General features: G+C 66.1%; 65 protein-coding genes (2 of these 65 only partly in view). 41 read left to right on the top strand and 24 right to left on the bottom strand.

Annotated elements, in window-relative coordinates:
• Positions 1–295 carry the 3' end of a phenylalanine--tRNA ligase subunit beta gene (gene pheT / locus K3181_RS06680; RefSeq protein ID WP_221602042.1) on the top strand. It extends 2093 nt beyond the left edge of the window, so 295 of the gene's 2388 nt are visible here — the last part of the coding sequence; the start codon falls outside the window, past its left edge; it ends in the stop codon at positions 293–295.
• On the top strand, positions 292–1041 hold the full coding sequence (locus K3181_RS06675) for an SDR family NAD(P)-dependent oxidoreductase (RefSeq protein ID WP_221602040.1): 750 nt from the start codon (positions 292–294) through the stop codon (positions 1039–1041). The genes pheT and K3181_RS06675 overlap by 4 nt, the downstream gene beginning before the upstream one ends.
• 137 nt (positions 1042–1178) lie before the next feature.
• Here the strand turns inward: K3181_RS06675 and K3181_RS06670 are convergent, their stop codons facing one another.
• Positions 1179–2783 carry a carboxylesterase/lipase family protein gene (locus K3181_RS06670; protein ID WP_221602038.1) on the bottom strand — a complete coding sequence of 535 codons (1605 nt, stop codon included), beginning with the start codon at positions 2781–2783 and terminating at the stop codon, positions 1179–1181.
• A 123-nt stretch (positions 2784–2906) separates the two neighbouring features.
• Here K3181_RS06670 and K3181_RS06665 point away from each other — a divergent pair, with 123 nt between their 5' ends.
• From K3181_RS06665 to K3181_RS06635, 7 genes are all read left to right on the top strand, one after another.
• Positions 2907–4439: a peptide chain release factor 3 gene (locus K3181_RS06665; RefSeq protein WP_221602036.1), complete on the top strand. Its 1533-nt coding sequence runs from the start codon at positions 2907–2909 to the stop codon at positions 4437–4439.
• A 37-nt stretch (positions 4440–4476) separates the two neighbouring features.
• Positions 4477–5349 carry an alpha/beta fold hydrolase gene (locus K3181_RS06660; protein ID WP_221602025.1) on the top strand — a complete coding sequence of 291 codons (873 nt, stop codon included), beginning with the start codon at positions 4477–4479 and terminating at the stop codon, positions 5347–5349.
• Positions 5349–5906, top strand: a complete 558-nt coding sequence (locus K3181_RS06655) for a pyridoxamine 5'-phosphate oxidase family protein (protein ID WP_221602024.1) — start codon at positions 5349–5351, stop codon at positions 5904–5906. The genes K3181_RS06660 and K3181_RS06655 overlap by 1 nt, the downstream gene beginning before the upstream one ends.
• Positions 5907–5913: 7 nt before the next feature.
• On the top strand, positions 5914–6612 hold the full coding sequence (locus K3181_RS06650) for an endonuclease/exonuclease/phosphatase family protein (protein ID WP_221602022.1): 699 nt from the start codon (positions 5914–5916) through the stop codon (positions 6610–6612).
• A 148-nt stretch (positions 6613–6760) separates the two neighbouring features.
• On the top strand, positions 6761–7099 hold the full coding sequence (locus K3181_RS06645) for a P-II family nitrogen regulator (protein WP_219954901.1): 339 nt from the start codon (positions 6761–6763) through the stop codon (positions 7097–7099).
• Between the two features lie 17 nt (positions 7100–7116).
• Positions 7117–8445, top strand: a complete 1329-nt coding sequence (locus K3181_RS06640) for an ammonium transporter (protein ID WP_425594536.1) — start codon at positions 7117–7119, stop codon at positions 8443–8445.
• Positions 8446–8696: 251 nt separating this feature from the next.
• The gene (locus K3181_RS06635) at positions 8697–11084 is read left to right on the top strand and encodes a TonB-dependent receptor (RefSeq protein WP_221602020.1); all 2388 of its coding nucleotides are present in this window, start codon (positions 8697–8699) and stop codon (positions 11082–11084) included.
• Positions 11085–11139: 55 nt separating this feature from the next.
• Here the strand turns inward: K3181_RS06635 and K3181_RS06630 are convergent, their stop codons facing one another.
• Genes K3181_RS06630 through K3181_RS06615 form a run of 4 tightly spaced genes read right to left on the bottom strand, consistent with a single transcriptional unit; the run spans position 11140 to position 14460 of the window.
• On the bottom strand, positions 11140–11511 hold the full coding sequence (locus tag K3181_RS06630; RefSeq protein WP_247714885.1) for a YkvA family protein: 372 nt from the start codon (positions 11509–11511) through the stop codon (positions 11140–11142).
• A complete protein-coding gene (locus tag K3181_RS06625) occupies positions 11501–13087 on the bottom strand; it encodes a GMC family oxidoreductase (RefSeq protein ID WP_221602018.1) in 1587 nt (528 codons plus the stop codon). Before K3181_RS06625 ends, K3181_RS06630 begins: the two co-directional genes overlap by 11 nt.
• A 24-nt stretch (positions 13088–13111) precedes the next feature.
• A complete protein-coding gene (locus tag K3181_RS06620) occupies positions 13112–14050 on the bottom strand; it encodes a sterol desaturase family protein (RefSeq protein ID WP_221602016.1) in 939 nt (312 codons plus the stop codon).
• Between the two features lie 5 nt (positions 14051–14055).
• Positions 14056–14460: a hypothetical protein gene (locus tag K3181_RS06615; protein ID WP_247714884.1), complete on the bottom strand. Its 405-nt coding sequence runs from the start codon at positions 14458–14460 to the stop codon at positions 14056–14058.
• A 60-nt stretch (positions 14461–14520) separates the two neighbouring features.
• Here K3181_RS06615 and K3181_RS06610 point away from each other — a divergent pair, with 60 nt between their 5' ends.
• Positions 14521–15942, top strand: a complete 1422-nt coding sequence (locus tag K3181_RS06610; RefSeq protein ID WP_221602014.1) for an amidohydrolase — start codon at positions 14521–14523, stop codon at positions 15940–15942.
• Here K3181_RS06610 and K3181_RS06605 read toward each other — a convergent pair whose 3' ends face one another.
• Together K3181_RS06605 and K3181_RS06600 are read right to left on the bottom strand one after the other, a co-directional pair.
• A complete protein-coding gene (locus K3181_RS06605) occupies positions 15943–16383 on the bottom strand; it encodes a protein tyrosine phosphatase family protein (protein WP_221602012.1) in 441 nt (146 codons plus the stop codon).
• Positions 16380–17195: a TerC family protein gene (locus tag K3181_RS06600; RefSeq protein ID WP_221602010.1), complete on the bottom strand. Its 816-nt coding sequence runs from the start codon at positions 17193–17195 to the stop codon at positions 16380–16382. Before K3181_RS06600 ends, K3181_RS06605 begins: the two co-directional genes overlap by 4 nt.
• 246 nt (positions 17196–17441) lie before the next feature.
• Here K3181_RS06600 and K3181_RS15705 point away from each other — a divergent pair, with 246 nt between their 5' ends.
• The 7 genes from K3181_RS15705 to K3181_RS06565 all read left to right on the top strand — a co-directional run bounded on the left by K3181_RS15705 (position 17442) and on the right by K3181_RS06565 (position 24344).
• On the top strand, positions 17442–18209 hold the full coding sequence (locus K3181_RS15705; protein WP_221602007.1) for a cold-shock protein: 768 nt from the start codon (positions 17442–17444) through the stop codon (positions 18207–18209).
• Positions 18210–18356: 147 nt separating this feature from the next.
• Positions 18357–19544, top strand: a complete 1188-nt coding sequence (locus K3181_RS06590; protein ID WP_221602005.1) for an aspartate aminotransferase family protein — start codon at positions 18357–18359, stop codon at positions 19542–19544.
• 14 nt (positions 19545–19558) lie between these two features.
• Positions 19559–20482, top strand: a complete 924-nt coding sequence (gene argF, locus K3181_RS06585; protein ID WP_221602003.1) for an ornithine carbamoyltransferase — start codon at positions 19559–19561, stop codon at positions 20480–20482.
• 52 nt (positions 20483–20534) lie between these two features.
• The gene (gene hslO / locus K3181_RS06580) at positions 20535–21440 is read left to right on the top strand and encodes an Hsp33 family molecular chaperone HslO (RefSeq protein WP_221602001.1); all 906 of its coding nucleotides are present in this window, start codon (positions 20535–20537) and stop codon (positions 21438–21440) included.
• Positions 21441–21539: 99 nt separating this feature from the next.
• On the top strand, positions 21540–21941 hold the full coding sequence (locus tag K3181_RS06575; RefSeq protein ID WP_221601999.1) for a DUF3617 domain-containing protein: 402 nt from the start codon (positions 21540–21542) through the stop codon (positions 21939–21941).
• A 44-nt stretch (positions 21942–21985) separates the two neighbouring features.
• Positions 21986–22696 carry a 7-cyano-7-deazaguanine synthase QueC gene (queC, locus tag K3181_RS06570; protein WP_221601998.1) on the top strand — a complete coding sequence of 237 codons (711 nt, stop codon included), beginning with the start codon at positions 21986–21988 and terminating at the stop codon, positions 22694–22696.
• A gap of 4 nt (positions 22697–22700) precedes the next feature.
• On the top strand, positions 22701–24344 hold the full coding sequence (locus K3181_RS06565; protein WP_221601995.1) for an MFS transporter: 1644 nt from the start codon (positions 22701–22703) through the stop codon (positions 24342–24344).
• Here K3181_RS06565 and K3181_RS06560 read toward each other — a convergent pair.
• From K3181_RS06560 to K3181_RS15875, 6 genes are all read right to left on the bottom strand, one after another.
• Positions 24341–24871: a superoxide dismutase family protein gene (locus K3181_RS06560; protein ID WP_221601993.1), complete on the bottom strand. Its 531-nt coding sequence runs from the start codon at positions 24869–24871 to the stop codon at positions 24341–24343. The two genes, K3181_RS06565 and K3181_RS06560, sit on opposite strands and share 4 nt — an antisense overlap.
• Before the next feature lie 98 nt (positions 24872–24969).
• Entirely contained in the window at positions 24970–26085 is a 1116-nt protein-coding gene (locus tag K3181_RS06555) for an OmpA family protein (RefSeq protein ID WP_221601991.1), read from the bottom strand.
• A gap of 191 nt (positions 26086–26276) precedes the next feature.
• Complete coding sequence (locus K3181_RS06550; protein WP_221601989.1) at positions 26277–26735, bottom strand: DUF2793 domain-containing protein; 459 nt, start codon at positions 26733–26735, stop codon at positions 26277–26279.
• Between the two features lie 12 nt (positions 26736–26747).
• Entirely contained in the window at positions 26748–28937 is a 2190-nt protein-coding gene (locus K3181_RS06545) for a phage tail protein (protein ID WP_221601987.1), read from the bottom strand.
• Positions 28925–29359 carry an NlpC/P60 family protein gene (locus K3181_RS06540; RefSeq protein WP_221601977.1) on the bottom strand — a complete coding sequence of 145 codons (435 nt, stop codon included), beginning with the start codon at positions 29357–29359 and terminating at the stop codon, positions 28925–28927. The genes K3181_RS06545 and K3181_RS06540 overlap by 13 nt, the downstream gene beginning before the upstream one ends.
• The gene (locus tag K3181_RS15875; RefSeq protein ID WP_221601975.1) at positions 29356–30327 is read right to left on the bottom strand and encodes a DUF2163 domain-containing protein; all 972 of its coding nucleotides are present in this window, start codon (positions 30325–30327) and stop codon (positions 29356–29358) included. Before K3181_RS15875 ends, K3181_RS06540 begins: the two co-directional genes overlap by 4 nt.
• Between K3181_RS15875 and K3181_RS06530 the strand changes: the two genes are divergently transcribed.
• Positions 30302–30553, top strand: coding sequence for a hypothetical protein (locus tag K3181_RS06530; RefSeq protein ID WP_221601973.1), 252 nt, complete (start codon positions 30302–30304; stop codon positions 30551–30553). The genes K3181_RS15875 and K3181_RS06530 overlap by 26 nt on opposite strands.
• A 72-nt stretch (positions 30554–30625) precedes the next feature.
• Positions 30626–31054: a hypothetical protein gene (locus tag K3181_RS06525; RefSeq protein ID WP_221601971.1), complete on the top strand. Its 429-nt coding sequence runs from the start codon at positions 30626–30628 to the stop codon at positions 31052–31054.
• A gap of 24 nt (positions 31055–31078) precedes the next feature.
• Here K3181_RS06525 and K3181_RS06520 read toward each other — a convergent pair whose 3' ends face one another.
• Positions 31079–32344: a DNA-packaging protein gene (locus K3181_RS06520; protein ID WP_247715013.1), complete on the bottom strand. Its 1266-nt coding sequence runs from the start codon at positions 32342–32344 to the stop codon at positions 31079–31081.
• Positions 32345–32420: 76 nt separating this feature from the next.
• Positions 32421–32870 carry a hypothetical protein gene (locus tag K3181_RS06515; protein WP_221601966.1) on the bottom strand — a complete coding sequence of 150 codons (450 nt, stop codon included), beginning with the start codon at positions 32868–32870 and terminating at the stop codon, positions 32421–32423.
• 220 nt (positions 32871–33090) lie between these two features.
• Here K3181_RS06515 and K3181_RS06510 point away from each other — a divergent pair, with 220 nt between their 5' ends.
• The 3 genes from K3181_RS06510 to K3181_RS06500 all read left to right on the top strand — a co-directional run bounded on the left by K3181_RS06510 (position 33091) and on the right by K3181_RS06500 (position 35473).
• Positions 33091–33741 carry a YqaA family protein gene (locus K3181_RS06510; protein WP_221601963.1) on the top strand — a complete coding sequence of 217 codons (651 nt, stop codon included), beginning with the start codon at positions 33091–33093 and terminating at the stop codon, positions 33739–33741.
• Positions 33711–34412, top strand: coding sequence for an aquaporin (locus K3181_RS06505; protein ID WP_247714883.1), 702 nt, complete (start codon positions 33711–33713; stop codon positions 34410–34412). The genes K3181_RS06510 and K3181_RS06505 overlap by 31 nt, the downstream gene beginning before the upstream one ends.
• A 98-nt stretch (positions 34413–34510) precedes the next feature.
• Positions 34511–35473 (top strand): DMT family transporter, encoded by a 963-nt coding sequence (locus tag K3181_RS06500; RefSeq protein WP_247714882.1) that lies wholly within the window; start codon positions 34511–34513, stop codon positions 35471–35473.
• On the opposite strand, the gene K3181_RS06495 is transcribed toward K3181_RS06500, so the two are convergent.
• Positions 35470–36156 (bottom strand): Crp/Fnr family transcriptional regulator, encoded by a 687-nt coding sequence (locus K3181_RS06495; protein WP_221601953.1) that lies wholly within the window; start codon positions 36154–36156, stop codon positions 35470–35472. The genes K3181_RS06500 and K3181_RS06495 overlap by 4 nt on opposite strands.
• Before the next feature lie 57 nt (positions 36157–36213).
• Between K3181_RS06495 and K3181_RS06490 the strand changes: the two genes are divergently transcribed.
• Complete coding sequence (locus K3181_RS06490; RefSeq protein ID WP_221601952.1) at positions 36214–37062, top strand: sterol desaturase family protein; 849 nt, start codon at positions 36214–36216, stop codon at positions 37060–37062.
• A 57-nt stretch (positions 37063–37119) separates the two neighbouring features.
• Here K3181_RS06490 and spt read toward each other — a convergent pair whose 3' ends face one another.
• Both spt and K3181_RS06480 read right to left on the bottom strand, forming a co-directional pair.
• Positions 37120–38370: a serine palmitoyltransferase gene (gene spt / locus K3181_RS06485; RefSeq protein WP_221601950.1), complete on the bottom strand. Its 1251-nt coding sequence runs from the start codon at positions 38368–38370 to the stop codon at positions 37120–37122.
• Positions 38370–38612: an acyl carrier protein gene (locus K3181_RS06480; protein WP_221601948.1), complete on the bottom strand. Its 243-nt coding sequence runs from the start codon at positions 38610–38612 to the stop codon at positions 38370–38372. The genes spt and K3181_RS06480 overlap by 1 nt, the downstream gene beginning before the upstream one ends.
• 159 nt (positions 38613–38771) lie before the next feature.
• Here K3181_RS06480 and K3181_RS06475 point away from each other — a divergent pair, with 159 nt between their 5' ends.
• A complete protein-coding gene (locus K3181_RS06475) occupies positions 38772–39368 on the top strand; it encodes a Pycsar system effector family protein (RefSeq protein ID WP_247714881.1) in 597 nt (198 codons plus the stop codon).
• Positions 39369–39474: 106 nt separating this feature from the next.
• On the opposite strand, the gene K3181_RS06470 is transcribed toward K3181_RS06475, so the two are convergent.
• Entirely contained in the window at positions 39475–39843 is a 369-nt protein-coding gene (locus K3181_RS06470; protein WP_221601946.1) for a response regulator, read from the bottom strand.
• Between the two features lie 100 nt (positions 39844–39943).
• Here K3181_RS06470 and K3181_RS06465 point away from each other — a divergent pair, with 100 nt between their 5' ends.
• The 5 genes from K3181_RS06465 to K3181_RS06445 are packed head-to-tail and all read left to right on the top strand — an operon-like array spanning position 39944 to position 43136.
• Positions 39944–40180, top strand: a complete 237-nt coding sequence (locus K3181_RS06465) for a DUF3572 family protein (protein WP_345725453.1) — start codon at positions 39944–39946, stop codon at positions 40178–40180.
• The gene (locus tag K3181_RS06460) at positions 40177–40806 is read left to right on the top strand and encodes an HAD family hydrolase (protein WP_221601944.1); all 630 of its coding nucleotides are present in this window, start codon (positions 40177–40179) and stop codon (positions 40804–40806) included. Before K3181_RS06465 ends, K3181_RS06460 begins: the two co-directional genes overlap by 4 nt.
• Positions 40803–41258, top strand: coding sequence for a RidA family protein (locus K3181_RS06455; protein WP_221601942.1), 456 nt, complete (start codon positions 40803–40805; stop codon positions 41256–41258). Before K3181_RS06460 ends, K3181_RS06455 begins: the two co-directional genes overlap by 4 nt.
• Positions 41233–42003: a glycerophosphodiester phosphodiesterase family protein gene (locus K3181_RS06450; protein ID WP_221601940.1), complete on the top strand. Its 771-nt coding sequence runs from the start codon at positions 41233–41235 to the stop codon at positions 42001–42003. The genes K3181_RS06455 and K3181_RS06450 overlap by 26 nt, the downstream gene beginning before the upstream one ends.
• Complete coding sequence (locus K3181_RS06445) at positions 42000–43136, top strand: GNAT family N-acetyltransferase (RefSeq protein ID WP_221601938.1); 1137 nt, start codon at positions 42000–42002, stop codon at positions 43134–43136. Before K3181_RS06450 ends, K3181_RS06445 begins: the two co-directional genes overlap by 4 nt.
• Here K3181_RS06445 and K3181_RS06440 read toward each other — a convergent pair.
• Positions 43133–43462 (bottom strand): SEL1-like repeat protein, encoded by a 330-nt coding sequence (locus tag K3181_RS06440; protein WP_221602849.1) that lies wholly within the window; start codon positions 43460–43462, stop codon positions 43133–43135. The two genes, K3181_RS06445 and K3181_RS06440, sit on opposite strands and share 4 nt — an antisense overlap.
• 289 nt (positions 43463–43751) lie before the next feature.
• Here K3181_RS06440 and dksA point away from each other — a divergent pair, with 289 nt between their 5' ends.
• The 7 genes from dksA (at position 43752) to kynU (ending at position 49310) form a co-directional block, all read left to right on the top strand.
• On the top strand, positions 43752–44207 hold the full coding sequence (gene dksA, locus K3181_RS06435) for an RNA polymerase-binding protein DksA (RefSeq protein WP_221601936.1): 456 nt from the start codon (positions 43752–43754) through the stop codon (positions 44205–44207).
• Positions 44208–44300: 93 nt separating this feature from the next.
• On the top strand, positions 44301–44684 hold the full coding sequence (locus K3181_RS06430) for a PilZ domain-containing protein (RefSeq protein WP_247714880.1): 384 nt from the start codon (positions 44301–44303) through the stop codon (positions 44682–44684).
• Positions 44685–44729: 45 nt separating this feature from the next.
• Complete coding sequence (locus K3181_RS06425) at positions 44730–46190, top strand: ABC transporter substrate-binding protein (protein WP_221601927.1); 1461 nt, start codon at positions 44730–44732, stop codon at positions 46188–46190.
• Between the two features lie 45 nt (positions 46191–46235).
• Positions 46236–46625: a DUF4112 domain-containing protein gene (locus K3181_RS06420; RefSeq protein ID WP_247714879.1), complete on the top strand. Its 390-nt coding sequence runs from the start codon at positions 46236–46238 to the stop codon at positions 46623–46625.
• Between the two features lie 36 nt (positions 46626–46661).
• Positions 46662–47453, top strand: coding sequence for a tryptophan 2,3-dioxygenase (locus tag K3181_RS06415; RefSeq protein WP_221601922.1), 792 nt, complete (start codon positions 46662–46664; stop codon positions 47451–47453).
• Positions 47450–48100, top strand: coding sequence for an arylformamidase (gene kynB, locus K3181_RS06410; protein ID WP_221601920.1), 651 nt, complete (start codon positions 47450–47452; stop codon positions 48098–48100). The genes K3181_RS06415 and kynB overlap by 4 nt, the downstream gene beginning before the upstream one ends.
• Positions 48093–49310 (top strand): kynureninase, encoded by a 1218-nt coding sequence (gene kynU / locus K3181_RS06405; protein WP_221601911.1) that lies wholly within the window; start codon positions 48093–48095, stop codon positions 49308–49310. Before kynB ends, kynU begins: the two co-directional genes overlap by 8 nt.
• A gap of 19 nt (positions 49311–49329) precedes the next feature.
• Here the strand turns inward: kynU and K3181_RS06400 are convergent, their stop codons facing one another.
• Positions 49330–49605 carry a hypothetical protein gene (locus K3181_RS06400; protein WP_221601909.1) on the bottom strand — a complete coding sequence of 92 codons (276 nt, stop codon included), beginning with the start codon at positions 49603–49605 and terminating at the stop codon, positions 49330–49332.
• 115 nt (positions 49606–49720) lie between these two features.
• Positions 49721–50329 carry an HNH endonuclease gene (locus tag K3181_RS06395; protein ID WP_221601907.1) on the bottom strand — a complete coding sequence of 203 codons (609 nt, stop codon included), beginning with the start codon at positions 50327–50329 and terminating at the stop codon, positions 49721–49723.
• Between the two features lie 138 nt (positions 50330–50467).
• Here K3181_RS06395 and gluQRS point away from each other — a divergent pair, with 138 nt between their 5' ends.
• From gluQRS to K3181_RS06370, 5 genes are all read left to right on the top strand, one after another.
• Positions 50468–51298 (top strand): tRNA glutamyl-Q(34) synthetase GluQRS, encoded by an 831-nt coding sequence (gene gluQRS / locus K3181_RS06390; protein ID WP_221601905.1) that lies wholly within the window; start codon positions 50468–50470, stop codon positions 51296–51298.
• Positions 51299–51311: 13 nt separating this feature from the next.
• Positions 51312–51542, top strand: coding sequence for an HIG1 domain-containing protein (locus tag K3181_RS06385; protein WP_221601889.1), 231 nt, complete (start codon positions 51312–51314; stop codon positions 51540–51542).
• A 4-nt stretch (positions 51543–51546) separates the two neighbouring features.
• Positions 51547–52125 carry a cob(I)yrinic acid a,c-diamide adenosyltransferase gene (locus K3181_RS06380; protein ID WP_221601888.1) on the top strand — a complete coding sequence of 193 codons (579 nt, stop codon included), beginning with the start codon at positions 51547–51549 and terminating at the stop codon, positions 52123–52125.
• A gap of 70 nt (positions 52126–52195) precedes the next feature.
• On the top strand, positions 52196–53068 hold the full coding sequence (locus K3181_RS06375) for a 3-hydroxyacyl-CoA dehydrogenase family protein (protein ID WP_221601885.1): 873 nt from the start codon (positions 52196–52198) through the stop codon (positions 53066–53068).
• Positions 53069–53277: 209 nt separating this feature from the next.
• Positions 53278–53592, top strand: coding sequence for a hypothetical protein (locus tag K3181_RS06370; protein WP_221601884.1), 315 nt, complete (start codon positions 53278–53280; stop codon positions 53590–53592).
• Here K3181_RS06370 and K3181_RS06365 read toward each other — a convergent pair whose 3' ends face one another.
• Positions 53593–54021, bottom strand: a complete 429-nt coding sequence (locus K3181_RS06365) for a YidH family protein (protein ID WP_247714878.1) — start codon at positions 54019–54021, stop codon at positions 53593–53595.
• 41 nt (positions 54022–54062) lie between these two features.
• A protein-coding gene (gene mutS / locus K3181_RS06360; RefSeq protein WP_221601882.1) for a DNA mismatch repair protein MutS crosses the window boundary here: on the bottom strand, positions 54063–54122 show its end. It continues 2565 nt past the right edge of the window; only the last 60 of its 2625 coding nucleotides appear in the window; its start codon lies beyond the right edge, outside the window — the gene reads right to left on this strand; the stop codon is at positions 54063–54065.

The raw sequence follows: 54122 nt of genomic DNA, 5'->3' as shown, positions 1-54122 counted from the left end.
CTATGCTCCCCCCGCACTCCAGGCGCTGACGCGCGACTTCGCCTTCCTCGTCCCCGCGGAGCTCGCCGCTGGCGATCTCGTCAAGACGGTGCGTGGGGCGGACAAGCAGGCCGTGGTCGATGCCCGCGTGTTCGACGTCTTCGCCGGCCAGGGCGTGCCCGAGGGCAAGAAGTCGGTCGCGGTCGAAGTCGTGCTCCAGCCGGGCGACAAGAGCTTCACCGATGCCGAGATCAAGGCGATCTCGGACAAGGTAGTCGCAGCGGCAGCGAAGCAGGGTGCGGAGTTGAGGGGATGACCAAGACCGCTTTCGTTACCGGAGCCACCGCAGGCATCGGCGAAGCGACCGTCCGCACGCTGGTCGCGAGCGGCTGGCGCTGCGTTGCTACCGGGCGCCGCAAGGAACGGCTCGACGCGCTGGTCTCGGAGCTGGGTGCGGACAAGGTCCACGCTGCCTGCTTCGATGTGCGAGATAGCGAGGCGATGGATGCGGCGATCGCCGCACTTCCAGCGGAGTTCGCCGGGGTCGACCTGCTGGTGAACAATGCGGGCCTCGCGCAGGGCCTTTCCCCGGCGCAGGAAGCCGATCTCGAAAACTGGCAGACCATGATCGACACCAATGTGACGGCCATGGTGGTGCTGACCCGCAAGCTCCTGCCCGTGCTCATCGAGCGCAAGGGCGCGGTCATCGCGATCGGCTCCGTTGCCGGCAATTACATCTACCCGGGCGGCAACGTCTATGCCGGGTCGAAGGCCTTCGTGAACCACTTCACCCTCGCGCTGCGCGCCGACCTCCATGGCACCGGCGTGCGCGTGACCAGCATCGAGCCGGGCATGGTCGAGACCGAATTCACGCTCGTGCGCACCGGCAGCCAGGATGCCAGCGACGATCTCTATCGCGGGGTCGATCCGATGACCGGGCAGGACATCGCCGACATGATCAAGTGGGTCGCCGAACTGCCTCCCCACCTCAATATCAACCGGCTCGAGCCGATGCCGGTGAACCAGGACTTCGCCGGCTTTCGGGTGGCACGCAACACCTGACCCAAGCGTTCACGTCGCCCCGGACTTGATCCGGGGCAGGTGCGCTTCTTCCATCGCCGCGCTTCCGGCCAACGATGCGCTCGAAAGAAGCACTGCCCCGGCTCGGCGGCCGGGGCGACGAATTTGCGAAGGGGCTGCTACTTGGCCCCTGCCAGCTCCCTGAGACCCTTCTCCGGATCGTTCACGACCTCGGGCTCGAGGTCGAAGATCATTACCTGCCGCTCCGCGAGCGTATAGGCGGGCCAGTCCGGGATCAGCGGGCTTGCGGGCGTGCCGGTCTTCGCGAAGGCGATCCACGCGTCGCTCATCATCGCCTCCAGCTTCTCGGGCGCCTCGCCTTCACCCACCAGCGCGCGCGATGTGTCGACATTGGCGAAGACGAAAGGCATTTCCAGCGTGTGCGGCGTCCTCAGCACGCCGCCCGCCACCGGCGTCTCCCAGTCGAGCCGATAGACATAGACGGGCGCCCCGCCCGCGCGGGCGATCTGGTCGGCGATGATGTAGCTGCCCTGTGCGAACCGCCAGCTCATCGCCGAGGTGGCGATATAGGTCGGGCTCTCGTTCGGGCGTTCCTTCTTGAGGTAATCGATGGTCGCCTTCGCCTCCGGACCCATCATCGTGGCCATTCCGTCGAGCATCGCCGCATCGAGCCGGCCGAACCACGGCTGCGAGGCAACGAACAGCGTCATCTCGTCCTTGTTGTAGCCGATCATCACCGGGACGTCCTTCGATTGCGCCGGCGCGGCGGGCAGGAAGGGGTCGGACTCGAGCACCACCCCGTCGACGATCGGGCCGAAGTTCGGTCCGCCGAAGCTCATGCCGCGCTCGGGCAGCACCGCGCGCGCCGCCTCCAGCAGCGTGTCGGCGGGAACGGCTTGCAGTTCCTCCGCCGTCGTCACGCCCAGCTTCGCCATCAAATCGTTGGCGAGCTTGGCGGCGTCCGCCTTCTTGCCGCTGGTGACGCCGGGGCCCGATTCGATGATCGCCTTGGTGAAGAGGCCGTCCGCGGCGGGCGTCGCGAGCATGTGGCTGACCTTGGAGCCACCGCCCGATTCGCCGAAGATGGTGACGTTCGCCGGATCGCCCCCGAACGCGACGATATTGTCGCGGACCCATTCGAGTGCGGCGACGAGGTCGAGCTGGCCGGCATTGCCGCTCTCGGCGAAATCCGCGCCGAGTTTGTCACCCAGATAGGTGTAACCGAAAGCATTGAGGCGGTGGTTGACCGTCACCACCACGACATTGCCCTTTGCGGCGAGGTTGCGGCCGGCATAAACCGGCCAGCCGCCCGAGCCATAGGCGTAGCCGCCGCCGTGAAACCAGACCATGACCGGGCGCTTCTGCGCGTCCGCGGCGGGCGTCCAGACATTGAGGAAGAGGCAATCTTCATTGTCGATCTTGGCCTCGCCATAGGTCGGGAAAATCGTCTGGATGGTGCGCGTGAGATCGGTCTCGTTGGGTCCGCTCGGCGTGTACATCTGCATGCACGGCGCGCCCATGCTGGTCGCGTCCCATGTGCCGGTCCAGCTGGCGACGGGCCGTGGCGGCTTGAAGCGCAGCGGTCCGACGGGCGGAGCCGCATAGCGGAGGCCGAGAAAGGCATCGACGCCGTCCTGCTCGAGCCCCTGGACCTTGCCTTGCTGCGTCTCGACGATGGGCGTGGCAACCGGCGCCTGGGCTTGCGCCCCGACCGAAGCGCACAGCGCCGCAGCAAGAATTCCGATGGTGGGTTTGGTGTGCATGGCTTCTCTCCCCAAGCTCTGCAGCCATTTTTCTATAATGCGGTATGCCCGATGGCAATGGTCTGCCCTGCCTTGCCGAATTGATGCGTGGCTTTCGCCGCCCGAAACGCTAGAGGACCGCGCATGACGACCCCCACCTCCAACCGACGTACCTTCGCCATCATTTCGCACCCCGACGCGGGCAAGACCACGCTGACCGAGAAGCTGCTGCTGACCGGCGGCGCGATCCATCTTGCAGGCGAGGTCAAGGCGCGCGGCCAGGCACGGCGCGCGCGCTCGGACTGGATGAAGATCGAGCAGCAGCGCGGCATCTCGGTCACCTCGAGCGTGATGACCTTCGAACGCGACGGGATCACCTTCAACCTGCTCGACACGCCGGGGCACGAGGACTTCTCCGAAGACACCTATCGCACGCTGACCGCGGTCGACAGCGCCATCATGGTGATCGACGCGGCCAAGGGCATCGAGCCGCAGACGCGCAAGCTGTTCGAGGTCTGCCGGTTGCGCAGCGTGCCGATCATTACCTTCGTCAACAAGGTCGACCGCGAAGGCCGCCCGGTGTTCGAACTGCTCGACGAGATCGCGGACATGCTCGCGCTCGACGTTAGCCCGCAGGCCTATCCGGTCGGCATGGGCGGCGAGTTCGAAGGCGTGCTCGATTTCGCCTCGGGCTGCGTCGCGCGGCCCGAGGGCCCGTCGAAGGAATTCAAGGGCAAGCGCGACTGCGACCCGGCGATCCCCGAGCGCTTCGCCGAAGAAATCGAACTGGCACAGATCGGCTATCCCGAGTTCGATCTCGAGGCCTATCGCAATGGCGATCTCACCCCGGTCTATTTCGGCTCGGCGCTCAAGAATTTCGGCGTCACCGAGCTGATCGAGGCGATTGCCGAGCATGCCCCGCCGCCGCGGCCGCAGCCCGCGGGCGAGGAGCAGATCGAACCGACGCGCGACGAGGTCACCGGCTTCATCTTCAAGGTCCAGGCCAATATGGACCCCAACCACCGCGACCGCATCGCCTTCATGCGGCAGGTCTCGGGCACCTTCAAACGCGGGATGAAGCTGACTCCCTCGGGCCTCGGCAAGCCGATCGCCATCCACTCGCCGATCCTGTTCTTCGCGCAGGATCGCGAGGTCGCCGACACCGCCGAGCCCGGCGACATCATCGGTATCCCCAACCATGGCACGCTGCGCGTCGGCGACACGCTGTCCGAAAAGAACGCGATCCGCTTCACCGGGCTGCCCAACTTCGCTCCCGAAATCCTGCGCCGCGTCGCGCTGGTCGATCCGACCAAGACCAAGCAATTGCGCAAGGCGCTCGACGACCTCTCGGAAGAGGGCGTGATCCAGGTCTTCTATCCCGAGATCGGCGGGCAGTGGATCGTCGGCGTGGTCGGCCAGCTCCAGCTTGATGTGCTGATCAGCCGCCTCTCGGCCGAATACAAGGTCGAGGCGCGGCTCGAAGCCTCGCCCTTCGCCACCGCGCGCTGGATCAGGGGCGAGGACAAGGCGATGGGCGAGTTCGAGAAGTTCAACCTCTCGAATCTCGCCAAGGATCGCGACGGCGATCTCGTCTTCATGGCCAAGAGCCCGTGGGACGTGAGCTACCAGCAGGAAAAGAATCCCGACCTCACCTTCTCCGCCACCAAGGAGCGGTAGGCTTGCGGGGGGCGCGGCAAGGCGGCATGGAAACGCCATGACGCTGAACGCCGGACCGACCTCGCAGACTTTCATCTCGCAGCGGCTGCGGCTGCACTATCTCGACTGGGGCAATCGCGGGAAGCCGCCGCTGGTGCTCGTCCATGGCGGGCGCGACCATGCCCGCAGCTGGGACTGGGTCGCCGAGCGGCTGCGCGACGACTGGCATGTGGTGGCGATGGACCACCGCGGACACGGCGATTCCGACTGGGTCAGCGACGGCAATTACTCGAGCAGCGACATGGTCTACGACCTCGCGCAGCTGGTCCACCAATTGGGCGTCGGGCCGGTGACCATCGTCAGCCATTCGATGGGCGGCAATGTCTCGCTGCGCTATGCCGGGACCTTCCCCGACATGGTCACGAAGATCGTCGCGATCGAGGGACTGGGCCCGAGCCCCAGGCGGCAAGCCGAGATGCGCAGCCGGCCCTATCCCGAGCGCCTCAACGAATGGATCGGCAAGAAGCGCGCCGCTTCGGGCCGGAGCCCGCGCAAATACGAGAGCATCGAGGCCGCCTTCGCGCGGATGATCGAAGAGAACAGTTACCTCACCGAGGAGCAGGCGCGGCATCTGACCATCCACGGCGTCAACCGCAACGAGGACGGGACCTACAGCTGGAAATTCGACCCGCACCTTAACGTCTGGCCGGTCGAGGATGTCGCCGACGAATTCCTCCACCAGACCTGGGCTGCGATCACGGCCCCGACCCTGCTGCTCTATGGCGCCGACAGCTGGGCCTCGAACCCCGAGGGCGACGGGCGGCTCGATCATTTCGCCAATGCCGAAGTGATCGAGTTCGAAAACGCCGGGCACTGGCTGCATCACGACCAGTTCGAGCGCTTCATGGCGACACTGAAGGATTTTCTCTGATGGCGGATTTCTTCGAGCGGCTGGACGACAAGCACATCGCCATGATCGGCAAGCAGCCGGTCTTCTTTGTTGCCACCGCCGCCGAAGATGCCCGCATCAACCTCTCGCCCAAGGGCTACGACGCCTTCCGCGTGATCGCGCCGGACCGGGTCGCCTACCTCGACCTTGGCGGCTCGGGCAACGAAACGCATGCGCACCTCGCCGCCGACGGGCGCATCACCATCATGTTCTGCAATTTCGACCGGCCCGCGCTGATCCTGCGCATCTACGGCACGGGCCGTGCGGTGCTGCCGCAGGACGAGGACTGGGATGGTCTCGCGGCGCACTTCGAGATGCTGCCCGGCACGCGGCAGATCTTCGACATCGCGGTCGCGAGCGTGCAGACGAGTTGCGGCTGGGGCGTGCCGTTCATGGACTATCGGGACGAGCGGCCGACGCTGAAGAAGGCGCATGCGCAGTCCGATGCCGATGAGTGGGTGGCCAAGATGCAGACCCGCACGCGGAGCATCGACGGGCTCCCGACGCGCCCCACCGACCGCTATTTCGAAGGCGAATAGCGCCCGCGTGCAGCTCACCTTCGCCAGCTACAACATCCACAAGGGCGTGGGTCTTGATCGCAAGCGCGATCCCGAGCGCATCCTGACGGTGCTCCACGAGATCGATGCCGACATCATTGCTTTGCAGGAGGCCGACCGCCGCATCGGCGAGCGCGCGAGCGTGCTGCCGCGCGCCGAGATCGACGACACCCATTGGCGCGTGGTCGAGGTCGCCCGGCGCCCGCGCAGCATCGGCTGGCACGGCAACGCGCTGCTCGTGCGGCGTGGCATCGAGATCGTCGCGGGCACATCGCTCGATCTTCCCACGCTCGAACCGCGCGGGGCGGCCTGCGGCGAGCTTCTGGTCGAGGGACACCGATTGCGCGTGATCGGCACGCATCTCGACCTCTCGGGCCTGCGCCGCCGCGACCAGATCCGCTCGCTGCTCGCCTTCGTGCGCGACTGTGCAGGCGACCTGCCCACCGTGATCATGGGCGATTTCAACCAGTGGGGCCGGCAGAGCGGGGCGATGCGCGAGTTTCCCCCCGGCTGGCGCATCATCACCCCCGGACGCAGCTACCCCAGCCGCCAGCCGGTCGCGACGCTCGACCGCATCGTCACGAGCCCCCACTGGCAGTGTGTCTCGCACGAGGTGCATCATACCGGCCTTTCGGCCGTGGCCTCAGACCATTTGCCCGTCGTGGCAACGCTGGAATTGCCCAAATAATAGGCGACAGCCTAATAAATACGCAGATACCTCCGCTTCCTTCGCTAGAAACGCACCCGAATTCCCCTGAATCCCCGTTTGGCACGCACATTGCTGCAGGTGCGAAAGCCGGTGCTGGGACCGGTGGACCATATGAGGGGGTGAGCGCGTGAAATTCATCATCGCCGTCATCAAGCCATTCAAGCTCGACGAGGTGCGTGAAGCGCTCGGCGGCATCGGTGTGGCCGGGATGACCGTTACCGAAGTCAAGGGATTCGGACGCCAGAAGGGCCAGACCGAGATTTACCGCGGCGCCGAATATTCGACCAACATGCTGCCCAAGGTGAAGCTGGAGATCGCCGCGAGCGACGACCTCGCCCCGCAGGTGGTCGAGACGATCCAGCAGACGGCCAGCACCGAGGCGATCGGCGACGGCAAGATCTTCGTATTCGACCTCGCCAGCGCCACGCGCATTCGCACCGGCGAAACCGGCGACACCGCGCTCTGACGGACAGGATGGGACCCATGATGCTTCGAAACATTCACCGCAGTGCCGCCGCCGCCGGCCTCGCGCTGCTCACGCCCGCCGCGGCCTTCGCACAGGAAGCGGCCGAGGCCGCTCCCGCCGTGGCCAATCCCGGCAACAACGCCTGGATGATGACGGCCACCATCCTCGTGCTGCTGATGATCCTGCCCGGCCTCGCGCTGTTCTACGGCGGTCTCACCCGCTCGAAGAACATGCTCTCGACCATGACGCAGGTGGGCGGCGCCGCATGCCTTGCCATGCTGATCTGGGTGATGTGGGGCTATTCGACCGCCTTCGGACCCGAGGGCAACGCCTTCTTCAGCTGGGGCAACCTGTTCCTTTCGCAGGTGACGACCGACAGCACTGCCGCGACCTTCAGCGACGAGGTCATCAGCGAGTATGTTTTCGTCAGCTTCCAGATGACCTTCGCCGCGATCACCGCCGCGCTGGTGCTCGGCGCGACGGTGGAGCGGCTCAAGTTCTCCGCCGCGATGCTGTTCACCGCGATCTGGCTGACGATCGTCTATTTCCCCATCGCACACATGGTGTGGGCGGGCGGCGGTCTGCTGTTTGAAATGGGCGCGCTCGACTTCGCCGGGGGTACGGTGGTGCACATCAATGCCGGTGTCTCGGCGCTGGTGCTCGCGCTCTTCCTCGGCAAGCGCCAAGGCTATCCGGGCGAGCCGATGCCGCCGCACAGCCTGACGCTGACTCTGGTCGGCGCGGGCCTGCTGTGGGTCGGCTGGTTCGGCTTCAACGCCGGTTCCGAGCTCGAAGCCGACGGCACCGCCGGCCTGGCGATGATCAACACCTTCGTCGCAACCGCCGCCGGTGCGCTGGCGTGGATGCTGATGGAACGCTTCGCCGGTCACAAGGGCTCGGCGCTGGGCTTCGCCTCGGGCGTGATCGCCGGTCTCGTCGCCGTGACGCCGGCTGCCGGCAACAGCGGCCCGTTCGGCGCCATCGTCCTCGGCATCATGGCTTCGGTGATCGCCTATTTCGCGGTCGCCAAGCTCAAGCCGAAGCTCGGCTATGACGATGCGCTCGACGTTTTCGGTATCCACGGCATCGCCGGGATCGTCGGGGCGATCGGCACGGGCATCGTCTATTCGCCCGCTCTGGGCGGTCCGGGCGATGCCGCCGAATACGCCATGGGCGCCCAGGTCACGACGCAGGTCATCGCGGTCGTCGTCGCGATCGCCTGGGCCGCGGTCGGCACGCTCATCGCGACCTTTGCGACCAAGCTCGTCACCGGGCTGCGCGTCACCCCCGAGATCGAGAGCGACGGCCTCGACATCGGCGAACATGGGGAGCGCGCCTACAACTGATCACAAGCTCGGCGGGGGCGCCTTTCTCTCCTCTCTCCTCGGGTGCCCCCGCCCAACCGTGTTCCTCCTGCGAACACCGACTGCCAGGGTCGGAGCCAAGGCTCCGGCCCTTTTTTGCGCACGAACGGGTGTGACTCTTTTGTTACGTAACGAACCGTTAAACAGAGCGCCCCTCGCGTTAGGATTGTTTCGCAGATGGAATTGATTCACTCCCAGTCTTACCAGACGGCAATTTCGCGAGGAGAGAGAGGATGCCATCACCCACCCATCGCCGGGCTTCGTTCACCGCACTGTTGCTGGCAGGCAGCGGCCTTGCCACCATGGCAAGCCCCGCGCTCGCGCAAGAGGCGGAACAGGCTGAAGGCGGCACCAACGTCATCATCGTCACCGCAACCAAGCGCGATTCGACCATCCAGGACGTGCCGTTCTCGATCAATGCGCAGACGCAGGAAGACATCCAGAAATCGGGCGCGGCCAATCTCGAGGACATTTCCCGTAACGTCGCGGGCCTCTCGGTCCAGAACTTGGGGCCGGGCCAGAGCCAAGTCTCGGTGCGCGGCGTCTCCGCCGGCCAGGTCGTGCGCGACCAGCCCGGCGTGAAGGAGCAGGTTGGTGTCTATCTCGACGAAAGCGTCATCTCGCTGTCGCTGTTCACGCCCGATCTCGACCTGTTCGACCTCAATCGCGTCGAAACGCTGCGCGGGCCGCAGGGCACGCTGTTCGGTTCGGGTAGCGTCGGCGGGACGATCCGCTACATCACCAACCAGCCCCAGATCGGCGTCAGCGAAGGGCTTGTCGAAGGTAACGTCAACCTCGTCGACGGCGACGATATCGGCTGGCACCTGAAGGGCGCGGTCAATGTGCCAATGGGGCAGAACGCGGCGATGCGCGCGGTCGCCTATTACACCAAATATGCGGGCTTCATCAACGCGATCGGCCCGGCCGGCGGCGAGGACGTGAACGATGGCGAACGCCTCGGCGGCCGCATCGCGTTTACGCTCGACACGGGTGAGGGCTTCTCGATCACGCCGCGCGTGGTCTACCAGAAGGTCGAGGCCAACGGTTTCAACCGGCAGGAGATCTACAATCTCTACGCCAACCCCTACACGACCACGCGCCCGCCGGTGGAGATGGGCGAGCGCGAGCAGTATCTGAAGCTGCGCGAAGCTTTCGAGGATGAGACGCTGATCGCCGACCTGGTGGTCGAGGCGGAACTCGGCGCGGTCACCATGACCTCGGTCAGTTCCTACACCAACCGCGACATCCTCGTCAGCCGCGATGCCAGCGCCCTGACCGGCTCGGTCTCGGTCGATCTCGGCTATCCCAACTCCGGCGTGCTGCTGCCCTCGAACCTGCGCGACACGACCGATGTCGAAGGGATCACGCAGGAACTGCGGTTCGCTTCGAACGGTTCGGGTCCGTTCCAGTGGGTGCTCGGCGGCTTCTATGCCTCGACCGACCGCTTCTATCGCCAGCGCCTGCCCACTCCGGGCTACGCTGCGGTCACCGATGCGACCCTGGGCGCGGGAACCTCCGCCGCAGTGGCGAACGGCTTCCCCAATCTCGATTCACCCTACAACGCCGACCTGCCCTATCAGCTCGAGCAGATCGCGGTCTTCGGCGAGGGGACCTATGCGGTCTCCGATGCCTTCGATATCACCGTGGGCGCGCGCTATTACGACTTCGAGGAAAGCCGCAAGTTCATCTCGGGCGGGCTCTTCGCCAATGGCGACAATGTGTCCGACACCACCAAGTCGGACGGCTTCAGCCCCCGCATCCTGCTCAGCTACGACGTCAGCGACGTGCTGACGGTCAATGCGCAGGCCTCGAAGGGCTTCCGCCTCGGCGGGGTCAACGATCCGCTCAACATCACGCTCTGTTCGCCGGCCGATGCGGCGCTGTTCGGATCGTTCCAAAGCTATGACGACGAAACGCTGTGGAACTACGAGCTCGGAGCCAAGGCCACGGGCCGCGGTTTCTACGCCAATGTCGCTGGCTTCTACAACGACATCAAGAACCTGCAGACGACGCTCGACGCGGGCAGCTGCTCGTCGCGCATCGTCTTCAACGTTCCGGATGCGCATTCGATGGGTTTCGAGGCGGAAGTGGGCTTCTCGCCGACCGACGGGCTCGACCTCGTCTTTTCGGGCAGCCTGATCGAGGCGGAGTTCGATTCGACCCTGCCGGGCGCGCTGGCGACGGCCACCGGGATTCGCGAAGGCAACCGCCTCGCCTCGGTGCCCAAGTTCCAGTTCTCGGCCTCGGGCAGCTACGAATTCCCGGTCTCAGATGGTGCAGACGCCTATATCTCCGCCTCGTGGAGCCACGTCGGCAACCGCTACACGCAGCCGGGCGACCAGGAGAACAATCCGCGCACCTTCGTGCACGGGCTGCCGTTCGGGGGGGCGCCGGCGGGGGCCTCGACCACGGTCGACCTGCTGCTGCCGTCCTACGATCTGGTCAATCTCAACTTCGGGATCGATTTCGACAGCGGGCTGTCCTTCGTGCTCTACGTCAACAACCTGTTCGACGAGAACGCGCTGCTCAGCTTCGACCGCGAACGCGGGGGACGTGCGCGCCTCGGTTATCAGGTCGGCACGCCGCAGACATTCGGCCTGACGGCGCGCCAGTCGTTCTGACGAAAAGCGAGAGCGCAAGAGTGCGGGCCGGGGGCGACCTCCGGCCCGCACTTTCTCAGTCGTGCAGGAAGAACAGCCCGACAAGCGCGATGCTCATCATCCACAGGGCGATCACGAACAACAGGCCGACGGGCGAGGTCGGGCGCTGCGCGATCCGCGCCGCGACCTCGCGGAACTCGGCCATCAGCTCGCGAGGGATGAGGCGCACGGCGAGCCAGATGCCGAGCGGCACCAGGATCAGGTCGTCGAGCAGGCCGATCACCGGGATGAAGTCCGGGATCAGGTCGATGGGCGAGAGCGCATAAGCCGCGGTCGCACCGGCCACGAGCTTGGCGACGAGCGGCGTGCGTCTGTCCCTGGCAGCGACGTAGAGCGCCATCACCTCATCCTTCAGCACCGCAGCCCAGCGCTTGAGCCTAGCCAGCAAGCGCCGACCTGACGAAGTCGGCGCACCGCTCGCCGATCATGATGCTTGGCGCGTTGGTGTTGCCGCTGACGAGGCGCGGCATGATGCTGGCATCGGCAATGTACAGCCCCTCGATCCCGCGCGCTTTCAGCGTCGGATCGACCACCGCCTCCTCATCAGCCCCCATCCGGCACGTGCCGACCGGGTGATAGACGGTATCGGCACGATTGCGGATCAGCTCGTCGAGCTGCGGGTCGTCGTCCAAGTCGATCGGATAGCGATCCTGTGGCTCGTATTTCGCCAGACTCGGCGAGGAAGCGATACGGTGCGAGAGACGCACGCCTTCGCGCAGCGTCGCTATATCGCGCTCGTCGTCGAGGAAATTGGGATCGATCCGCGGTGCCATCCGCGAGTCTCTGCCATTGAGCCTTACCGTCCCCCGGCTCTCCGGGCGCAGCACGCAGGCATGGAGCGAGAAGCCGTGCCCTTTCACCCGTGTCCGGCCGTGGTCTTCGAGCATGGCGGGGACGAAATGCCACTGGATATCGGGCGCCGGGGCATCGGGCATGACCGTCCAGAACCCGCCTGCCTCCGCATAGGGCGTGGTCATGGCCCCCGTCCGCTTGCGGCGATGCTCGATGATCGCCTTGGCCATCCGCACGGTTCCGGCAATGCTGTCGCCGATGAAGTCCTTGCTCTGCGTTTCCCAGCTCGAAACGTAATCGATGTGGTCCTGCAGGTCGGCGCCCACCGCGGGCTTGTCGACCACGACCTCGATTCCGTGATCCTTGAGGTGCGCGGCCGGGCCGATCCCCGAGAGCATCAGGATCTGCGGTGAATTGAAGGCGCCTGCCGACAGCACGACCGCGCCGCGCGCCTTGACCGTGCGCTCCTTGTTGCCGACCGAATAGGTCACCCCGGTCACGCGCCCATCGGCGATCTCGAACCGCTGGACGCTTACCCCGATGCGCACGTCGAGATTCTTCGAGCCGCGGCGGGGTTCGACATAGGCGCGCGCCGCGGACCAGCGCTCACCGTTCCTCTGCGTCACCTGGTAGAGGCCGAAACCATCCTGCCTGGCGCCGTTGAAATCGGCATTGCGCGGCAGTTGCAGCTGGGCGGCGGCCTCGACGAAGGCGAGGCTGCCGGGATTGGGCCATTTCTGATCGCTGACCCACAACGGACCCGAGGCGCTGTGATAGTCGTCGGCGCCACGCACATTGTGTTCGGCGCGCTTGAAATAGGGGAGGACGTCCTCGTAACCCCAGCCGGTGCAGCCGAGTGCTGCCCAGTTGTCGTAATCCCAGGCGTTGCCGCGGATATAGACCATCGCGTTGATCGCCGAGGATCCGCCAAGCCCGCGCCCGCGCGGCTGGTAGCCGATGCGTCCGTTCAGGCCTTTTTGCGGCACCGTCTCGAATCGGTAGTTCGAGGCATCGCGCAGGAACGGCATGAAGCCCGGCGTCTTGACCAGGATGGTGTCGTTGCGCGGTCCCGCCTCGAGCAGGCAGACGCGCTTGCCGGCATCGGCCAGCCGTCCGGATACGGCGCTGCCCGCGCTGCCGCCACCGACCACGATGACATCGAATTCGTCCATGGATACTCCTCTCGATTCGAGAGGTTAGGCAGCCTCGGCCTCGCCCGCAATCGAGTTTTCCGATGCAACGGGCTTATCCGCGCTGCCGGTCCGTTCGAGCCAGCGCGCACGGATCTGATCGGAGGTCTCGCGGCTACCGTCATGCGTCCAGCCCGGCTCGCGCAGAAGGTAGGACAGTTTGTGCTTCCACGGCGCCCGCCACATGTCCTGTGCGATGCCGATCCATTCGTGGAACACCGCCCACAGCAGGTTGAAGCTGCCGAGTTGCTTGACGATGCCGTAGCGGATTTTCTCGTTTGCCACTTCGGGTTCGAAGGTCCCGAACATCTTGTCCCAGACGATGAAGACGCCGGCATAGTTGCGGTCGAGATAGCGCGGGTTGGTCGCATGGTGGACGCGGTGGTGGCTCGGCGTGTTCATCACCGCCTCGAACCAGCGCGGCATGCGGTCGATCGCCTCGGTGTGGATCCAGAATTGGTAGATCAGATTGAAGCCGCCGCAGATCGCGATCATGGCAGGATGGAAGCCGAGCAGCACCAGCGGCAGCGCGAAGGCGAAGCCCAGTGTCAGGAATCCGGTCCAGGTCTGCCGCAGCGCGGTCGAGAGATTGTAGTGCTGGCTCGAATGGTGGTTCACATGGCTCGCCCAGAACCAGCGCACACGGTGGCCGGTGCGGTGAACCCAGTAGTATTTTAGATCGTCGAGCACGAAGCAGGCGATCCATGCCCACCACGCCCAGCCGATGTCGAACAGGCGGAATTCCCACAGCCACAGGTAGAGCGCGAAGAACAACCCGCCGAAAAGCAGGCCGGCCACGGTGCTCCCGAGCCCGAACGCGAGGCTGGTGAGCGTGTCCCTGGGCTCATAGGCGTCGGGCCGCGTGCGCCAGGCCCAGATCATCTCGATCAGAACCAGCGCGACGAAACCGGGGACGGCATATTCGGTAGGCGAGAAATCGGGCATTGCGGTCAGATCCTTACCGCTTCTATCGCGCTGGCCCAAGCCGAAGCATCCTCGAGCACCAGCCGCGCCTTGCCATAGCGGCGTTCACCCGGATCGATCTCGAGCTCATCGCCCTCGAGCCGTGCGCGTGCTTCGCGGGGGAGGAGGCGCCCGGCGAAATGCACGCCGTGTGGTCGCAGCAGGAGAATGCGGCCCGCAGCATCGCGCATCAGCGCACCGCGACCGCTGCGATCGAGCCCGATCGCGACGGGTTCGAACCCGCTGATGGCCTCGTCGGCGGCCCGACGGGCGGCGTCCTCGTCCGCGAGCCGCGGCTCGGGCCCGAGCTTCAGCCACCAGGCCACGCCCGCCAGTGCCAGGATCGCGACGAGCGAGCCGAGGAACTGGATGAGGGCGGGCGGCAGGTCCATGACGCAAGCGTTGGCACGCGCCGCGCTTTCCGGCAAGCAGGGTCTAACAGGGAGATGACCATGAAAGCTTTCGCCGTTCTCGCCGTCGGGGCCGCGCTCGTCGCCGCGCCGGCCTTTGCCCAGGCCACCGATCCGGTCGCCCAGGTCGAGGCCGAGCAGGAGCGCACTGCGCGCGTTGCCAAGCAGATCTGGGACTATGCCGAGCTCGGCTATCTCGAAACGCGCTCGAGCGGGCTGCTGGTCGATGAATTGCAGAAGGAAGGCTTCGCAATCCGCCCGGGCGTCGCCGGGATTCCCACCGCATTCGTCGCCGAGTGGGGAACCGAGGGGCCGGTGATCGGCCTGCTCGCCGAATTCGACGCGCTGCCCGGGATCACTCAGTCGACCTCGCCAATACGCGACCCGCTGGCGGACAAGCATGCGGGCCATGCCTGCGGGCATAATCTCTTCGGCGCCGGCTCGCTGACCGCGGCGATTGCCATCAAGAACTGGCTCGAGGCGACCGGTACGCCGGGCCGCGTACGGCTCTACGGCACGCCCGCCGAAGAAGGCGGTTCGGGCAAGGTCTACATGGCGCGCGCCGGCCTGTTCGACGATGCCGATTTCGTGATCGACTGGCACCCGTCCGACGACAATTCGGCGGCCTCGCGCATGAGCCTTGCCAATCGCTCGGGCAAGTTCCGTTTCCACGGCGTCTCGGCGCATGCCGCAGGCGCCCCCGAACGCGGACGCTCGGCGCTCGACGGAGTCGAGGCGATGAACATGATGGTCAACATGATGCGCGAGCACACCACGATGGACACGCGGATCCATTACGTCATTACCGAAGGCGGCAAGGCGCCCAACGTCGTGCCCGATTTCGCCGAGGTCTTCTATTACGTGCGCCATTCGGATGCGGACGAGGTGCGCGCCTTGTGGACCCGGCTCGAGGCGGCGGCGAAGGGCGCGGCCATGGGAACGGGGACGCAAGTCGACTGGGAGATCATCCACGGCAACAATCCGACGCTGCCGCTCGAATCGCTCCAACTGATGATGACCGAGAAGCTCCGCGCGCTCGACCCGATCGAGTACACGCCCCAGGAACTGGAGTGGGCGGCGACTATCCGCGAGAGCCTCGGCGAGGATGCGCCCGAACTCTCGACAGCGCAGATGGTCGAGGATTATGCCGTCATCACCGGCTATGGCTCGACCGACGTGGGCGACGTCAGCCGCGCGGTGCCCACGGTCAGCGTGCGCACCGCAACTTGGGTCCCCGGCACCGCAGCGCATAGCTGGCAGGCGGTAGCGGCGAGCGGCACCAGCTACGGCGCCAAGGGCACCCAGCACGCCGCCAAGGCGATGGTGCTGGCGGCGGTCGAGCTCTACACCAACCCGCAGCTGCGCGAGACGGCGAAGGCCGAATTCATCGCCGCACGGGGCGAGGACTATGTCTACGAATCGCTACTCGGCGACCGCAAGCCGCCGCTCGACTATCGTCAGTAGTCAGCCGCGCGCGCGGGCCGCGAGCATATCCATCGCCGGACGCACCGGGGCGACATCGTAGCCGACTTCGGCCGCGGCTTCGGCGATCTCCTCCGGGTCTTCGCCCGAACGCGCCTGGGCGAGCGACCATAATAGCGTCGAGCGGGTTCCCGAGCGGCAGAAGCCGAGCACCGGCCCCGCTGCGCCCGCCAGCGCCTGCTGCAGCTGTTCGACCTGCGGTTCGCTGAAGCCCGCGCTGCCAACGGGAATGGCGAGATAGTCCATCCCCGCGGCGCGCGCCGCCGCCTCGATTTCCGCGCCGGGTGGTTGGTCGGGTGCCTCGCCGTCGGGGCGGTTGTTGACCACCAGCGTGATGCCCATCGCCGCCGCTTCGGAAATCTCGCCGGGCGTTACTTGAGGGCTGGCGTAGAAGGTGTCGGAGAGCTTGCGGAACTGGCTCACGATGCGTCTCCCTTGCCCGCTGCGAGCTTGCTTGCCCGGCGTTTGCGCTGAATGATGTTGAGGATCTCGACGCCGACCGAAAAGCCCATTGCGGCGTAGATATAGCCCTTGGGCACGTGGAAGCCGAAACCGTCGGCGATCAGCACGAGGCCGATCATCACCAAGAAGGCGAGGGCCAGCATCACCAGCGTCGGGTTCTTCTCGATGAACCTTGCCAGCGGGTCGGCGGCGACCATCATAATGGCTACCGTAATCACGACTGCCAGGACCATGATGGGAATGTCGTCGGTCATGCCCACGGCGGTGAGGATCGAATCGACCGAGAAGACGATGTCGATCGCGACGATCTGCGCAATCACCGCGCCGAACGTCGCCTTGGCAGCATCGGCCACGCCCGGCGTCTTGTCGAGCAAATCGCCCGAATCGTCTTCCGGCTCCATCGAATGGTGGATCTCCTTGGTCGCCTTCCACAACAGGAACAGTCCCCCGAGGAGCAGGATCAGGTCGCGGCCCGAAAATGCCGTCTCGAAACTCGGTTCGCCATACTGGTTGGGCGCTCCGACCAGGCCGAGATCGAAGATTGGCGTCTGTAGCGTGACCAGCCATCCGATCAGCATCAGCAGGCCGATGCGCATGATCAGTGCGAGCGCCAGGCCGATTCGCCGGGCGCGCTGCTGCTGATCCTCGGGAAGCTTGTTCGAGAGAATCGCGATGAAGATGAGATTGTCGACGCCGAGTACGACCTCGAGCGCAATCAATGTGAGCAGCGCGAGCCAGGTGGCGGGCTCGGCGAACAGGGAGAGGAATTCCATGGGAAACTCTGTGCCCAAGCCCCGCGCTGCGTTCAAGCCGTCATTTGGTGCTCATTCGCCATGCGAAAATGTCACATTTCTGCGGTTTGCTGGCTCCTGCCGCTAAATTGTTCGCGCATGGCCATCTTTCGCGCTATGACGAATAAGCAAGGGTGGGTTTCGTGCTCGCCCGCGACGGGGGGAATGCAGCCTTCCTTTCCGCCGACATCCGACTTGCAGGCTGCACGACAAGGTATTGTTCGACTTATGGGTTACGACAGAGGGCGCCGCCGCGGACGGGATAAGCGCGACGGTTTCGGCGAGGAAGGTTTCGACAATTTCGGCGGACCCCCGTCCGATTTCGCTCCGCACGAAGCGTTCCAGGGCGATCGTTTCGGCGGCGGTGACCGTGGCGGCGATCGCGGCGGTTTCGGCGGCGGCAATCGCGGCGGCGGCTTCGGTGGCGGCCCGCGTGGCGGCGGCGGTGGCGGTGGCGGCGGTTTCAACCGTATGCCTGCGCAGGTCGTCGGCACCGGCAAGGGCACGGTGAAATTCTTCAACGGCCAAAAGGGCTTCGGCTTCATCCAGCAGGAAACCGGCGGTGAGGACGTGTTCGTCCACATCAGTGCGGTCGAACGCGCCGGCCTCGAAGGCCTGGCGGAAGGGCAGGAGCTCGAATTCAACCTCGTCGATCGCGGCGGCAAGGTTTCGGCACAGGACCTGCAGGTCGTCGGCGATGTCATCCCCGTGCAATCGCGCGGCGGTGACCGTGGCGAACGCAGTGCAGCAGCCGGCGCTCCGCGCCGCGAGCTGACCGGCGAAAAGGCCACCGGCACGGTCAAGTTCTTCAACTCGATGAAGGGCTTCGGCTTCCTGACCCGCGACGATGGCCAGCCGGACGCCTTCGTCCACATCAGTGCCGTCGAACGCTCGGGTCTCGCCGGGATCAACGAAGGCGAACGCTACGAATTCGACCTCGAGGTCGATCGACGCGGCAAATATTCGGCGGTCAACCTCGTCCCCGTCGAGGGCTGAGGCGGGCGCCCCGCGCGATCCGGTTTGACCCGGCGCGCGAGACGCAATAGATCGCTGGCAAACACGCAGATGGCGGTTCCTTCGCGGGACCGCCATTTGTCTTTCAACCGAGAACGCACCCGCACAAGAGGTGCTGCTGGAGGACCCATGTCGATTTCGCCGCTGATGCCCGTCTATCCGCGCTGCGGGGTGCGCCCGGTCAAGGGCGAACACTGCCATCTGATCGACGAGGACGGCACGCGCTATCTCGATTTCGCCAGCGGGATCGCGGTGAACCTGCTCGGCCACAGCCACGCCGGGCTGATCGGCGCGATCCAGCGCCAGGCCGAGACGCTGATGCATGTCTCCAACCTCTACGGCAGCCCGCAGGGCGAAGAGCTGGCGCAGATGCTGGTCGACAAGACCTTTGCTGACACCGTCTTCTTCACCAATTCGGGCGCGGAGGCGGTCGAATGCGCGATCAAGACTGCACGCGCCTATCACCAGCACGAAGGTGGTGATCCGAACCGGACCGAGCTGATCACCTTCACCAACGCTTTCCACGGCCGCACGATGGCGACCATCAGCGCCTCGAACCAGGAGAAGATGCACAAGGGCTTCATGCCGCTGCTCGCCGGGTTCCAATATGCCGAATTCGACAATCTCGAGCACGCCAAGTCGCTGATGAGCGACAAGACCGCGGGTTTCCTGGTCGAGCCGATCCAGGGCGAGGGCGGCATCCGCCCCGGCAGCGAAGAGTTCATCCGCGGGCTGCGCCAACTGGCCGACGAGAACGACCTCATGCTGGTCTTCGACGAGGTCCAGTGCGGCGTCGCGCGCACCGGCAAGCTCTACGCCTATGAACATTACGGCATCGAGCCCGACATCATGGCCACCGCCAAGGGGATTGGTGGCGGTTTCCCGCTGGGTGCCTGCCTCGCGACCGAGAAGGCCGCACGCGGTATGGGCTTCGGCACGCACGGCTCGACCTACGGCGGCAACCCGCTCGCCATGGCAGCGGGCAAGGCGGTGATGGAAGCGGTCGCCAATGACGAATTCCTCGCCGAGGTCACCGAGAAAGGCGAACGCCTGCGCACCCGGCTCGAACAGTTCATCGGCAATTATCCCGAACTGTTCGAACTGGTCCGCGGCAAGGGCCTTATGCTCGGCCTCAAGATGAAGGTCGAAAGCCGACCCTTCTTCGTCCACCTGCGCGACAACCACCAGCTGCTGACCGTGGCTGCGGGCGACAACACGCTGCGCGTGCTCCCGCCGCTGGTGGCGGGCGATGCCGAATTCGACGAATTCTTCGACAAGCTTTCGGCGGGTGCCGCGAGCTACGATCCGGCCGGCTGAACAGGGCAGGTAGCATGCGGCATTTCCTCGACCTTTCGGATGCAGGTGGGGACGCGATCGCCGCCATGATCAACGACGCGCAGGACCGCAAGGCGGCGCGCGGCAGCTGGCCCAAGGGCAGGCCCGATGCCGATGCGCCGCTGGCGGACCATGTGCTCGGCATGATCTTCGAGAAGAATTCGACCCGCACGCGGGTCAGCTTCGACATGGGTATGCGCCAGCTCGGTGGATCGGCGCTGATCCTCGATTCGGGTACCAGCCAGCTCGGGCGCGGCGAGAGCATTGCCGATACCGCGCGCGTGCTCAGCCGCATGGTCGATGCGATCATGATCCGGACCGACGACCATGCCAAGGCCGAGGAACTGGCGCATTATGCCCACGTCCCGGTCATCAACGGGCTGACCGACCGCTCGCACCCGTGCCAGATCGTCGCCGACCTGCTGACCATGGTCGAGCACGGCAAGGCGCTGCCCGGGCTCGAACTCGCCTGGCTCGGCGATGGCAACAATGTGCTGCATTCGATCCTCGAAGCCGCCGGGCTAATGAAGTTCAACGTCCGCGTCGGCGCGCCGCAGGGCTACGAACCCGATGCCGAATTCGTCGAGATGGCGCGCGCGGGCGGTGCCACGGTGACGCTGACGCATGATGCGCGGGAGGCCGCCGCCGGGGCCGACATCGTCGTCACTGATACCTGGGTCTCAATGGGGCAGGAGCATGTCCACAACAAGCTCGCCGCGATGGCCCCGTTCCAGGTCACGGAGGGGCTCATGCAAAGCGCGAAAGCGGACGCCAAATTCCTCCACTGCCTGCCCGCGCATGTCGGCGAGGAAGTGACCGAGGAAGTCTTCGAGAGCGAGCGCTCGGTGGTGTTCGACGAGGCCGAGAACCGCATCCACGCGCAGAAGTCGGTGCTGCTGTGGTGTTTCGGTAAAATCTGACAGCGGGCGGCGCGCCCTACACAACCGGCCGAACGCGCCCCATATGGCGGCGATGGACGCTACCCCCGATACTGCGCCGGAAACCTATGCCGGACGACTGCTCGCTTTCACCATCCCCTCGCGCGATGCCCGCGGCCGACTCGTGCGGCTCGACAGCACGCTCGACGAGATCCTCGCCGCGCACGACTATCCTCCCCCGATAACCCACCTTCTGGCAGAGGCGCTGGTGCTGGCTGTGCTGATGGGCGGGCTGGTCAAGGATGACGGCTCGCAGGTCACCATGCAGGCGCAGACCGAAGCCGGTGCGGTGCGCCTGCTGGTGTGTGACTACAAGGGCGGCGAGCTCCGCGGCTACGTCGATTTCGACGCAGCGCGGCTGGCCGAACTGGGCGCCAATCCCTCGCTCTTCGCGCTGTTCGGCAAGGGCTACCTCGCGATCACCTTCGACCTCGCCGGCGGCAAGGGTCGCTATCAGGGCATCGTTCCGCTCGAGGGTGCCAGCCTGGCCGAGGCCTGCGAGCGCTATTTCTACCAGTCCGAGCAGGTGCCGACGCTGATCCGCTGCGCGGTGCGGTCGGACAGTGACGGCGTGCGCGCGGCGGGCCTGCTGGTCCAGCATCTCGCCGAGGGCGAGGAGGGGCGCGAAAGGCTTCATACCAAGCTCGACCATCCCGAATGGGAACATGTCGCCATCCTCGCCGGATCGCTGCGTCACGAGGAACTGCTCGACCCCGCGCTGTCGCTCGAGGCGATTGCCTGGCGGCTGTTCCACGAAGAGGAGGAGGTGCGCGTCGAGCGCGGCGCGGCCATCGCGCGCGGCTGTCGCTGCTCGGTCGAACATTATCGCGAAGTGCTCGAACGTTTTCCCGAAGAGGATCGCGAGGACATGCGCAATGAAGACGGGATCGTCCTGGTCGATTGCGCATTCTGCTCGAAGCAGTTCGGCATCGAAGTGTGAACGGCGTGTCGTTGTTGTACAACGGTTCATCGCGATTGTGCTGTAGTAACAGCGAATCGCGGGCGCGTCTGGTTTCACGGACGAAAGGTCAATTTCGCTATGGCTCGTAAACGGGCACTCTTCATTGCGGCGCTGGGCGCGTCGCTCGCGGCCTTCGCCGCGCCCGTCGTCGCGCAGGCATCGCTGGCCATGCTCGACAGTCTCGATAGCGGGGGCTGGGAAGTCCGGTTCCGCGACGGCAGCCCGGCGCGCAAGATCTGCGTCCGCACCGGCCGCGAGCTGATCCAGCTGCGGCACCCCGAAGGCGACTGCAACCGCTTCGTGATCGAGGATGAGGCGGGTACGGTCACCGTCCAGTACACCTGCCGCGGCAACGGCTATGGCCGGACGCATATCCGCAAGGAATCGTCCAGCCTCGTCCAGCTCGACAGCCAGGGCATCGCCGGTGGCAAGCCGTTCCAGTTCACGGCGGAAGCGCGGCGCACCGGCACCTGCGGCTGAGCGCCCGGCTTGCAGCAGGCCGCATTCGCGCATAGCGGGGCGGCATGACCACACTCGATCAACCCGGCCCCGCCGTCGTCCTCCTCTCGGGCGGGCTCGATTCCATGGTCACCGCGGCGATCGCGCGCGAGCGCGGACATGCGCTGCACGTGCTGACGATCGATTATGGCCAGCGGCACGTGCGAGAACTGCAGTCGGCGCGCGCGATCGCGGACAAGCTCGGCGTCGAACGCCATGTCGAACTCCCGCTCGATCTGCGGCAATTCGGCGGCTCGGCGCTGACGGCGGACATCGCCGTTCCCAAGGACGGGGTCGGCAACGACATCCCCGTCACCTATGTGCCGGCGCGCAACCTCGTGTTCCTGGCGCTGACTACCGCTTTCGCCGAGACCGCCGCCTCGCGCGACATCTTCATCGGGGTCAACGCGCTCGACTATTCGGGCTATCCCGACTGCCGTCCCGAGTTCATCGCCAGCTTCGCCGAGACCGCGCGGCTCGGCACGAAGCAGGGCGTCGAAGGTGCACCCTTCATCATCCATGCCCCGCTGCAGCACATGTCCAAGGCGGACATCGCGCGCGAATGCCACCGGCTCGGCCTCGATCCGGCGTGGAGCTGGTCCTGCTACGATCCGACCCCCGAGGGCCTGGCCTGCGGCGCCTGCGATTCCTGTCGCTTGCGGCGAAAAGGCTTTGCCGAAGCGGGGCTTGTCGATACCACACCCTATTCCAAGGACGCCCCAGAACTGACGGAGTAGGGTTTTGACCGAAGCGAAGGATGTCGCCACGCCTGCCGAGACTGCAACCGGTGGGGGGGCGGACAAGGTCCCAGCTTACAGCTGGTATGCGCTCGGCGTCCTGGTCCTGATCTACGTCCTCAATTTCATCGACCGGCAGATCCTCTCGATCCTCGCCAACGACATCAAGGCCGACCTTGGCGTCGAGGACGATTATCTCGGCTTTCTCTACGGCACCGCCTTCGCGGTCTTCTATGCGCTGTTCGGCATTCCGCTGGGCAAGCTGGCCGACAGCTGGAAACGTGTCCGCTTGATGAGCCTCGGCCTCGCGCTGTGGTCGACGATGACCGCGCTGTCCGGCTTTGCCAAGAATGCCGGGACACTGACTGCGGCACGCGTGGGCGTCGGCGTGGGCGAGGCGACCGCCAGCCCATCCGCCTACTCGCTCATTTCCGACTGGTTTCCCGCGCGGCTGCGCGCGACCGCCTTGGCGATCTATTCGAGTGGCCTGTACATCGGTGGCGGCATCTCGCTGCTGATCGGCGGGCTCGTCGTCGAGAACTGGAACAAGGCCTATCCTGATGGCGGTCCGCTTGGCCTGGTTGGCTGGCAGGCCGCTTTCCTGTCCGTCGGCCTTCCCGGCCTGCTGCTGGCGCTGTGGGTTTTGACCCTGCGCGAACCGGTGCGCGGGGCGATCGACGGACTTCCCACGCCTGAGAACCCCAAGCCCTTCCGGGGGTTCTTGCAGGAGCTCTTCCAGGTCATTCCGCCCTTTACGCTGCTCGGAGCATTCCAGCGCGGACCGGGAGCATTCACGGTCAATCTCGCTGGCCTGGCGGGATTTTCCGCGCTGGCGATTTTCCTCACATCGATCACGCCGGGGGCATCGGCGTACCTGTCCGAAGCCATCGGCCTCTCGGCAGCAGGGCTGCCAATCAGCGATCAGTGGTTGTTTCTCGGTGTCGGTTACTACGCAGTCTTCAGCTGGGCGACGGCGTTGCACACTCGCGACTTGCCGACCTTCCGCCTCACATGGGGGTCGCCTGCATTCCTCAGCGTCGTGCTCGGATACGGAACCGTCGCTTTCATGGCCTATGCGGCCTCGTACTGGGGTGCACCTTATGCAGAGCGCGTTCTCGGAGCGGACAAGACCGACCTCGGCTGGTTCCTCGGCGCGCCATCGGCACTGGCAGGATTCCTCGGCGTCATCGTCGGGGGACGGATGGCCGATCTCCTGCTCGAGAGATTCGAGAACGGTCGCGTCATGGTCGTGCTGTTCGGCTTGGTCGCTTCGCTGCCGCCGATCGTGGTGGCCTATACGACCGACAGCCTTCTGGTCTTCTACATCGCGAGCTTTCTTGCGCAGATGACCTCTGCATCCGCTCTGGGCGCGGCAGCTGCCACCAGCCAGGCTCTGGTCCTGCCGCGGATGCGCGGCATGGCGACCGCGATCTTCTTCCTGTCGACGACGCTCATCGGGCTCGGAATCGGACCATTCCTGGCGGGCTATGTCTCGTCGGTCAGCGCAGGCGGTTTGAGCACCGGTATGCTGACTACGCTGATTGCGGCTCCGTTCGGTCTGGCACTGCTGCTGGTAGCCCTGAAGCTCGTGCCGGCAGCCAGCGCCTCTGTGGTCGAGCGCGCGCGCGCCGCGGGCGAGGCGGTCTAGGCCGGCCTCAGCACCCCGCAGGCGATCCGCGCGCCGGCATTGCCGGCCGGATCGGAGCGATAGTCGTCGGGATCGGCGTGGATCACCACTGCGGTGCCGTCGGCGTCGAAAATGTCCTCGAGCACGGCGCGCGCATCCCCTTCGAGCGCCACTTCTGTGCTGCCGGTGCGATTGGCGCCAACTGCGAGATTGGGCATGTCGCCGAGGTGCTTGCCGCCAGAGGATAGCGACCCATGCGTTGCCTGGCCCGGATTGAGGTGGCCGCCGGCACTTTTGAAATCGGGGGCTTCGCACTGGCCGATCGCATGGAGGTGGAAGCCGTGTTCGCCGGCGGGCAGGCCAACCGCCGCCACCGCGACGCTGACCGTGGTGCCGTTGCTGAGCAGCTGGACGGTGCCGGCGGGCAGGCCGTTGGCGAAGGTGAGGCGCGCTTCGCCCACCCGGTCGGTGGGCAGCGCATCGACTGTCGTGCAACCGGCAAGGGCGAGCGACGCGGCAATCGAGGGCAGCAAGAGGCGGGTAGTCATGGCGATCCTTTCGATCTGAAAAGCGGTTCCTGCCAAGCCAACGAAAAAGGGGCCGGATCGCTCCGGCCCCTTCTCTTGTCTTGGCGTGTCGCCTTCGCTTACATGCCCGAACCCGGACCGTAAGTGATTTCGACGCGACGGTTCTGCAGTTCGCGGACGCCGTCGGCGGTCGGAACGCGCGGCTGCGATTCACCGAAGGCTTCGCTGGTGATCCGGCCATCCGGAATACCGCGCGAGGTCAGGTAACCGCGGACCGCGGTGTTGCGGCGCTCGGCGAGACCCATGTTGTAGGTCGCCGAACCCGAACGGTCGGTGTGACCGGCCAGCATGACCGCGGCGGTGCCGCAGTTGGCGTAGGCCGAAACCGCGTTGTCGAGGATCGTCGCCGCTTCCGGAGTGATGTCCGACTTGTCCCAGTTGAAGAAGACGATGTACGGACCCGTCTCGCAGACCGGCGCCGGCGGCGGCGGGGGCGGAGGCGGCGGGGGAGGCGGCGGCGGGGGCGGCGGCGGCGGCGGAGGCGGCGGCGGCGGAGCCCCGAAGTTGTACTCGAGCGTACCCATCAGCGAGTGGCTGGTGAAGGTATCCTGCAGCGTGTTGCCGCCGAGATCCACCAGTTCCACATCCTGGGCGTTGTAGTAGCGATAGCGCAGGCCGACATCGACATTGTCGGTCAGCGGAGCGCGAACGCCGGCGAGGATCTGCCAGGCCATACCGCTGTCCGAATCGTCGATCGACGACGCGGAGGTGGGGTCGAAGGTGACTTCGTAGCTGGTGCGGGCAACACCGACACCGCCGCCGACGAAGCCCTGAAGGCCGTCATCGGGACCGAAGTCGAGCAGGCCGTTCAGCATGAACGAGAGCGAGTTCGCGCCGCTGCCATCCAGGTTGTAGAAGCCGGGCTGAGCCGTGAAGCCGTTGGCGAGGAGGATGCCAGGCGCACCGACCTGGATGCCATCCAGGTTCGCATCGCGATAGCTGACTTCAGCTTCCAGGCGGAAGCCGCCGAAGTCGTAACCGACGTAGCCACCGCCATCGTAGCCAGTTGCGTGGCTGATTTCGTGCTCGTCGCTGGTGCTGTTGATCGTGAAATCGCCGTCTTCGACGAGCATCGCGCCGAATTCACCGCCGATATACCAGCTGTCATCCTTTGCCAGGGCTGGCGACGCAAGGGCCGTAGAGGCCATCGCCATTCCTATGACGAATTTCCGCATTATAGTTTCCCCTTTTTGCGAATTGGAGCCACCGAGTGGAACATATCTATCTTTCAACCCCCAAGGTGGCAAGCAAACAATCGGCGGGAACTGTTGCATTAATGCCGCTTTTCCCGCGCGCTTAGAAGGGGTTCCGGGAAAAGGTTCCCCTTCCGTGTGAGCCGAACGGCGCTGCGGGCATGCGGTTCCCGTCAGGACGGCGGAATGAGTCCGAGTGTTGCAAGCATGTCGCTAATTGCGGAGATCGCCGCCCGGGCCTCGACGTCGACGACCGTTCCGTCGGCGGGGGTGGCGGGTCGCGAAACCCGCTGCCAGCCGCCGCTGAAGACGATCCGCGCGCTGGTCGACCTGTCGAACAGCAGCATGCCTTCGCACGGCGCGCAATAGGTCCACTGGCTTCCATCCCAGCTCGCCAATTCGTTGTCGCGCCCGGCCCAGGCGCCGCTCGCTTGTGCGGCCACCAGCCAGCATTCGCCGGGGGAGGGGGAACCCGGCGGCTCGGTCGCTTCGCCTTCGATCGCCGGATGGAGCAGGACGTCGATCCGGGCGAAGGCTTCGTTGACGAAGAACTCCTTCTGCGCCTGTCCGGCCACGAGCAGGGGCAGTGCGTGGCGGGCGGATCGGGGGTCGAAGGCAATGGGCTCGGTCATGGCGAACTCCTGTCAGGCGAGGGCGGGTAGCGTGGCGAGGTAAAGCGGTGCGGATTTGGCGAAACTGCCCTTTTGGCGGACCCACAGCGGTTCGCCGGGATGAAGGGCCGAGAGATTGGCGACCTCGGCGGCACTGAGGACGAGGCAGGGTGCGGAAACAGTCCAGAGCGCGGCGGGTGTGTCGGGTGCGCCGAGACCGACTTCGTAGGCTTCGACCTGCTCGACGAGCGGTTGATCGACCTCGTCGAGCCAGGCCCAGCCGCCGCGAGCGCGTCGTGTCCAGCCCAGCGTGAGCGCGCCCTGCGCATCGATTGCGGACCGCGGATGGACGGGAAAGGGCAGTCGCCGACTGCGGCCCGCATCCTCGAGGATGGCGGTGACCGGTTCGTCCTCGGCGAGGCCGATCGCGGCCAGTCGATCGCCCTGCGCCAGCGAAAGATCGGAGGGCAGCGCCAGCAGGCGCTCGTCAAGCAGTGTGGCCGGCGTGCCGGGTGCATGGCCCGCCAGCGCCTCGCGCTCGGTCCCGCCGCGACCCCGCAGCAGGCCGGCGAGCCGCCAGACGCCTCCGCCCTCGGGCTCGGCCTGTGCGAACTGGAGGACCTCGCTCCCCACCAGCAACCGGTTGGCGCCGAGGGCGAGGGCGGTGGTTGTGGCCGGTTCGAGCTCGCTCTCGGCATCGTCGAGGGCGAGACGCAGAGTCGCTGCGGGGTCGAGGCGCAACCCCGGATTGGGTCCGACGGCATCGAGGAGTGTACCGGAAACCGCGCGCACGGGGCCGCCTTGTGCCAGGGGCTCGAGCGCGGCGCCGCTCGAGCGATAGAGCGCGGCGCCCGACCAGCGCCCGGTCGGAGCGCCAAGGGCGACGTAGCGCTGGACCGATGCGCTCGAACCGATCCCGTCCCAGGGCAATTCGAAGGCCCGCAGGCGGGTGGCGACAGCATCGCGATCCGCCGGGGTCCAGGCGGAGCCGCCATCGCCTGCCACGCTTGCCGGGCTTGGCGCGACGAAGCGGACCAGTTCGAGTTCGATACCGCGCTCGCGCCATTCCCACCCCGTGATCCGCCACAGGCCGGTCTGGCCGGGCGCGCGCACGATGCTGCCGGGCCCGAGATCGGGATCGAGTTCGGCCATCCGCCAGGCGAGCTGCTCGCGATCCTGCTGCTCGCGAGCGGAGGCCAGCGCGACCAGCGACCGGGCATCGCTCGCCGAGAAGGTGCCGGGAAATTCGAGCACTTCCTGTCCGCGCGCCGGCTCCAGCCCTTCGGCCCGCTGGAGGCCCGGCTGGTAGTCGCGGACCGGATCGTAATAGCGCAACGCCGATAGCGCGCCCGCCGGGCCCGACCTGCGCGACAGCGTCCGACCGTCCTCGCGCCCGAACTCGCCCTCTTCCCATGCGGACGGCAAGGGCAACATGGGGATGTCGCCACCCGGCGTTACGATGCCCTCTATACTGGCAATGCCGGCCGGCTCCGTGACCGCGAGCGGTCGCAACCGGTCGACCAGCGCGAGCACTTGTGCCGGGCTGCCGCCTTCGTGGATGAAGCCCGCGAGTTCGGGAAATGCGGCGTTGCTGCTGTCCATATCGCCGAGCGCGGCGATGTCTGGCACCAGGCCGCTCGCGGGACTTGCAAGGACCTCGAAACTGAGCGCGGGGATGCGGTTGCCGAAATCCTCCAGCGCGAGATCCTCGAACACGACATAGGCGCAGCCGCGATGCGCCGGACACTGCGGTCCGATCGCCGCAGCCATGAGCGGGTCGGGTTGCTGGTCGGCATGGCCGGAATGGCAGCGCAATGTTCCGCCGGTCTTGAGATCACCCGCCCGTCCGCGCAGCAAATTGCCGTCGGCCCAGATCCGCCCGACCGCATCGATCGGGCGGCTGGAAAGCGCCACGGCGAGCGAGACGCTGTAGCTGTAGCTGGTGGTCCTGGGCTTGCCCTTGCCGCCGCCGCTGGTCTCGCGCCGTTCCTCGAGATCGGTCGCCCAGATCACGGTGCCGGCAACGCGCGTCTTGCCATAGAGCGCCGGGACCGGCTGGCCATAGCTCGAAGTGCTCACCGCGAGTTCCTTGAGCCGCGGACCTTCTCGGCGGGGACTGCCGATGATCATCGCGTCGAGGCTGCGGCCGAGCGTCGCGCCGAGCGCGCCGCCCAGCGGTCCGCCGACCAGCGTGCCGAGGGCGCCGAGGACTAGCGTTGCCATAGATGCTCCGGATCGGGATCGAGCCGCCAGTGTGCGGGCGGCAGTTGGGGGAGGATGAGCGCCTGCGAGGCCACGCGCCGCAGCCCGGCATGGGCATGGACGAAGCGGCCCGCGCCGAGCGCGACGAGCAAATGGTGTTGCGCGGGTCCGGGCCGGGTCAGGATCACATCGCCGCGCCGGACCGGGCCGGTGCAGCGGCAGAGACCGTTGCTCTCGGCGAACTCCAGCCAGTTCTCGATGCACAGGTTGCGGAGGCGGTAGCCCTGCAGGTAGCGGATCCGCCGCCCGCAGGCCGCCAGCGCGACGCCGACCAGCCCGACGCAATCGAGCCCCGTCGCGGGATCGCGCCCGTGGAGGCGGAAGCGCGTGCCGACCAGCGCCTCGGCGGCCCGCGCGAAGGCTTCCGCAACGGGCTCCCTCATCGCGGCATCGGGTAGTGCGCGAGCATGTCGTTGCCCGGGAGGAAGGGCTCGCCACGGAAGTTGACCGCATTGCCGAAACGCGCGGCGCAAGTGGCGATGGTGCGATCGCAGCCCTCGCGAAGTCGTACGCGCAGTCCTTCGCCGAGCGAAGGGTCGAGGCGCCCCGCGAGCGTCAGCAGGCTGCCATCGGTGTCGAGGATTCGCGCCGCCAAGCCCGTTGCGGGACCGTCGAGCCAGCGCAATTCGCCGTGGCGAAAAGGCGCGGCGTCGGCGAGATCGAGCGTCACCATGCCGGAATCGGCATCGAGGGCCACGACGCGCGCGCGGGCACTATGCGCCGCCGAACTGAGCCCGCATCCCGGACCGCAGAAATGCGCACGGCACGTCGGGCTCGACAGCGGAACGTTATCCTGCGCCAGCCGCGCCTTGGCCGAGGCGAGCTCGGCGCGGAAGCCGCTGCCCTCCTGTCGCAGTCCGGCGATGGTGCCGCTGTAGAGCGTGGCGCGATCGAGCGTGTCCCAGTCGACGATCCCGCTCTCGATGCGCGCGCCGTCGAACCTCCCGGCGGCCAAGTCTTCGGCGCGCACCGCATCGTGGCTGAGCGCGCCCTCGACGTCGCCCGGATCGTCCTCGAAGCCGATCGTCGGCGCAGGCGAGCGGTGCGCCGCCGACCCCCTCGGCGACGATCCGCACGCTGCGCTGCGCCACCGGATTGGCGAGATAGGCCTCGGCCACTTCGCGGCTGTAGTCGAAGGGCGCGCGCTGCAGCGGCCCGCCGTCGAAACCGGCCGCCCAGGGGCTGACGAAGCCGCGCGCCACGGGCACGCGCGATCCGCCCCCGCCCTTGAAGGCGGAAGCGAGCGTGGTGAGGAAAGACATTGATTTCTCCGGGACTCGGGGGTCAGAATGGCCCAATACGCGCCGGGGACGCAGGAGGGTGCCGTGGAATTCGAGAACAGCGATTTCATCGCCCTGGTGAAGCGCACCCGCGAGAAGTTCGGGTGTTCGATCCAGGAAGCGCACGATCTGATCTTCGCCGACGACGAGATGCGGCGGCTCGTGGCGCTGCGGATCAACCGCAACCCCGCCTGCCGGAAGATGGCCTCAAGGGATCTGTATGCTCACGGGCCCGATTCCCGCTTCGTGCGCGAGGGCGAGTCCCTGCGCTTCAAGAGGGGCGACGGGCAGCGATGATCGCGCTCTGCGAGCACGCGGAGCTTCGAATTCCCTTATCGCATGTCCGCACGGTATCGAGGAGATCGGCTAATGACGGCGTTGGAACGGGTCACGCAAAGAGCGATGAGGCACGGCGATCCGGAACGTCCTTCAGTGCCCAGCCCGTTGCTGTCGCTGGAGGAGTTTTTCGACGGCAATGACGAGATCGGCTCGATCGGTTGCAATCTTGAATCAGAGCCCGAACCCGCGGAATTTTTCGAGTTGTTCATGGACATCAGATCCCGATCCGAAGTCAGCGATGTCCGAATTCAGATCACGTCTGTCGAAGCTCCCGGAGTTGCATGGCCGTTTTCTGATACCGTGTGGATAATGACGGAAGTCGGCGAAGACGAGGTGAGGAACTGGTTCCCCGAACATCTCGCACCCGACGAGGTGTGGGAGGGGTTCATCCCCAACGCCAAATATGAAGAATGCGCGATTGCCGAAGGACATAAGCCTGTGGCGGTTTGGTACGATTGATGAACCTGTCGGGGTTCGCCGCCGTCAGAATTTGTGGACCCTCGGCCTCTTGCTCGTCGCCAACATCAACTCCGTCAGCGCCCACACGAGCGCGTCGGCGCGGTCGGGCGATCTGCCCGGACCTTCGTAGCCGCCGCCCGCGAGCAATCCGCAGAGCTGGTCCTCCAGCTTCGCGAACAGTCCGGCATGCCGCACGCGGCCGGCCTCGTAGAGCGCGGCGACGGGTTCGGCACGCGCCACCTTGCCGCGGCTGGCATGGACCAGCCTGAGCGGCAGCGAGATATCCGCCGCGCGCAATACGCTGGCGACCATCTGGCCGCCCTGGTTGGCCTCGGCGATTACGCGGTCGGCCTGCCAGCCGCGCGCGGTCTCGGCCACCGCGCGCGCCCAGGTCTCGGGGCTGGCCTGTTCGACCGAGCAATCGGCGAGCACCTGCCCGATCCCGCTCGCGCCCACACCGCAGACGACGATCCCGCAGGCATCGCCGCGATCGCTCGCCGGCGGATCGACGCCGACCACCACGCGCAGCAGCGGATCGGCGAAGCCCGCGTCGCGGCAGGCTTCGAGCAGCGCACGCGTCCAGAGCGCGCCTTCGGCTTCGGTCAGCATTTCGCCGTCGAGTTCCTGCCGCCCGAGCGAGGAGTGGCCGAACTGGTCGAGCATCGCCTCGTAGAAGCGCATCGGCAGTGCGCCGGCATTGTCGCCGGTGCGACCGGTCGCCACTACCACCGCGCCCGAACGCGCTTCGTCGTAGAGCCGTGCCATCAGTGCGACGCGGCGCGGCGTGCTGGTTGCGAGGAGGCGCGGGCTCTCGCCCAGCCGCAGGCCGAGCTGCAGATTATCCCACGCCGCCAGCGCGCGGCCGCCGGCATTGTCCCATTTGGCGATCTCGTCGCACCAGGCGTGGCTGTGTTGCGGGCCGCGCAGGCTGTCGGGCTCGGCCGCGGAATAGAGGAAGGCCTGCGCGCCATTGGGCCATTGCAGCCGTCGCAGCGAGGGTTCGTAATCGGGCATCAGCGATCCACGTGCGGCATTGAGCACGCCGCTTTCGCCTTCGACCATCACGCTGCGCACCTCGCCAAGCGAGGCGCCGACCAGCGCGATTCGCGCCTCGGGATCGTGTCGCGCGAGATTGCGCACCCATTCGGCGCCCGCGCGCGTCTTGCCGAAGCCGCGCCCGGCGCAGATCAACCACACGCGCCACTCGCCCGGAGGCGGCAATTGCTCGTCGCGGCCCCAGATCTCCCAGTGCCAGCTGCCGAGCGCCGCGCGCTCATGCGGCAGGAGCAGCTTGTCGAGATTGTGGCGCCGCTCCTCGCCCTTATCGTCGGGCGCGCGGAACCAGCTTCCGCGGCTGGCGCGGTTGCTATCCGTCACGCGGCGTGCGTTTCTGCTGGCGCTTGGCGTCGAGCGCGGCAGCGGTCTCTTCTCTCGCGCGGATGGCGTCGATCTTCGCATTGATCGATTTCATCGTCGCGACCTCGTCCTCGAGCGTGCGGCGGCCTTTTTCGCGATTGACCGTCTCGCGATGCGCGATGAGGCAGCGAAAGGCGGTGCCGATATCGAACTTGCGCTTCGTGCCGTCCGCGTCGGTCTCTTCGAGACGTCCTTCGCGCAACCGGCCGAGCAACTCCATCTCGAGATTGTCGTACCCTTCGGCGAGCGCGTCGTACCACTGCCGCGCGAAGTCGGGATCGTCGCGGCGGCGCTTGTAGACCAGGCTCTGGCTGACATTGGCCGCCTCGGCCGCCGCCTTGACGTTGGAAGTCTCGGCGAGCTGGTTGAGGAAGATCGTCGCCCAGTTCCGTCGTGCCATGCGTCCCTCCCGATTGCGCCGAGCGCGAAACGACGAAGGGCGGCCTCCCGATGGAGCCGCCCCGGCGAATCGCAGTTTTCCGATGTTCGCAATATGTACCCAAATAGCGTGACGATGTCAAGACAAAAGAACCAAATAGGTTATTGCGAGACGCTTGCCTACGCGGCGGGGCTCGCCTAATCCCCGCTCCACCACGGGACGCGAGGGATTTCCCCGAATCATGATCATGAAACCGCTGCGCGGGCTGTACGACTGGACCATGGAGAAGGCCGCGCATCCGCATGCGATGGGCTGGCTGGCGCTGGTCTCCTTCGTCGAGGCGAGCTTTTTCCCCGTACCTCCGCATCCGCTGCTCGGGCTGATGTGTCTCGCCGAACCGAAGAAGGCGGTGAAGTTCGCCATGGTGGCGACGCTCGCCTCGGTTGCGGGCGGGCTGCTCGGCTATGCCATCGGCTGGGGACTCTACGATACCATCGGGCAGGATCTGCTGCGCTGGCTCGGGCTCAGCGAGAGCTTCCCCGTCGCCGCCTGCTACCTGCGCGAATACGGGGTGGAGATCCTGATCGTGAAGGGCGCGACGCCGATCCCCTTCAAGCTGCTGACGATCACCGCGGGCTTCATCGGCATGGCGCTGGTGCCCTTCATCCTCGCCAGCATCGTCAGCCGGTCGATCAGCTTCATGATCGTCGGCGTGCTGTTCCGCCTGTTCGGCGCCCCGATCAAGCGCTTCATCGACAAGTATCTCGGGCTGGTGACGGTGGGCTTCGTTGTGCTGGTGATCGCCGGTTTCGTCGCGGTCGCCTATCTCGACGGCGGCGAGGACCAGGCGACGGCGGAGAAATGCGCCGCTGCCGCCACGCAGCCTGCATGACGCCCGCGCTCGCCCGTCGCCTCACCGCCGAGGCGATCGGCAGCTTCTTCCTTTTCGCCGGCGTCATCGGTTCCGGCGTGATGGCCGAGGGGCTGGCGCAGGGCAACGACGCGCTCGCGCTGCTCGCCAACACCATTGCCACCGGCGCGGTACTCTATGTGCTGATCGCCATGCTCGGCCCGATCTCGGGCGCGCATTTCAACCCCGCGGTGACGCTCGCCTTCGCGCTGCGCCGCGAACTCCCGCCGCGCGACGCGTCGCTTTACGTCGCGGTCCAGCTCGGCGCGGGCGTGCTCGGCGCCTTCGCCGTGCACCTGATGTTCGACATGGAGATACTCCAGTTCAGCACCAAGGCGCGCGCCGGGATCGGCCAGTCGACCGGCGAATTCGTCGCCACTTTCGGGCTGGTGCTGACGATCCTGGTGCTGCTGCGCACCCGCGCCGAGGCCATCCCCGCGGGTGTCGCGCTCTACATCACCGCGGCCTACTGGTTCACCAGCTCGACCAGCTTCGCCAATCCCGCGATCACTGTGGTGCGCAGCCTCTCCGACAGTTTTGCCGGGATCGCGCCAGCCGACGTCCCCGGCTTCGTGCTCGCGCAGCTCGCCGGCACTATCGCCGCAACCGCGCTCGCCGGCTGGCTGGTGGGTCCGCCCGAAGAGGCGCCCTGACCGCGCACCGCCTCGCGCCTCTTTGACCGCAAGCTTCGGGATGCGCGCGACACACCGCTCTGCTTTTGCGCCGCCGACCATGTGCGGCAGGAGGCAGAATGACGACGATCGGCAGCGCGATGGGACCGCGCGACTGGGGGATGCTGGTGCTCCTCTCGATACTCTGGGGCGGATCCTTCTTTTTCGTCGAGCTCGGCCTGCGCGGCCTGCCGCCCTTTACGCTGGTGCTGCTGCGCGTCACGCTGGGGGCGGGGGTGCTCTACCTCGTCGCCCGCGCCACGGGTGCGCGCATGCCCCGCGACGCGCGCATCTGGGCGGCCTTCCTCGGCATGGCACTGCTCAACAATGTCGTTCCCTTCTCGCTGCTCACCTGGGGGCAGACACAGATCGCCGGCGGGCTCGCCGCGATTCTCAACGCGACCACGCCGCTATGGGGCGTGGTGGTGGCGCATCTCCTCACCCCCGACGAGAAGGCGACCCCGGCCAAGCTCGCCGGGCTCTCCTGCGGCTTTGCGGGCGTGGTGGTGATGGTCGGCGGCGAGGCGCTGGCGGGGATGGGCGGGGCGGCCGTGTGGGCACAGGCCGCCTGCCTTGTGGCGACGCTCTCCTATGCGCTGGCGGGGATCTACGGGCGGCGCTTCCGCGCGCTGGGCGTGGCGCCGTTGGCGACCGCCTGCGGCCAGCTCGCCTGCTCGGCCGCGGTGCTGCTGCCGCTGGTGCTGTGGGTCGATACGCCCTGGCGCCTGCCCGCACCGCCGGTGGCGGTGTGGGGCGCGCTCGCCGGGCTGGTGCTGCTCTCGACCGCCGCCGCCTATGTGCTCTATTTCCGCCTGCTCGCGCGCGTCGGGGCGACCAACCTGCTGCTCGTCACCTTCCTCATCCCGGTCACCGCGATCCTGCTCGGCGCGCTGGTGCTGGGCGAGGTGCTGGCACCCGCGCACTGGATGGGCATGGCGCTGATCGGAGCGGGGCTGCTGGCGATCGACGGGCGAGTGCCGCGCCTGCTCCTCCGCCCGCGCTCGGCAAGCGATCCGGGCCTCTTCCAGGGCCGCGATACCTAGCCGAGCGCGAAGCGCGCCAGCGCGGCGCGGTCGCGAATGCGGAGCTGGCCGTAGCCGCGCTCGATGAGCCCCGCCGCGGCGAGTTCGCGCAGTGCGGTATTGGCGGTCGGGCGGGTGACGCCGAGCAGCTCGGCGAGCTCCTCCTGGGTCACCGGCAGCACCTCGCCTACCTCGAGCCCCTCGGCCATATTGCTCAGCAGCAGCGCCATGCGCGTGGTCGCGGTGCCCCGCCGCATGTCGACCACGAGGTTGATCAACTCCTGCACCTGAACCGACAGCGCGCCGAGCAGCGCGCGGCCCGAGGCGGGGTGCCGCGCGAGGCATTCGAGGAACAGACCGGCGGGAATGAAGCGCACCGTGCTCGCCCCGCGCGACACCGCGTCGACCACGCGCGGACGCTGCGAGAACATCGCCAGTTCGCCATAGGAATCGCCCGGCCCGAGCACCGCGACCGCGCGAAATGTGCCCTCGGCGAGGAACTGGCCGGCGACCACCATGCCGTGCTCGATCAGCCAGAAGCCGTCGGGGTCCTCGCCACGCTGCTGGATGATCTGCCCGTCGGCGAAACGCCGCACATGCGTGCGCGCCTCGATCTCCCCGCGCAGCGCGGGCTCCAGCGAGGCGTAGAGCATCGGCGAGACCGCCGCGCGCAGCGAGGAGCGAGAATGTAAAACATCCGACATTCTTCGTCGCTCCTAGCCGGTAATCCTCCACCGCACAAACCACAGAGGATCCCGCCCATGCCATCGTCGACCCTGGCCATCATCGCCATCTATCTCGGCTTTGCCCTGCTCGAGCTGTGGCGCTCGAACCTCTTCGCCAAGTCCGAACAGACGCGCGACGACGGCATCGTCGAGGCGGTCAGCATGGTGGTGCTGCTCGGCCTGACCCAGCCCGCCGTGCTGTTCCTCTCCATGACGCTCGCCGGGGCGGTCGCGCCGCACTACGCGGGTGCCCTGACCGGTCTCAACCTCTTCGCGGCGGTCGCGCTGTTCCTGCTGCTCGACGACATGATGCAGTACTGGTGGCACCGGGCGAGCCACAGCTTCGCGTGGCTCTACAATCTGCACCGGGCGCATCACAACGCCCGCTACATGAGCGTCCGCCTCGTCTACCGGAACAATCTGTTCTATTACATGATGATGCCGGGGATTTGGCTGTCGGGCGTGCTGATCTATCTCGGCCTCGGCTGGGTTTACGCCGGCTATATCGTGGTCAAGCTGCTGGTCATCACCGGCGCGCATTCGGACGTCGCCTGGGACCGACCGCTCTACCGCTTCAAATGGCTCTCGCCGGTGATGTGGCTGGTCGAGCGGACCATCTCGACCCCGGCCACGCACCACGCCCACCACGGCCGGCATGCGAGCGATCCGGCGGTCCAGTACAAGGGCAATTACGGAAACCTGCTGTTCTTTTGGGACGTGCTGTTCGGCACGGCCAAGATCACCCGGACCTATCCCGAAAGCTACGGGGTCGAGAATCTGCCCGAAACCTCGCTCGGCGAACAGCTCGCCTGGCCCCTGTTCGGGAGCATTCCGGTCGAGGAGCCGCAGGCGATTGGAGAGGGGACGGCGCAGAGCGCCGCCTGAGGGAGGCACCGGCCGGGCATGGAGAGGGCCCGGCAGGCGACCGCACCTGCGATCGCGCTAGATAATCCCGACGTCCTTGCCCGCCTGTTCGAAAATCTCGAGGATCTGCCCGACTTCCTCTTCGCTGTGCTCGGCGCAGAGCGAGCAGCGCAGCAGGGTCATATTGGCGGGCGTCGCCGGCGGGCGCGCGAGGTTGACGTAGAGGCCGCCCTTGATCAGCGCCTCCCACATCGCCGCGCCCTTCTCGAGGTCGGGCATGATCACCGCGATGATCGCGCTCTGCGGCTCCTCGGTGCCGAGCTGGAAGCCGAGATCCTTGAGCCCGCCATGCAGACGCTTGGAATTCTCCCACAGATGCGCGCGCTTGTTCGATCCGTGCATCAGCTTGCGGATGCTGGTCGCCGCGGTCGCCACCACGCTCGGCGGCAGCGAAGCGGTGAAGACATAGGGGCGACAGACGAGGCGCATGATCTCGAACTTGGGATGGTTCGAGACGCAGAAGCCGCCGACCGTGCCGACGCTCTTGGAGAAGGTGCCGATGATGAAGTCGACATCGTCGATCACCCCGGCTTGCTCGACCACGCCGCGGCCGTTCTCGCCGATGAAGCCCATCGAATGCGCTTCGTCGACTAGCACCATGGCGCCGTATTTCTTCGCCACCGCGACCATTTCCTTGAGCGGCGCGATGTCGCCGAGCATCGAATAGACGCCTTCGAGCACGACCAGCTTGCCGGCCTCTTCGGGAATGCGCTTGAGGCGCTTTTCCATCGCCTCGATGTCGTTGTGCTTGAACGGCACGACCTCGGCATTGCCCATCGCGCAGCCGTCCCAGATGCTGGCGTGGCTGTCGATGTCGAGGACGATGTAATCGCCCTTGCCTGCGATGGTGCTGATGATCCCGAGGTTCGCCTGGTAACCGGTCGAGAAGACCATGGCGTGGTCCATGGCGTAGAAGTCTTTCAACGCCTCCTCGCACTCCTTGTGGCCCTGGTAGGTGCCGTTGAGCACGCGGCTGCCGGTGGTCCCCGAGCCGAAATCGGTCAGCGCCTGCTGGCCCGCCTCGATCACGTCGGGATCGAAGGTCATGCCCATGTAATTATAGGTGCCGAGCAGGATCGTCTCGCGCCCGTTGCAGATCGCGCGGGTTGGCGAGAGGACCTTCTCCATCACCAGGTTGAAGGGATCTTCCTGTCCGCTGGCGAGCAGCCCTTCGCGCAGCGCGATGATGTCGTCGAATTTGGAGAAGAGGTCCTTGCCCTCTCCTTCGATCGTTTCCGGCTGGTCCGGCTGGATGATGCCTTCGCTCATCAGTCGGCCTGCAGCTTGGTGACCGCATCGACCAGCTGGCCGTAGTTCTCGATTTCGGCCTGCTGGTTCATCGAGATGATGATGTCGAACTCGTCCTCGATCTCGGCAACGAAATCCATCACGGTGAGGCTGTCGAATTCGAGATCGTTGGCGAAGGTCGTGTCTTCGGTGATGGTTACGCCCTTCTTGTTGAAGGGAGCGGCGAGTTCGCGAATCCTGGCGTCGACTTCGGCTCGGTCCATGGCGGGGCTTTCCAATCCTGTGCTGGCGCAGGCCCGCTATGGGCGCTCGCGCGATAAATATGCCGTCGCAAAGCGGCTTGTGGCGGTGCTTGTCAAGCGCGAGCCGCAATGGCAAGCTCGGGGAAAAGTCGCAATCGTCTGTTCGATCAGGGGAAAACGATGAGCGATTCAGCGAGACCGCAATCCGCATCGGCCGCAGCGCGCGCTGCGAATGACGGCGAGCCGCCCGCCGCCTCGGCGCCGCGGCGCGAGGCCACCTATTCCAATCACGCGATCCATCTGATGCGCACCGCGCAGATGAGCACGCTCAAGCTGTCGCAGATGGCCGACCAGAAGGCCTCGATCCTGCTCGGCGCGACCTTCCTCGTCTTCTCGCTCTCGGTCAGCCGCGCGCTGACCGGGCAGATGCCGGTCTCGCTGATGATCCTCGCCAGCTTCTCCTTCGCCAGCTCGCTCTGCGCGGTGATGGCGGTGCTGCCCAAGGTCGGTCGGCCCGACGGCAAGGCGAAGAACCGCAACCTCCTGTTCTTCGGCCATTATACCTGGATGGACGAGGAGGAATGGACCGAGGATTTGCTCGAGCGGCTCGAAACCGACCGCACCGTGTTCGAGACCATGGCGCACGACATGTACCAGAACGGCCAGGTGCTCGCGGGCAAGAAATACCGCTTCCTCGCGCTCGCCTACAAGGTCTTCATGTTCGGCCTGTTCGTGACCCTGGCGGTCTTCGCCATCGAGATGGTGATGGCGGATTAGTTTGTTTGGTTCTTGATGCGTGCGGACCGGTCATCCGTCCGGCCCTTGGGACCGAACAACTGCAAGCTAGCGACGCAGGTCGCTTGCGCATCGAACAAGAAACCCCTCAATCCTGCAGCAACGCGCGCACCGCCGCCATGAACGGCCCGATCGAGACCGGCTTGGCGAGATAGTCGGCCGCGCCGGCATCCCTGATCCGTTCCTCGTCGCCCTTGCCCGCATAGGCGGTCACCGCGAGGACGGGCACGGCCGCCAGATCGGGTTTTGCCTTGAGCTCCGCGATCAGGTCGATCCCGCTGACATTGGGCAGCTGGATGTCCATGATCACGAGGTCGGGCGCGAATCGCTTGGCGGTGGCGAGCACGTTCTGTCCGTCGGCCACGGGCACGACTTCGAAGCCGTTCGCCTTCAGCACGTCACAGAACAGCTTACGATTGAGATCGTTGTCCTCGACAACGAGGATTCTCTTTGCCACTTGGCCCGAACTCCCTGCGAATGCGAGGGGGCCTTATGCAAAAGCGGGAGCGCTGACAATTATTCGCGAACCACAGCCAGGTGAAACGCGGCCAGCCGAGGTGCTGGCGCTCGAAGCGCTCGGCTGGGCGCTGGCCGACGACACGCGCGCCGAACGGCTGCTGTCGCTCACCGGCCTGACGCCCGAGCGGCTGCGGAACGGGTTGAGCGATCGCGGCGTTCAGGCGGCAGTGCTCGAATTTCTCGCCAATCACGAACCCGACCTCGTCCTTGCCGCCGATGCGCTGGACACCACCCCCGCCATTCTCGTGGCCGCCGCCCGGGAGCTGTCGCAATGAGTCGTCCGTTGATCATCTCCGATTGCGACGAGGTGCTGCTCTACATGGTCACGCCTTTCCGCGACTGGCTGGGCGAGACGCAGGGTGTCGAGTTCCGCATGGAAGGTAACGATTTTTCCAAGGCACTGCGCTGGCGGGACAGCGGCGACTATCTCGCGCCCGAGGAGATCTGGCGCATGCTCGGCGGTTTCTTCGACACCGAGATGCACCGCCAGTCGCCGATCCCCGGGGCAATCGAGGGGATCGCCGCGCTGCGCGACCATGCCGATGTCGTGATCCTCACCAACCTCGTCGACAAGCGGCAGGAGATGCGCAAGGCCCAGCTGCTCGACCACGGGCTCGACGCGCGCGTCTTCACCAACCAGGGGCCCAAGGGGCCGGCGCTGCAGTCGATCATCGACGAATACAATCCCTCCAAGGCGATCTTCATCGACGACCTCGCGCAGCATCACCGCTCGGCGCGCGAGACCGTCGGCACCATCACCACGCTCCACCTCTGCGGCGAACCCCTGCTCGCCCCGCATATCGATTGCGCGCATAGCTCGGGCCATGCCGATGCGCGGATCGACAGCTGGGACGAAGCGCTGCCGTGGCTGCTGGGCGAACTCGAAAAGGAAACAACATGAGCATCCACGACCGCCTGCGCGCGCACGGCATCGAGCTTCCCAAGGCGGCCGCGCCCGTCGCCAGCTACGTCCCCGTCGTGGTCGACGGCCACACCGCCTATGTCTCGGGCCAGCTGCCCTTCGTCGACGGCGAACTCGTCACCGGCAAGCTCGGCGATGGTGTCAGCTTGGAACAGGGCCAGCAGGCCGCGCGCGCCTGCGGACTGATGATCCTCGCACAGCTCGAGGCCGCCGGACTGCTCGAACGCGTCTCGCATGTGGTCAAGCTCGGCGGCTTCGTCGCCTCGACCCCGGACTTCACCGACCAGCCCAAGGTCGCCAATGGCGCTTCGGACCTGATGGTCGAGGTCTTCGGCGACGCCGGAAAGCATGCGCGCAGCGCGGTGGGGGTGCCGGTCCTCCCGCTCAACGCCGCTGTCGAGGTCGATGCGGTCATTGCTCTCAAGGCTTGACCGGCTTTTCGCGGCCCGGCCCGACCCTGAGCGGGTCGGCTGGCTGCGGCAATGGACCTTTGCCCATCGCGGGCTCCACGGGAATGGCCGGGTCGAGAATTCGCGCGGCGCCTTCCGGGCCGCGCTCGAGGCGGGGCTGGGTATCGAATGCGATATCCAGCGCAGCCGCGACGACCGCCCCATGGTGTTCCACGACTGGGACTTCACCCGCCTGATCGGCCGCCCTGAGAAGGCCGCGGCGCTGACCGCCGCCGAATGGGCGACGCTGAGCTATCTCGAAGGCGAAGAGGCCCCGATTGCGCTCGCGGATTTACTCGCCATGGTCGCGGGGCAAGTCCCCCTGCTGATCGAGATCAAGTCGCGGCGCGGCTATGATGTCGAGCGGAGTTGTGAATGCGTCGCCCAGGCCCTGCACGGCTATGAGGGGCGTCATGCCGTGATGAGCTTCGACCCGCGCGTCGCGCGCTGGTTTCGCCGGCATTCGCCGCAGACGGTGTGCGGGCTCGTGATGCGCGAGGACGAGCATGGTTACACGCAGCAACCGTGGCAGCGGCATCTCGCGCTGTGGATCGCGCGACCCGAATTCCTCGCCTATCATGTCGCCGCCCTGCCCAATCCGATGGTCGCCGGCCTGCGCGAAGCCGGCCTGCCGGTGCTGACCTGGACGGTGAATTCGCCCGAGACCAGGGCCGTTGCTGCGGATTATGCCGATGCGCCGATCGCCGAAGGCGTGGGGCTACCATGAGTGACGGCGGCCTTGCCGCGCGCGTCGGCGGCTCGGTCGGCGCCTTCGACCGTGACCAGTGGAACGCACTGGCGGGTTCCGACAATCCCTTCGTCAGCCACGAATTCCTCACCGCGCTCGAGGATTCGGGCAGCGTCGGGCCGAGCACCGGCTGGCAACCGACCCCGCTCGTCATCAGCGAGGAGGGCGGCCCGCTGCTCGCGGCCATGCCTGCCTATCTCAAGGGACACAGCCAGGGCGAATATGTCTTCGACCACAGCTGGGCCGACGCCTATGAGCGCGCAGGGGGACGCTATTACCCCAAGCTCCAGATCGCGGCGCCCTTCACCCCCGCCACGGGGCCGCGCCTGCTGCTGTCGGATCCCGCCTATGCCGCGCCGCTGCTCGCCGCGGCCGAGCAATTGTGCCTCCAGAACCGTTTCTCTTCGGCGCATGCGACTTTCATCGAGCCCGCGCAGCAGGCGCAGTTCGAGGATGCGGGGTGGATGCTGCGCAGCGACATCCAGTTCCACTGGCACAATCGCGGCTTCGCCGATTTCGACGATTTCCTCGCCACGCTCGCCTCGCGCAAGCGCAAGGATCTGCGCAAGGAACGCGCCGCGGCGCAGGCCGAAGTCGAGATCCTCCGCCTGCGCGGCGAGGCCATCCTTCCCGAGCACTGGGATGCCTTCTGGACCTTCTACCAGGACACCGGCGCGCGGAAATGGGGGCATCCCTATCTGACCCGCGAAGCCTTCGACCTGTTCGGCGAGCGGATGGGCGAGAAGATCCTGCTGGTGCTGGCGCTGCAGGAGGGCGAGCCGATCGCCGGCGCGCTCAACTTCGTGGGCGGCGACGCGCTTTACGGGCGCTACTGGGGCTGCACGCGCGAGGTGCGCTTCCTGCATTTCGAACTGTGCTATTATCAGGCGATCGACGCGGCGATCGAACTGGGCCTCGATCGGGTCGAGGCCGGGGCGCAGGGCGGCCACAAGCTCGCCCGCGGCTATGAACCGGTGGAGACGGTGTCGGCGCATTGGATCGCCGATCCCGGGTTTCGCGAGGCGGTGGCCGATTTCCTCGAGCGCGAACGCGCCGGAGTGGCGGCCGATCGCAACTATCTCGCGGCGCGGATGCCGTTCCGGAAAACCTAGGCGGCGGCGCGGCGACCTTCGGCCAGCCATTCGCGCGCGCGGCGCTGGGCTTCGGCGATTTCGCGGGCAGTCATTTCCTCCGAAATGTCGGCGCGGCACCAGCTCGCTTCCTCGTGGCCCTTGGATGCGGCGATATTGAACCATTTGTGCGCCTCGATCAGGTCGCACACCGTTCCGTGGCTGCCGGTCGAGAACGCGACTCCTAGCGCGAAGAGCGCATCGACGCTGCCGCGTTCGTACTTGGCGAGGCATTCGGCGACCAGCGCCGCGGCTTCCTCGCCCTGGATGATCCTGCCGTGGCCCCCTTCGATACCGGTAAGCTGCATGGTCATTCCCCCCAAGCGACCGGCATTCTCTACCGGACAAAGAATAACTGCCAAGATCGTGGTCAAGAAATGGTTAACGCGAAGGCAATTTCTTTTAACACCCTCGACGCGCTGGCATTTCCACCGCCGGTGGGCATCTCAACGCCTCGTCGGATTGGCGCTTGTGCCCTCGGGGAGGCTTCCCTATAGGCACGCGCCAAACGGGTCATTCGGGGCGCCGGAAAAATCCGGGCTTTAGCGGGAGACGGTGGTCCGATGTCTGACTTCGACCAGGGTGAGAGGGTCCTCAATGGCCTCTGTGGCAAACGATAAGGCAAAACTCGCGGCGGCCCGCGCCGCTGTGGGCGACGACTACGTTCCCGACGACTCCGAAGAATATATGAACGAGCGTCAGCAGGATTACTTCCGCATGCTGCTGCTCGACTGGAAGAAATCGATCCACGACGCCGCCGGACAGACCCTGCAGTCGCTGCAGGACGGCCCGATCCGCGAACCCGACCTTAACGACCGCGCGTCCTCGGAAACCGACTGGGGCATCGAATTGCGTACGCGCGATCGCCAGCGCAAGCTGATCGCCAAGATCGATTCCGCGCTGCGCCGGATCGACAAGGGCGAATACGGCTGGTGCGAAGTGACCGGCGATCCGATCGGGCTCAAGCGGCTGATCGCCCGTCCGGTCGCCACGATGACCGTCGAGGCCCAGGAAGCGCATGAGCGCCGCGAGAAGATTTCGCGCGACGATTGAGCATTCGCTAAGACATTATTTAGGTCTCGTCCCTAGGGTATGGCCGGTCCCGGATCCGCCGCGGACCGGGCCCGAGTACCGCATAGGGATACGATGAACGCCATGTCTTCGGTCGACACTCGCAATGTTGCGCGCGACAGCCTGTTCCTGTTCGCCCAGCTGACGTTCGCAGGTCAGGCCAAGACGTACCGCGTGAAGGTGCGCAATCTTTCCGCGGGCGGCATGATGGCCGAAACCAGCGAGGTTGCCGCATCGCGGGGCGACCGGCTCGAGATCGAGCTGCGCAATGTCGGCACCGTCAAGGGCAGCGTGGCCTGGGCGCAGGACAATCGCTTCGGCGTGGCCTTCGAGAAGGATATCGACCCCAAGGTCGTGCGGGCACCCGTGGGCAGCACGGCGGAGATTCCGCACTATGTGCGCTCGACTTCGGCCGCATCGACCTTTTCCGATGACGAGCGCCGTATTCGCAAACTCTGATTTGATCGGCTGACGCGGGGCGCGCCGGCTGCTAATCCGCGCATCATGCGATCGTGGCTTCTCGCCTTCCTGCCCGTGTTTCTCGCTGCCTGCAGCGTCGGTTCCGACGATGGGGTCGTCGATGTTGCCTTCATCGCCGCTCCCGAAGATCTTTCGGCCGAGGGCGTCCGGTTGGGGCCTGCCGGCCAGCATGTCCGCGCGGCGCTCTCCACCGGGCTGGTCCGGCTCGATTCGAACGGGGTGGTGGTACCTGGCGTTGCGGAGCGCTGGATCGTCACCGACGGCGGTGCGAGCTACATCTTCCGGATCAACGAATTCGACCTTCCCGACGGCAAGCGCCTGACCGCCCAGGCGGTACGCGAGGCGTTGCAGCGGCGGCTGCGGCAGCTCCGCGGTACCTCGCTCGGGCTCGACCTCGCCAAGGTCCGCGATGTGCGGGCGATGACGGGTCGGGTGATCGAAATCCGGCTGACCAGCCCCATGCCCGACTTTCTCCAACTGCTGGCGCAACCCGAGTTGGGCATCGATCTGGCCGGTGACGGGGCCAGGCTCATGAACCGAGCGGTTGGCGATGACGGACTCGTCCTGACGCCGCTCCCGCCCGAACAGCGCGGCCTGCCCGAGCAGCCCGGCTGGGACGACGTCGTCCGCATGGTCCGCCTCCACGCGGTCTCTGCCCCGGAGGCCACCGGCGGTTTTGCGCAGGGCCGCTTCGACCTGGTCCTCGGCGGCAGGCTGTCGAGCTTGCCGCTGGCCAGCACCGGACCGCTCTCGCGCGGCAATGTCCGACTCGACGCGGCGATCGGCCTGTTCGGCCTCGATGTACGCAAGCCCTCCGGCTTTCTCGGCGTAACCGAGAATCGCGAGGCGCTGGCCATGGCAATCGACCGCGAGGCCCTGATGCAGCCCTTCAACATCGGAGGCTGGCTGGCATCGACCCGGATCGTGCCGACCGCACTGGCGAGTGCTGCCAATCCCACCGAGGAGCGCTGGGGCTCGCTCTCGCTCGAGCAGCGCCGCAGCGCCGCACGCCAGCGGGTTGCGCAGTGGCGGGCGGGTTCGGGGCGCGAACCCAAGGTGCGGCTCTACCTTCCGCCCGGGCCGGGTTCCGACCTGTTGTTCGATGGCCTGGCCGAGAATTTTGCCGCGATCGGCGTGTCGGCGACGCGGGCGCTCATGCTCTCCGAAGCCGATCTCGCGCTGCGCGACAGGGTCGCACGTTACGCCTCGCCGCGCTGGTTTCTCAACCAGTTCAACTGTGCCGTCGACCAGGTCCAGTGTAGCGAAGATGCGGACTATCTCGTGTCGCTGGCGTTGGACTCGCGCGATGCCACGGAAGAATCCTCCTACCTACTCGAAGCGGAAAATTCGCTGCTCGCGACCAATCTCTATATTCCGCTCGGCGCACCGATCCGCTGGTCGCTGGTCCGCGCCGATATCGAGGCATTCAGCGAAAATCCGTGGAACATCCATCCCTTGTTCCCGCTGTCCGGGGCCCCCATCTAGGTTGCGATGGAGAACCCCGACCGCCCCCGCGTCCGCCCGTTGCCCATGGGAATCGAACTCCCGACCGGGACCGACCCGGTCTCGATCCGGAAGCGCATCGAGGCGATGGAATATGTGCTTGAACGCAGCCTGGTGGTGCCGGGCACGAAGTTTCCCATCGGTCTCGACACGATCATCGGTTTCGTCCCTGTGCTCGGCGACTTCATCGCAGCCGGGCTTGCCGCCTTCATCGTATGGGAAGCGAAGAACCTCGGCCTGCCGCGCTGGAAGCTGTGGCGCATGCTGGGCAATGTCGCGATCGACAGCGCCGTCGGTGCGGTTCCGATCGTCGGCGACGCCTTCGACATGGTCTATCGCTCGAACACCAAGAACCTGCGCATCGTGAAGGCGCATCTCGACAAGCATCACCCGCACACAATGGTGATCGAGGGGTAGTTTCATCCGTCACCAATGCGCGCTAGGGCAGCGCGCATGGCTTCCGACGTTACCTATTCGAGCTATCTCGACCTCGACCGCATTCTCGCGGCGCAGCACCCGGCTTCCGATGCGCATGACGAGATGCTGTTCATCATCGTTCACCAGGCCAGCGAGCTGTGGCTCAAGCTGTGCTTGCACGAGCTGTTCGAAGCGCGCGAGTGCATCCGGCAGGACCGGCTCCGCCCCAGCTTCAAGATGCTCGCCCGCGTGGCGCGCGCGCAGGGACAGCTGATCCAGAGCTGGGACGTGCTCAGCACGATGACCCCGCACGATTATTCGACCATCCGCCCGCATCTCGGCGGGTCGAGCGGCTTCCAGAGCGCGCAGTACCGGATGATGGAATTCCTCCTCGGCGGGCGCAAGCCCGACATGGTGACCATGCACGAGGCGACTCCCGAGGTGGCTGCCGAATTGCGCGAGGAACTGGCACGCAAGTCGATCTATGCCGAGGCGGTCGCCCTCCTCGCGCGGCGCGGCTTCGCGATTCCGGACGAGGTGCTCGAGCGCCCGGTCGGCGAACCCTGGGCGCATTCGCCCGAGGTCGAGGCGGCCTGGGCCGAGATCTACCGTGATCCCAGGGAATATTGGGACCTCTACGAACTGGCCGAGAAGCTGGTCGATCTCGAGTATCATTTCCAGCGCTGGCGCTTCGGTCATCTCAAGACGGTGGAGCGGATCATCGGCTTCAAGAAGGGCACCGGCGGAACGCCCGGTGTGCCCTACCTTGCGGGCGTGCTGAAGGCGGCCTTCTTCCCCGAACTGTTGAGCGTGAGGACCGCGCTGTGAGTTCGTGGCGCTCGCAGCGGCGCATCTGGGACATCTCCCAGACATTGCGCCCCGGCCTGCCGGTCTGGCCGGGCGATACCGCATTCGCTTTCGAGCGGACATGGAAAATGGAAGACGGCTCGCCGGTCAATGTCGGGCGGATGACCATGTCGACCCATTCGGGCACGCATGGCGATGCGCCGCTCCACTATTCCGAGACCGCGCCCGATATCGCGAGCGTCGAGCTCGATCCCTATATCGGCGAATGTCTGGTGGTCGATGCCACGGGGGTGAGCGGAGGCAGCATCTCGGTGGGCGACCTGCCGCATCTGGGCAGCGCCGACCGCGTGCTGTTCCGGACCTTCGAAACCTTCCCGCATGCCCAGTGGGACAGCGGTTTCACCGCCATCGATGCCGAGACGATCAAGTGGCTCGCGCTGCAGGGAGTGAAGCTGGTTGGCACCGATGCGCCCTCGGTCGATCCCCAGGAATCGAAGACGATGGACGCGCACAAGGCGGTACTCGAACACGACATGCGCATCCTCGAAGGGCTGGTGCTCGATGGCGTTCCGGAAGGGCGCTACGAACTGATCGCGTTGCCGCTCAAGATCGCCGGCGGCGATGCGGGGTTGTGCCGGGCGATCCTCAGGGAACTGCCCGATGCTTGAACGCGCGCGAATCCTCGACGCGGGTGATCCGCTGAAGGATTACCGCGAGCGGTTCAGCGTACCCGAGGGCGTCATTTACCTCGACGGAAACTCCCTGGGTTGCCTGCCCAAGGCGACGCCCGGGCGACTGGAGCAGGTGGTGCGCGAGGAATGGGGCGAGGGTCTTATTCGCAGCTGGAATGCCGCCGGATGGATCGAGCTTCCGACACGGATCGGCGCCAAGATCGCGCCGCTGATCGGAGCGCAGCCCGATGAAGTCATCGCCTGCGATTCCACCAGCGTGAACCTGTTCAAGCTGATCAGCGCTGCCCTGGCGATGCGTCCCGGGCGCAAGGTCGTGCTGAGCGAGCCGGGCAATTTCCCGACCGATCTCTACATGGTCGATGGGCTCGAAAAGCAGGGGCTAGCCACCAGGCGGCTGGCTCCGCGCGAGCGCATTGCCGAGGCGCTCGACGAGGATGTCGCACTGCTGATGCTGACGCATGTGCATTACAAGTCGGGCGCTATATTCGACATGGCGGCGCTGACGAAGGCCGCGCACGAGAAGGGCGCGCTGGTGCTGTGGGACCTGTCGCATTCGGGCGGCGCGCTGCCGGTCGACCTCGACGCCTGCGAGGCCGATTTCGCGGTGGGCTGCGGGTACAAGTATCTCAACGGCGGGCCGGGTGCGCCGGCCTATGCCTTCGTCGCCGAACGCCACCTCGCCGCCGCGCAACAACCGCTGACCGGGTGGATGGGGCATGCAGCGCCCTTTGCCTTCAGCGACGATTACGCCCCCGCTCCGGGTATCGAGCAGGTGCTCTGCGGCACCCCGCCGATCCTCGGCCTCGCAGCGCTCGAAGTGGGTGTCGACCTTGTCGCCGAAATCGGTGTCGAGCGGCTCTATGCGAAGTCGCAGGCGCTGTCCGAATTCTTCCGCCAGTGCCTGTCCGAACGCGGGGTCGACCTCGACCTTGTCAGTCCGACCGAGCCCGATCAATGCGGCAGCCAGCTCTCCTTTCGCCATCCGGACGCCTACGCGATCTGCCAAGCACTGATCGCGCGCGGAGTGATCGGCGATTTCCGCGATCCCGACATCCTGCGCTTCGGCTTCGCCCCCGCCTACCTGCGCTTCGAGGACATGGCCGAAGCCGCGCGGCATTTCGCGGAGGTGCTGGAAAGCGGCGAATGGCAGCGCGACGAATTCCGCGAACGGGCGGCGGTAACCTAAGCTGTCGGCTGTTGACCGGTCAGGTTGGCTTCTTGCCGATGCTGGCGCGATATTCCTCGATGGTCATCGCTTCGTCGTAACCCTCGTCGCCGGGGGATACGCAATCGCCGCTCACGATCACATTCCCGAACATCCCGCCCTGCGATTCCGCCGTGGGCGACGCGATGCGCGTGTCGGGTCCGTTTGACTCGCACAGATCGGCGAGCTTGTTACCTGCTTGATAGTAGCCCGTCGATACGCAGCCGCCCAAGACTGCTGCCAGCGGCAACAGGCTGGTGATAAGAAGTCTGTTCATGATTTCTGGCGTCCCTCGCGCCGAACATGGCGCCGACCGAAAGATAGAAGGCAAATGCAGATCGGTAAATAGGCGATAGTTGAGGGCCCGCTACTTCGAGCCCGTTTGGTTTGACCTATTCTTCGAGCTCGATGTCCCAATAGAGCCAGTCGCGCCAGGTTTCGTGGAGGTAGTTCGGCGGGAACATCTTGCCGTGCTGCTGCAGCTGCCAGTGCGTTGGGCGGATCGGCTCGGCGTAGAGGTGCATCCCGGCCTGCTTCGGCGTGCGGCCGCCCTTCTTCATATTGCAGGGCGCGCAGGCGGTGGCGATGTTCTCCCACGTGGTCTTGCCGCCCAGCCGGCGCGGGACGACGTGGTCGAAGGTGAGGTTGTGCATGTCGCCGCAGAACTGGCAGCTGAAGCGGTCGCGCAGGAAGACGTTGAAGCGCGTGAAGGCGGGAAATTCGCTCGGCTTCACATATTGCTTCAGCGCGATCACGCTGGGGATCTTCATGTCGAGGGACGGGGAGTGGACCTCGCGGTCGTAGGTCGCGATCACGTCGACCCGGTCGAGGAAGATGGCCTTGATCGCGGTCTGCCACGGCCAGAGGCTCAGGGGGTAATAGGAAAGCGGGGTGTAATCGGCATTGAGGACGAGGGAAGGACACGACTGCAAATTGCGCGTCGGGTCTTCCTCGGTACTTCGGAACCTCGCGGCCCGTTCCAGCAGTTCGGCCTTGAACACGGTGTGCGTCCCTCCCGATCTCTTGGGATGAGAAATGCACTTGCACGGGAAAGGGTCAAGACTGTTACAGACAGCCTATCCACAGGCCTTCCACCGGGTTGCACCGGGGCAACAGCGTAACCGGAGCTACACAGTCACGTGATCGTCACCCGCTTCGCCCCCAGCCCCAACGGGTCGCTGCATCTCGGCCATGCCTATTCGGCGGTGGTCGCACATGATCTCGCAAGGGAGACGGGGGGGCGGTTCCTGCTCCGGATCGAGGATATCGACGGGCCGCGCTCGCGCCCCGAACTGGCGGAGGAGTTCCGGCGAGACCTCGAATGGCTCGGGCTCGAATGGGAGGAAGTCCCTGCGCAGTCGATCCGGCTGGCGAGCTACGAGGCGGCGGCGCACGAGCTGCTTGAACGCGGCTATCTCTATCCCTGCACCTGTACCCGTGCCGAGATCGAAGCGCTCGAGCCTCGGCTCGGCTCGCAGGGGGTGGTCTATCCGGGTACCTGCAAGGGTCGCCTGCTCGATCCGGACAAGCCCGCCGCGTTGCGGCTCGACGTGGATCGCGCCATGGCCGATTGCGGAGAGCTATCCTGGGACGACGCGCTGGCCGGGCGCCAGCTTGCCGATCCGCGCGAAGCGGGCGACGTGGTGATCGTCCGCAAGGATGCACCCGCAAGCTATCACCTCGCCGCGACGCTCGACGATGCGGCGGACGGGGTCACGCTGGTCACGCGCGGGTACGACCTGTTTCCCGCGACATCGATCCACCGCCTGCTTCAGGCGCTACTCGGCCTGCCGGTGCCGCGCTGGCACCATCACGGCCTGCTGCTCGACGACAGCGGCCAGAAGCTCGCCAAGCGCCGCGGTTCACCGTCTTTGGCCGACCGGCGGCGGGGCGGCGAAAACGGCCTGTTGCTTGCCGAGCAACTTCGCTTGCGCAAGTTTCCTGCTGGCATTTCGCTCGCGAGCGCCTAGATCGGACAGCGTTATGACAGCCTTCCTTACTATCCTCCTCGTCATTCTCATGGTCCTCGTGGTCGCCTCGCTAATCCGCGGGATCGTGGCCTTCCTCAAGAGCACCAAGATAGACCTCGAGGGCGGCGAGCAGCAGGACGCGACCGAGATGCAGCTCCTGCAGAACAAGATGATGTTCAACCGCATCAAGTACCAGGCGCTGGCGATCGTCGTGGTCGCGGTGATCCTCGCCATCGCGAACTAGGCCCTTGGTCAAGCTCAACAAGATCTACACCCGTACCGGCGACGACGGGACCACTGGCCTCGTCGACGGATCGCGCCTGCCCAAGCATGCCGCGCGGATGGAGGCGATCGGCGCGGTGGACGAGGCGAATTCCGCCCTCGGCCTGGCGGCGGTCGCGCTGGCAGACGGCCAGTTCGCCGAGCCGCTGTATCGCATCCAGAACGATTTGTTCGATCTCGGCGCCGACCTGGCGACGCCGGTCGGCGAGGGTGACGATTTCTCTCCCTCGGACATGGTCCTGCGCACGGTGTCGGCGCAGGTCGCATGGCTCGAGGGTGCCATCGACGCGGCCAACGCCCTGCTCGAACCGCTGACCAGTTTCGTGCTGCCCGGCGGCAGCGAGGCGGCGGCTCGGCTCCATGTCGCCCGTGCCGCCGCGCGCCGCGCCGAGCGCGCGATGACCGCGATGGCGGCCGAGGTGCCCACCAACCCGCAGGCGCTGGCCTATATCAACCGCCTGTCCGACTACCTTTTCGTGCTCGCCCGCGTCGCCAATGACGAGGGGCGGGGGGATGTGACCTGGGTTCCGGGGGCCAATCGCTGACGCGCCGCTAGCCAGCGCCCCCTCCCTTCGCTAGACCGCGCGCTTTGCTGCATATGCGAAGGGAATTTCGATGAACACGACGGTCGCCATCATCGGCGCGGGCCAGATGGGCTCGGGGATCGCGCAGACCGTGGCCGCGCACGGCATGGACGTGCTGCTGGCCGATGTCAGTCTCGACGTAGCCCAGAAGGCGCATGCCGGAATCGACAAGGCGCTGGGCAAGCTCGTCGGCAAGGGCAAGATCGAGATCACCGATGCCGAAGCGACGCTGAAGCGGATCACGCCGATCGCCGACTATTCGCCGATGAAGGATGCCGGCCTGATCATCGAGGCGGCGACCGAAAAGGAAGCGATCAAGCAGGCGATCTTCGAGAAGGCGGGGGAATTCCTCGCGACCGATGCGATCATGGCTTCGAACACCAGCTCGATCCCGATCACCCGCATGGCCAATTACGCGCCCGATCCGGCGCGCTTCATCGGGCTGCATTTCTTCAATCCGGTGCCGGTGATGAAGTTGATCGAGGTGATCCCCGGCCTCGCCACCGCGCAGGCGACCACCGACCGCACCACCGCCTTTGCGGAAAGCCTGGGCAAGGAAGTGGTTCTCAGCCAGGACGAGCCGGGCTTCGTCGTCAATCGCATCCTCCTGCCGATGATCAACGAGGCGATCTTCGTGCTCGGCCAGTCGACCGCGGATATCGAGGATATCGACAAGGGCTGCCGGCTCGGTCTCAACCACCCGATGGGACCGCTCCAGCTGGCCGATTTCGTCGGACTCGATACCTGTCTCGACATCATCATGGTGCTCTACAAGACCACCCGCGACGCCAAGTACCGCCCCGCGCCGCTGCTGGTGAAATATGTCGAGGCCGGCTGGCTCGGCCGCAAGACCGGGCGCGGCTTCTACGATTATTCGGGCGAGGAACCGGTGGCTACGCGGTAGTTTGTCGCTTGCGGTCGGGACCTCCGTCCTGACCTTTCTGCCCCAGCCCACGCCCCCACCCGGCCACCCATAAGATACGGTGCCGTGGGTGGCCGGGTGGGGGAGTGAGCCGGTGCAGCCGAAGGGGAAGCGCGGAGGCGCTTCACGCACGCAACAAGCAAGGAACTCTCCCGGCGTACCCATCGTTTCTCCAGCAAAGGAGATACTGCATGAGCACCTCGGATACCCTCCCGCCCGAAACGCATAACGACGAGCAGGACGACGAGCGCAGCCAGGCGCAGACCGTGTCCGAGGATGCCCGGCACGAGACGCCGGACAGCCCGACCGACAGCGAAAAGGGCGACAACACGTCCGGCCTGATGGGCGATTCGACGCAGGATACGATCGATCACATGCGCGACATGGAAAGTTCGGGTCGCGTCGACATGTCCGCCTATCGCGGCGAGGACAATCACGACGACAACGAGGACAAGTACGGCAAGGACGCGAAGGTCGATCCCGATCTGCCATCCGACGGCAGCTGATCAGCGCACCAGGCTGCCGTCGTTGAGGATCCACAGGCCCGCGGTCAGGATCACCGCGCCGGCGGCCACCGCATAGGCAAGAAGGCGGAAGTTCGGGGTCGAGACGGCCTCGAAGCGATGCGCATCGAGCTTGGCCATGGTGTGACAAGCGCGGCGCTGTGCGGTGATCGCCAGCCAGCCCCCGGCGAGAATGAACACCGTAGCGATGGCCTTCGCGAGCCAGGGCGGGTCGAAGGCGCCGAACACCGCCTTGAAGCCGAGCCCGATACCGATCGCGGCGAAGGCGGTGCGCATCCATCCGGCGAAGGTGCGCTCCATCGCCATGATGTTGCGATCCTCGGCAAGATCGGTGCGCAGTTCGGCCCAATGGGTCGACTTGTCGACATCGCTGTCGCTGGGAGGATCGTCCTGCGCCATGGCTCCATCCATGCGCGAAGCCGGTATCCGGTTCAACCCCGACGAAAGGCGTCCTAGCGTTCGTCCGCCTTTGCCTGCGCCTTGAGCGCGTAGAGCATGTCGAGCGCCTCGCG

Source organism: Qipengyuania mesophila, assembly GCF_019711655.1.
GTDB lineage: Bacteria > Pseudomonadota > Alphaproteobacteria > Sphingomonadales > Sphingomonadaceae > Qipengyuania > Qipengyuania mesophila.
This window is presented reverse-complemented; position numbering and strand designations above follow the sequence as displayed.

Excerpts from the sequence above, each read along its gene's own strand:
- K3181_RS06675 (WP_221602040.1), top strand. The coding sequence starts at position 292 with ATGACCAAGACCGCTTTCGTTACCGGAGCCACCGCAGGCATCGGCGAA.
- K3181_RS06670 (WP_221602038.1), bottom strand. The coding sequence starts at position 2,783 with ATGCACACCAAACCCACCATCGGAATTCTTGCTGCGGCGCTGTGCGCT.
- K3181_RS06665 (WP_221602036.1), top strand. The coding sequence starts at position 2,907 with ATGACGACCCCCACCTCCAACCGACGTACCTTCGCCATCATTTCGCAC.
- K3181_RS06660 (WP_221602025.1), top strand. The coding sequence starts at position 4,477 with ATGACGCTGAACGCCGGACCGACCTCGCAGACTTTCATCTCGCAGCGG.
- K3181_RS06655 (WP_221602024.1), top strand. The coding sequence starts at position 5,349 with ATGGCGGATTTCTTCGAGCGGCTGGACGACAAGCACATCGCCATGATC.
- K3181_RS06640 (WP_425594536.1), top strand. The coding sequence starts at position 7,117 with ATGATGCTTCGAAACATTCACCGCAGTGCCGCCGCCGCCGGCCTCGCG.
- K3181_RS06635 (WP_221602020.1), top strand. The coding sequence starts at position 8,697 with ATGCCATCACCCACCCATCGCCGGGCTTCGTTCACCGCACTGTTGCTG.
- K3181_RS06625 (WP_221602018.1), bottom strand. The coding sequence starts at position 13,087 with ATGGACGAATTCGATGTCATCGTGGTCGGTGGCGGCAGCGCGGGCAGC.
- K3181_RS06620 (WP_221602016.1), bottom strand. The coding sequence starts at position 14,050 with ATGCCCGATTTCTCGCCTACCGAATATGCCGTCCCCGGTTTCGTCGCG.
- K3181_RS06615 (WP_247714884.1), bottom strand. The coding sequence starts at position 14,460 with ATGGACCTGCCGCCCGCCCTCATCCAGTTCCTCGGCTCGCTCGTCGCG.
- K3181_RS06610 (WP_221602014.1), top strand. The coding sequence starts at position 14,521 with ATGAAAGCTTTCGCCGTTCTCGCCGTCGGGGCCGCGCTCGTCGCCGCG.
- K3181_RS06600 (WP_221602010.1), bottom strand. The coding sequence starts at position 17,195 with ATGGAATTCCTCTCCCTGTTCGCCGAGCCCGCCACCTGGCTCGCGCTG.
- K3181_RS15705 (WP_221602007.1), top strand. The coding sequence starts at position 17,442 with ATGGGTTACGACAGAGGGCGCCGCCGCGGACGGGATAAGCGCGACGGT.
- K3181_RS06590 (WP_221602005.1), top strand. The coding sequence starts at position 18,357 with ATGTCGATTTCGCCGCTGATGCCCGTCTATCCGCGCTGCGGGGTGCGC.
- argF (WP_221602003.1), top strand. The coding sequence starts at position 19,559 with ATGCGGCATTTCCTCGACCTTTCGGATGCAGGTGGGGACGCGATCGCC.
- hslO (WP_221602001.1), top strand. The coding sequence starts at position 20,535 with ATGGACGCTACCCCCGATACTGCGCCGGAAACCTATGCCGGACGACTG.
- K3181_RS06575 (WP_221601999.1), top strand. The coding sequence starts at position 21,540 with ATGGCTCGTAAACGGGCACTCTTCATTGCGGCGCTGGGCGCGTCGCTC.
- queC (WP_221601998.1), top strand. The coding sequence starts at position 21,986 with ATGACCACACTCGATCAACCCGGCCCCGCCGTCGTCCTCCTCTCGGGC.
- K3181_RS06560 (WP_221601993.1), bottom strand. The coding sequence starts at position 24,871 with ATGACTACCCGCCTCTTGCTGCCCTCGATTGCCGCGTCGCTCGCCCTT.
- K3181_RS06555 (WP_221601991.1), bottom strand. The coding sequence starts at position 26,085 with ATGCGGAAATTCGTCATAGGAATGGCGATGGCCTCTACGGCCCTTGCG.
- K3181_RS06550 (WP_221601989.1), bottom strand. The coding sequence starts at position 26,735 with ATGACCGAGCCCATTGCCTTCGACCCCCGATCCGCCCGCCACGCACTG.
- K3181_RS06545 (WP_221601987.1), bottom strand. The coding sequence starts at position 28,937 with ATGGCAACGCTAGTCCTCGGCGCCCTCGGCACGCTGGTCGGCGGACCG.
- K3181_RS06540 (WP_221601977.1), bottom strand. The coding sequence starts at position 29,359 with ATGAGGGAGCCCGTTGCGGAAGCCTTCGCGCGGGCCGCCGAGGCGCTG.
- K3181_RS15875 (WP_221601975.1), bottom strand. The coding sequence starts at position 30,327 with ATGAAATCGCTGTTCTCGAATTCCACGGCACCCTCCTGCGTCCCCGGC.
- K3181_RS06525 (WP_221601971.1), top strand. The coding sequence starts at position 30,626 with ATGACGGCGTTGGAACGGGTCACGCAAAGAGCGATGAGGCACGGCGAT.
- K3181_RS06515 (WP_221601966.1), bottom strand. The coding sequence starts at position 32,870 with ATGGCACGACGGAACTGGGCGACGATCTTCCTCAACCAGCTCGCCGAG.
- K3181_RS06510 (WP_221601963.1), top strand. The coding sequence starts at position 33,091 with ATGATCATGAAACCGCTGCGCGGGCTGTACGACTGGACCATGGAGAAG.
- K3181_RS06505 (WP_247714883.1), top strand. The coding sequence starts at position 33,711 with ATGCGCCGCTGCCGCCACGCAGCCTGCATGACGCCCGCGCTCGCCCGT.
- K3181_RS06500 (WP_247714882.1), top strand. The coding sequence starts at position 34,511 with ATGACGACGATCGGCAGCGCGATGGGACCGCGCGACTGGGGGATGCTG.
- K3181_RS06495 (WP_221601953.1), bottom strand. The coding sequence starts at position 36,156 with ATGTCGGATGTTTTACATTCTCGCTCCTCGCTGCGCGCGGCGGTCTCG.
- K3181_RS06490 (WP_221601952.1), top strand. The coding sequence starts at position 36,214 with ATGCCATCGTCGACCCTGGCCATCATCGCCATCTATCTCGGCTTTGCC.
- spt (WP_221601950.1), bottom strand. The coding sequence starts at position 38,370 with ATGAGCGAAGGCATCATCCAGCCGGACCAGCCGGAAACGATCGAAGGA.
- K3181_RS06480 (WP_221601948.1), bottom strand. The coding sequence starts at position 38,612 with ATGGACCGAGCCGAAGTCGACGCCAGGATTCGCGAACTCGCCGCTCCC.
- K3181_RS06475 (WP_247714881.1), top strand. The coding sequence starts at position 38,772 with ATGAGCGATTCAGCGAGACCGCAATCCGCATCGGCCGCAGCGCGCGCT.
- K3181_RS06460 (WP_221601944.1), top strand. The coding sequence starts at position 40,177 with ATGAGTCGTCCGTTGATCATCTCCGATTGCGACGAGGTGCTGCTCTAC.
- K3181_RS06455 (WP_221601942.1), top strand. The coding sequence starts at position 40,803 with ATGAGCATCCACGACCGCCTGCGCGCGCACGGCATCGAGCTTCCCAAG.
- K3181_RS06450 (WP_221601940.1), top strand. The coding sequence starts at position 41,233 with ATGCGGTCATTGCTCTCAAGGCTTGACCGGCTTTTCGCGGCCCGGCCC.
- K3181_RS06445 (WP_221601938.1), top strand. The coding sequence starts at position 42,000 with ATGAGTGACGGCGGCCTTGCCGCGCGCGTCGGCGGCTCGGTCGGCGCC.
- K3181_RS06440 (WP_221602849.1), bottom strand. The coding sequence starts at position 43,462 with ATGCAGCTTACCGGTATCGAAGGGGGCCACGGCAGGATCATCCAGGGC.
- dksA (WP_221601936.1), top strand. The coding sequence starts at position 43,752 with ATGGCCTCTGTGGCAAACGATAAGGCAAAACTCGCGGCGGCCCGCGCC.
- K3181_RS06430 (WP_247714880.1), top strand. The coding sequence starts at position 44,301 with ATGAACGCCATGTCTTCGGTCGACACTCGCAATGTTGCGCGCGACAGC.
- K3181_RS06425 (WP_221601927.1), top strand. The coding sequence starts at position 44,730 with ATGCGATCGTGGCTTCTCGCCTTCCTGCCCGTGTTTCTCGCTGCCTGC.
- K3181_RS06420 (WP_247714879.1), top strand. The coding sequence starts at position 46,236 with ATGGGAATCGAACTCCCGACCGGGACCGACCCGGTCTCGATCCGGAAG.
- K3181_RS06415 (WP_221601922.1), top strand. The coding sequence starts at position 46,662 with ATGGCTTCCGACGTTACCTATTCGAGCTATCTCGACCTCGACCGCATT.
- kynU (WP_221601911.1), top strand. The coding sequence starts at position 48,093 with ATGCTTGAACGCGCGCGAATCCTCGACGCGGGTGATCCGCTGAAGGAT.
- K3181_RS06400 (WP_221601909.1), bottom strand. The coding sequence starts at position 49,605 with ATGAACAGACTTCTTATCACCAGCCTGTTGCCGCTGGCAGCAGTCTTG.
- K3181_RS06385 (WP_221601889.1), top strand. The coding sequence starts at position 51,312 with ATGACAGCCTTCCTTACTATCCTCCTCGTCATTCTCATGGTCCTCGTG.
- K3181_RS06375 (WP_221601885.1), top strand. The coding sequence starts at position 52,196 with ATGAACACGACGGTCGCCATCATCGGCGCGGGCCAGATGGGCTCGGGG.
- K3181_RS06370 (WP_221601884.1), top strand. The coding sequence starts at position 53,278 with ATGAGCACCTCGGATACCCTCCCGCCCGAAACGCATAACGACGAGCAG.
- K3181_RS06365 (WP_247714878.1), bottom strand. The coding sequence starts at position 54,021 with ATGGATGGAGCCATGGCGCAGGACGATCCTCCCAGCGACAGCGATGTC.